The sequence below is a fragment of the Streptomyces sp. TP-A0356 genome (assembly GCF_001417775.1).
Lineage (GTDB): Bacteria > Actinomycetota > Actinomycetes > Streptomycetales > Streptomycetaceae > Streptomyces.
The window spans coordinates 327,613-384,365 of sequence record NZ_BBZJ01000018.1; the positions used below are offsets into that span (position 1 = coordinate 327,613).

Here is a 56,753-nt window from a genome sequence, read left to right on the forward strand (position 1 = left end):
ATCACGGAACGGCTGCGCCAGGGCGGCGGCGGCCGACACCGGGCCCGGCACGGCGCCGGCCCCGGCGAGGAACAGCTCGACGAGGGCGAACTCTCCGACCACCGTCTCGCCCAGATGTCCTTCCGCCAGGCCGCACTGATAGGCGCGGCGCAGATCCTGGCGCTGTTCCCCGGCATCAGCCGCTCCGGCTCCACCATCAGCGCCGGCATCCTGCGCGGCCTGGGGCACGAGGACTCCGCCCGCTTCGCCTTCCTGCTCGCCACCCCGGTCATCGGCGCGGCCGCCCTGCTGAAGCTGCCCGAGCTGTTCGGCCCCGCCGGCAACGGCATCCACGGGCAGTTGCTGGTGGGCAGCATCGCCGCGTTCGCCGCCGGCTACGTCGCCGTGGCCTTCCTCACCAAGTACTTCGAGACCCGCTCCCTGACCCCCTTCGCCGTCTACTGCACCCTCGCCGGCCTGGGCAGCCTCGCCTACCTCAGCCTCGCCTGAGCAGCACGGGCATGGGGACGGGGACGGGGACGGGCCCAAAGACAACCCAGGCCCGGAGACACCTCACCTCCGCGACCGCCCGTTCCCGCAGGGCCCGTTCCTGCAGGGCCCGCTCCTCGCACGGCCCGCTCCCCGCACCGCCCGGCGGTTCTCAGCGCTTCGACCGGGCGGCGTCGACGATCAGATGGGCCAGGTCGGCGGGAAGGCTCAGGCGCCTTTCCAGCCCTACGGCGTCCATCCCGTGGTTGGCCAGGATCCAGGCGGTGTAGAGACGCTCGACGGGCGGCGCACCGGGCGCCCCGAGCCTGGCACGGACGGCCTCCTCGGGGAAGCCGTCCAGGGTGTGGGCGCTGAACCATGAAGTCTCGACCGGGGCGGCCGCCTGGCGCCGGGAGGTCCGCACCCTTCGGTGCCGGCCGCTCCGTACCACCATGACGAGGAAGAACACGACGCAGACGCCGGCCAGCGCGGCGGCGGCCACTCCCGCCCGCTCGGCGGCGGGGACCGGGGCCCACACCCTCCCCAGGACGGCCGACGGCACAGCGAGGACCCCGACGGCCGACGGTACGCCGGGCCCCACGACGGCCCGCGGCACACCGAGGACCACCGTGCCCTCCGTGCGGCGAGGGTGAGGCAGGATCCGCATCGGCGCCCTCCCTTCGCACCACCATCCTGTAGCCGTCCACCGCCTCGGGCGCAAGGGCCCCGCAACCCATACGGGACCCATACGCTCTCGTCGCCTTCGGCGTGGGCGAAGCCCGGACCGTCGATGCCGGGGCCGGGCGCGCGCCGGCGTCACACGTACGAGGGCGGTCCGGCGGGTGCGGCCGGGCGGTCGGCGACCCGCGCGGCGTTTCCCGCGACCACATCCACGAGTGACTTCCGCACCGTCGGATGGGTATGCGCGTCGAGCGTCATCCGGGCCTCAGGGACGGTCTGCCCCGGCTGCGGGGGCGGGCCCTCGGCCTCTCCGTTGCGGCGCTTGTTGCGGGGCGTGCGCTGGGGCCACCACAGCACGTAGAGGGCGGAGCCGACGGCGAACGCGAGCCGGATCAACCCTCGGGTGGAGTCGGAGGGGACCAGCAGCGCGCTGCCGTACAGCGAGATCAGCGCGATCCAGCTCACCCAGGGCACCAGCCGCCGCTGCCCGATCGAGTCCCAGATCAGCGTGCCGAGCAGTACCGAGGCGTTGTAGTACGTGTACACGCTCGGGTCCAGCAGGATCCGCGCGTCGGCGGCGAGCAGCACCACCGCGGCCCAGCGGTGTCTGCGCACCGCCAGCGCGCCGAGGCCCATACCGAGGGCCATCTGTGCGGGCCGGTCCCACCAGGGGGTGGACGGGTCGTTCACGCCGAACCAGCGCAGGGACGACGCCGCCTGGTTGGGGATGGTGAAGCGCGCCGCGGCGAAGGTTTCCATGTGCGTGAGGTAGAACGGCAGCCAGGCGGCGGCGACCAGCCCGACGACCCAGACGGCGGAGCGCAGGCGCGCGGGCCGGGGCAGCACCAGCAGCAGCGGCAGGAAGCCCACCGCCCAGGGCTTGGAGTCCACGGCCAGCGCCAGGAACACACCGACGCCGACGGCGTTGCCGCGCACCAGCGCGCGTACGGCGAGGGTGGTGAAGAACAGCGCCAGTACGTCGTCGAGATGTGCGAAGCGCACCGAGACCTCCACCCACATGGGGATGAAGGCGGCGCCGGCTATCAGTACACGCTGCTGGAGGCGCTTGTGGTTCAGCCCGGTGCCCAGGTTGTGGTCGGCGGCCGCGCGGCCGACCAGGACCAGCATGTACATGCCCAAACCCGACATGAACGCCTCGGCGAGCTTCTCGCCCACGAGGGTGGGGAACGGTGAGAAGAGCCCGGCGACCAGGAAGCTGACCGGGCCTATCTGCAGCTCGGGGTGGTTGGCGTACAGCGCGAGGCCGCCGCCGGGCACCTGGCTGAAGAGCAGTTCCTCACCGGTTCTCAGATAGTGCCAGGACACGGCTCCGTGGCGTTCGGCCACGAAGAACCAGAGAGCCGTCCACAAGGTCAGCAGTGCGTGGTGCCATCGCACTGGATAGCGCCCGATCCGGCCGATCCGCGTCCCGTCCCTGGGCGCGACTCCCGCCGTCTCCGCGTTCCGCACGTTCCGTCCTTCCCATCTGCCCGCCTCCGGCGTTGGGACGGCCGAGGACGCGGCCACCGCGCGTCGTCATCGACTCGGCGGGGAGTGGATCCGGCCGCGTCCGCAGCCGATCCACCCCACGTGTCACAGTGGTGCCACCACGCGGCGCATCCCCGCGGAGGGGACGCCCCTTGGGGTCATCCGCTGGACCGGGGGCCCGCGCCCGCCCGGGGCATCTCTCGACGTCGCCGGGTCGTGGCCGGTGTCCCGCAGGCGCCTCGGCGAACGAGGTACCTGTCGCGAATCGCCGGAAGCATAGCGAGACACTTGCCGGATTGCGCAACTATAGAGTGAACTCTTGGCGCCGAGCGAACCGCGTCGAGCCTGGTCTTCGCGTTCGTCGACGATAGATACGCATCCCGTCGGGATCCTGCTCAACGCAGCCTACGCGGGCCCGGATCGCGGCTACGTGCTCCCCCTCCCCAAGAGGCGCCGGCGCGACGGCCGTGTCCCCGGGCGCGCCACGGCGACCGGACGGTCCGGGCGGTCCGGACGGTCCGGGCGGTCCGGGCGGTCCAGGCGGTCCGTACGAGGTCTCCCCACCATCCACTCCACACACGGCGGGACACCTGGGCCCCAGGGCCTTCATACTCACGGGGGATCGCCGTTCCCGCGAGCGGCATGGACCGTAGGAAGCGGGGGCCGGAGGAAAACCGAGGAGGAGCAGGCATGCGACGCCGAGAGGGCATCGCCGACCGCAGGCACGCGCTGCGTGACTGGGCCATTCCGCTCTGCGTCATCGCCGTCAGCACCATCCTGGTGACGGCGATCGCGACCGAGAGCGGGAGCGGGGTGGAGGACAGCGGACGTGCGGCCTTCGTCCGCTCCTCCCCACATGCGCCCGTGAATCCGAATACGCCCGTGAATCCGAGTCCGGCCGGCCGCGCCGCACATCCGGTGCGCATCGCGTCGCTGAAGGGGCAGTGATCCGAGCCGACGGCTCCTGACGTGGCGGCTGTGCTGCCGTCCCCTTCGCGCTCAGCGCCGCTGTCGCCGGATGCGGTCGGCGACGTCGCTCTGCTCGGTCTCCCACCAGGGCCGTACGAGGTCGGGAGCCTCCAACGGGCCCGGGCCCGGGCTCTGCGGCCGTGGGGCGGCGGGGACGAGCTCAGTCTCCAGGCGGCGGTCGAGGGCCGCGGACTGAAGGCGCTCGTGGCGCGCCCACTGCACCAGGATCGCCAGCAGGAAGGGCAGCGCGACCAGCTCGGCGATGCCGAGCATCGCGCCGCCGCCCAGCTGCTGGTCCTGGTGGACGTCCGGCGCCCAGGACGGCGCGTGGTGCAGATACCAGGCCCCCGCGATCAGCGTGCCGTGGGTCATCACCACGACGCCCGGCACCGCGTCCACGATCCCGTCGAGGAAGACCAGCGCCGCCCGCACGGGGTGAGTGCACCAGGCGGGCAACGCCTGCTCATGGGTGAGCACCGGCACCACGAACAGGCTTCCGGCCGCCAGGAGGTGGAGATACATCAGCTCGTGCAGCCAGCCCACGCGCAGGGCGGTGGCGAAGTATGGCGTGAAGTAGACCGTGAGCTCGGTGGCGAGCACCAGCGCCGTGCTGACCAGGGGGAAGGTGAGCACACGCACCAGTCGCCCGGTCATCGTCCGCCGAAGCCGGCCCGAGGCGCGTTCCGGGAGCGCCCGGACGGCCAGGCGCAGCGGGTCGCCGAGGGCAAGACCGAGAGGCGCGACGAGGTCGAGCAGGATGTTCTGGACCGCGGCCGGCCAGAACAGCACATGGTCGTACACGGCGAGCCCGGACATCGTGGCCACCACCAGCGCCCCGAGCCCGAGCAGGGTGAAGGCCGCGGTGCGGGCCGGTGACCAGGGCTCGCCCCGGCGGCGCAGTCGCAGGACTCCCCAGCCGTAGAGCGAGCCGAGGACGAGGACCAGGAGCAGCGCGGGCACATCCAGCTGCCAGGAGGACAGCAGACGGCCCGTGGTCAGCTCCGGCAGGCTCGCCGCCGCGAGATCGCTCCACGGGTAACCAACCACGCGAATCACCCTCCTCCGGTCCAAGGGGACGAGCCGGATGCAGCCCGACAACGGGACGTTAGCCCCAAGGGAGACCGGGTGTGAAACCGGGGTGTGAGACCCGGGTGTGAAACCGGGGTGTGAGACCGGGGCCTGCGGCGCGGGGCCGCGCCGGGCGAAGGCTTCGCGTGGGCAGGACCGCTCGGAGTGCCCTGGGCTGGGCAGGCCACCCGGCCAGGGGCAGCATGGAGATACCGGAAGCCAGGACGCGGCGTCGAGCGATGCCGGTGCAGGACGGCAGGTCGCGTCGGCAGGCGGAGGGAGAATCTGGGATGACAGCCGAATCCTTCCAGGCCGACGGCGACCAGCCCCTGCGCGGGCAGCCCCGGCCGACGGGCTTGCTGGACGTGCTCAGCATCGCCGCGGTGGTGCTGGACACCCGAGGGCGCATCGTGTTCTGGAGCCCGCAGGCCGAGGAGCTCTTCGGATACAACGCGAAGGAGGCCCTCGGCAAGTACGCCGCGCGGCTGCTCGTCCGCCCGGAACACCTTCAGGCGGTCCTGAGTCTGTTCGCCGAGGTGTTGGAGACCGGCCGGAGCTGGGCCGGTGCCTTCCCCATCCGGCACAAGGACGGCACCACCCGCCTGATGGAGTTCCGCAACATGCGGCTGCTGAACGACCTCGGGGACGTCTACGCCCTGGGCATCGCCGCCGACCACACCACCCTGCAACGCGTCGAGACGGACCTGGCCCTGTGCGAACGGCTGGTCAACCAGTCCCCGATCGGTCTGGCCCTCATGGACCCCGACCTGCGCTGTCTCCTGGTCAACCCGGCACTGGAGCGCATCGACGGCATACCCGCCCAGGAGCACCTCGGCCGCCATCTGAGGGACACCCTGACCTTCCCCGACATCGACACCATCGAGTCCGCGCTGCACCAGGTGCTGACGACCGGCACCCCGCTGCTCGACCAGTACGCCGTCGGCCGCACCCCCGCCGACCCCGACAACGACCACGCCTGGTCCCTCTCCTTCTACCGCCTGGAGGACCCCGGTGGGCGGGTCCTCGGCGCGGCCCTCTCGGTCGTCGACGTCACCGAGCGGCACCGCGCGGCCACCGAGGCCGACCGGGCCCGCCGCCGCCTGGCCCTGATCGCCGACGCCTCCGCCCGCGTCGGAACCACCCTGGAGGTGGAGCGGACCGCCCGCGAACTGGCCGAGATCGCTACCCCGGAGCTCGCCGACGTCGTCGCGGTGGACGTCCTGGACTCCGCCCTCGCCTGCCGTCGCACCAGCGCGCCGGACAGTGGCCCGGAACTCTTCCGCGCCCTGGCCCTCACCGCGTCCCATCCCACCGTCGCCCTGCGCGCCGCCGACCCTCCCGGTGACCTCGCGGCCTACGACGGCGACCGCCTGGTCACCCTGTGCGTCCACACCGGCCGGCCGGTCCTGGTGCGTCATGTGGGCGACGAGGATCTACGGCACATCGCCCGTGACCCCGAGGCCACCTCCCTGCTGGCCCGCGCCGGCGTCCACTCGTATCTCGCGGTGCCGCTGATCGCCCACGGGGAGGTGCTCGGCGCCCTCGACCTCAAGCGCACCCTCAACCCCGCACCGTTCGACGAGGACGACGTCGTCCTGGCGAGCGAACTGGCCGGCCGCGCCGCCGTGGCCATCGACAACGCCCGCTGGTACCAGAGCGTGCGCAACACCGCGCTCACCCTCCAGCGCAGCCTGCTGCCCGACCATCCCCCGCACCAGACCGGCCTGGAACTCGCCTCCCGCTACCAGCCCGCCCAGGCCACCAGCGAGGTCGGCGGCGACTGGTACGACGTCATCCCCCTGAGCGACGACAAGACGGCGCTGGTCGTCGGCGACGTCATGGGCAACGGCATCGACGCCGCCGCCACCATGGGCCGGCTGCGCACCGCCACCTGTGCCTACGCGGACCTCGACCTCCGCCCCGAGACGGTGCTCCAGCACCTCGACAAGATCACCTGCGATCTGGAGCACTACATCGTCACCTGCATCTACGCCGTGTACGACCCCCACACCAGGCAGTGCCACATCGCCAACGCCGGACACATGCCACCCGCGCTGGCCCGCCCCGGCCACGACCCCGTCCTGCTGGACCTGCCCACCGGAGCCCCGCTCGGCGTCGGCGGCGTCCCCTTCGAGACCACCACGGCCGACCTCAACCCCGGCGACACGCTGGTCCTCTACACGGACGGACTCGTCGAGACGCGCCACCACCCCATCGACAACCGTCTGGACGCCCTACTCGGCCTCCTCGACGAACCCCATCGCCCCCTGGAGGAGACCTGCGACCTGCTGCTGTACGGGCTGCGCCACCCCGACGACCACGACGACGTCGCCCTCCTCGTCGCCCGCGCCCAGTAGGCCACGCGCACGAGGCCCTCGGAGAATCCACGCAGGAGCATCACACAGACTGCACACAGTCTTTAGTAAGGCTCGTTAGCGTTGCAGGCCGTTCGATTTTCACGTGCGAATGTGACCAGGCCGCGGCCCGGCGTCGATGGCATGTCAACTCAGGAAGACAGCAATGGACTACTGCTCCTCGTGTCGTCGGCACCTCAATGGCGCCCTGGTATGCCCCGGGTGCGGTGCCTACGCTCCCGACATCGCCCCGGCCACCGTCGCGGGCCGCCCCGTCCCGGCCCGGGCCACCGCCGCACCGAAGGGCGCGGCGGTCAGCGCGGCCACGGCATGGGAGCTCACGGCCCCCGAGACATTGCACGACGGCCGCCCCCGCCCCGAGGAGCTCGTCGCGGTCGGCGGCGGCGAGGCCCCGGAAGCCGACGGGGCCGTCGACCCGGACAACGTGCCCCCCGTGCCGCAGGGGCGGGCGGCACGGCGGCGCCAGATGGCCCGCTGGAAGAAGAACCAGCGCCGGGCCGTGGTCGCGACCGCCGTCGCCCTCGTCGGAGGCGGTCTGACCCTCGCGTCGATGGACCGGCACTCCGGGGACCGAGCACAGGCCTCCACGGCGCCGGACGTCGCGACCATGGGCGCCGGAGAGAAGCAGGCGACGCAGCCCACCGTCCCGTCGCCGGCCCGGCCCGGCACCCACCGCTCCTCGCGCACTCCCGCCACGCAGTCGCCCGCGACCCACCTCCCGAGCCGGCGGTCGGCCGCCACGGCGCCGTCCAGCACGCCACCGAGCGCCCGGCCGGACGCCGCCGCCGTGCCTCGTACGACGACGTACATGGCGTCCGCGGCGTCCGCGCCGCAGACGGCTCACGCGGCCGGTGCGCCCGCGGCGCCGGTGCCGCAGCCGACGGTCTCCTCCCCGTCCACCGGCGGAACGGGCTCCGGCGGCTCCGGCACGGCCACCCAGCAGCCGTCCGCCCCCGCCGCCGGCAACGGCACCGGTGCGGGCAGCTCCCAGACGAGCCCGGCGGCGACCGCGACCTCGCCCGCGCACCTCTGCCTGCTCGTGGTGTGCCTCGGCTGACCGTCCCCCTGGATTCCTGCCCGCCCCCTGACCGCGTCCGCGCCGACCGCGCCCTCGCCCGGCGATGAGCGGCCCGAGGCCCCGCCTCGAGGCCGCGTGCGGTCAGGGGCGCGTGACCTCGACCACCCAGGGGCTGTCCACGCCGCGCGGCCCGTACCAGGCTCCGCCTGATGAACCCGATGTACCACCTCGTGGAGAAGGTCAACGGCAGGCGGTCCAAGCACTGGTGGATCCGCCTGGGCACCAAGGACAGCGACACCTCCTTGACGGTCGCCTCCAACCTCGCCGCCCGCCTGCACGAGCTCGGCGAGGACGTCGACATCAAGCACTACTGGGACACCGGCCACGGAGCGAACGAGGACGCCGGGGACTTCGTCACGTGGATGGGCAGGGTGACGGGCTGCACCAAGTAGGCCCGCACACACCCGAATCGACCGATCCTGCAGCCGGGCACGGCGACAACTCGTGCCCGGCTGCCGGGTGTTCGTGTCGGCCGCGCGAGGACGATGCGGCCGAATCGTGACGCCTCACCCACGACGGATGGGGAGACCGTGATCGCGTCGCGCTCCCGTACCAGTAGGCTGGGACCCGCTCCGGCACCCCCACCATCACCCGCCCTGGCGGAGTCATGGCCGGCGGCGGTCGAGTCGTCACACGGCATTCGTCTCACGGCATGAGGATGAAACAACAGGTGCTGATCGCGGGCCGGTACCAGCTGAACACCACCATCGGGCGGGGCGCGATGGGAGAGGTCTGGCGGGCGTACGACCAGATGCTCGGCAGGCCCGTCGCCGTCAAGCTCCTGCTCACCCAGAACGCGGACCCCACCGCCGACTCCCGTTTCCGGCTGGAGGCCCAGACCGCGGGACGGCTCCACCACCCCCACGTCGTGGGCGTTCTCGACTTCGGTGAGCATGAGGGGCGGCTGTTCCTGGTGATGGAGCTGGTGGAGGGCGACAGCCTCTCCCGGGTGCTCTCCGACGACGGACCGCTGCCCGCCGAGCGGGTCGCGCACATCGCCGCTCAGGCCGCGGCCGGGCTCGCCGTGGCCCATGAACAGGGCATCGTGCACCGGGACATCAAGCCGGGCAACCTGCTCCTCGACGCGGGCGGCACGGTGAAGATCGGCGACTTCGGCATCGCCCGCTTCATGGACGACCCGTCAGCAGCGCTCACGGCGACCGGGCAGATCGTCGGTACGAGCCTGTACATCGCCCCGGAGCGCGCCCTGGGCAAGCCCGCGGGACCGGCCAGCGACGTGTACTCGCTCGGCTGCGTGCTCTACCAACTCCTCACCGGGCACCCGCCGTTCCGGGCCGACACCCCGATCGCGATCCTCCACCACCACCTGGACACGCCCCCCGTACCGCCGCGCGAACTGGGCGTCGGCCTGCCGCCCGCCTTCGAGAACTACCTCCTGGGCCTGCTCGCCAAGCGCCCCGAGGACCGGCCCACCGCGAGGCAGGCCGCCGACTGGTTCGCCACCGGCGCCTGGCGGGGACGTCCCGAACCACTCCCGGCCGCGGCCCGCCGGCCGCATCACGCCACCGTGGCCGCGCCGGAGCCGCCGGTGCTCCCCCGCCCGGAGACGGGCCCGCCGACGACCTACAAGCTGCCGTCGGCGCCCGCGGGCCCCGGCCACCGGGCGGCCCACCGCCAGCGACCCTCGACGGCACCCCACCGCCAGCGACCCTCGACGGCACCCCATCGGGAACGCCCTTCGGCGGGGGCCCAACGCGAACGCCCGCCCACGGCCACGCGGGGTGAAAGACCGTCGGCGGGCAGCCGTCGGGGGCGGCCGTCGATCGGCGGATTCGTCACCCGTCGGCCGCGCGCGGTGGGGCTGATCGCCGCGGCGGCGCTGTTCCTCACGGCGATGTTCGTGGGGATGGCGGTGTTCTCGCCGGACAGCAGCTCGGCGGAGACACCCAGCCAGACGCAGTCGAGCCCGGCCGCACCGGCGCCCTGACGGTTGGTCGGGAGGGAACAGGAGGTGGCCTCAATTCCCTTGCCTGGGTGGGCGGTTGAGTTGACAGAACGTTGACCGGACGAAAACGGAACGGTGGTGGTGGCGGGCTGTATGTTCACCCGCATGCCCCCACAGCCCCCACGCCTGCCCGTGCTCCCGTACCGCAAGCCCACGCGGGGGCGCGACTACTGGATCCTCGACGACGTGCTACCGAACGTGGACGAGGTCCGGGCCCGTTGTCTGGCCAAGGACGACTGGACCAAGGGGTACCCGTACACGCAGGAGAGCTGGCCCGGACTGCGCACGATGCCGGGGCTCGAACCGGGTGAACTCGCCCGCGTCGAACGGTTGGTGCGCAAGGAGACCGGCGCGAACAAGCTCTGGCAGGAGACCGCCCCGGGCGGTGGCACCCTCAACCACAACTGCATCCAGGTCGTCGGCAAGGACGAGGGCGAACCGCGCCCGCACACCGACTCGCGCGCCCTGTGCCGCTACGCGGCCGTGCTCTACCTCAGCCCGAACGTCCCCAAGGACTGCGGCACGAGCTTCTACCGGCAGAGCCTGCCGGGCGGCGTCCTCGGCGGCAACATGGTGCAGGCGCCGCACACCAACCTGGTCGAGGCGCTGGGCACGCGATACGTCTCGCCGGACGCGTTCACCGAGGACGTACGCGTGCCGCAACGCTACAACCGGCTGCTCCTCTACAAGGCCAACATCATGCACAGCGCCACCGGTTACTGGGGCAGCGACCTGGAGGAGAAGCGCATGACGGCCGTCTTCTTCTGGATGGCCTGACGGGCCTCAGCTCAGGCCGAGGTTCTGGAGCGCGGTCGTCCAGTCCGAGATGAGCGCGTTCTGCGCGTCCGGCAGGGCCACCTGCCCGGCGCACACGGCCTTCTTGAGCTTGTTCTCGACGGCGTCCTTGTTACCGGCGTTCTCCGTGCCGTACCGCGGCTGGGGCCACAGGTTCTGCTCGCTCCTCGGCGCGCCGCCGAGTTCGAGCGGCACGAAGTGGTCTTCCTCGTAGTCCGCGGTGCTGGTGTCGGTGTAGCCGTACTCGACGATCTGCTTCTTCTTCAGCGCGGTGGTGTACGAGGCGGACGGCCGCACGGTCGCGGTCCAGCCGGAGACACAGATCGTGGAGTCGATGGTGTCCTGCGTGACGTCCGGGTTGAGGGCGCCGGGCTGGCAGCTGGGGTCGGGGAGGGGGAGGTAGTCCTGGCTGCAGGACTGCGCGTGCGCGGTGCCGGCGGTGACGGTGAGGCCCGCGGCGGCGAGGGCGAGGCTGGAGAGGGAGGTGACCAGGGAGCGGGATATTCGGGACATGGGGGTCTCCCGGTGTGGTGCCCAGCATATTTCCGGGCGGTCGTGAGCATGACAGCACCGGGATTTCTATGCGGGTAGACCCCTTTGCGGGTCCGGGAGATGTTTGGTTGAAGGTTTATCCATGCCATGACGGCGGATTGTGAAGTCATGGGCATGCCTTGGGTGTTGGTTCACCCGGTTGTACGGGAGGTGGCGAGGACCGGGCGCACCCGGCCCTCACCCCATTTCTGGCGGGCCGTCAGCGGGACGGCGTGAGCGGAAGAGCGTCGGTGTACGCGTTCACCGGCTGGGTGATGCGCTGGACGTTACGTGCGTCGAGCGCGACCGGCGCGGACTTCGTGCCCAGGATCCCGCCGGGATGCCAGGTTCCGGTGACGGACACCCAGGTGTTGGCGGGCAGGGTCGGAGCCCCGTAGACCCGCACCTTGACGGACTGGGCGTCCGCCGCGCAGCACGTGAAGATGATCCGGGTCAGATACCAGCCGCCGCCCTGCCCCTCGGGCGTGACGAAGCCGCTCATCTGGATGCTGCGCGTCCTGATGGCCTGCGCGCGGTCCTGCTGCACCCGGGTGGTGAAGTCCGTGAGGGTCATGGGGAGCGGTGAGGCCGACGGCAGTGGGTCGAACCGCTTCTGCACCTTCACCGCCCTGGGGGCCTCGCGCGAGGCGGTGTACGCGCCGAGCGCCGGTGGCGCGTAGAAGAGCAGGCTGAGCGCGGGCAGGAACAGCAGCCAGGCGATACGGGGCGCGGTGGAGTGGTCGTGCCCGGGCGCGTGCCCTTCGAGACGGCCGTGCCCGGGCGCGCGCCCTTCGGAACCGTCGTGGCCGGACGCGCGCCCACCGGGCCCGTGGTCATGACCGTGTGCATGCCCCGCCGGGCCCTCCTGACCGGGCACGCGCACCTCCGGTCCACCGAGACCGTCGGCGCACATCTGCGGACCACCGAGACCGTCCCCACGCACCTCCGGACCACCGAGAGCCGCGTGCGTCTGCACGCCGCCGTGGTCCCGCGGGTGCCCGTCCGGACCGCCGCCTCCGTGACCGTCCTGAGGCGGCTCGCTCTCCCGGTCCAGCGCCGCCCCCGCGAGCCCGAGTACGAGGAGCAGCACGCCCGACGCGACCAGATACGGCCGCAGCCCGGGCCGTACGTATCTGAGGCACAGGTCGGTGAAGAGGGAGGCGTGCAACAGGCCGAGCCCGCTGAGGACGAGCAGCAGCACCTGAGCGGGGCGCTTCACAGCAGGGCCCCTCCGATCAGCACGCTGCAGACGACCGCGACCACCGTCGTCGCGCTGGAGAAGCGCAGCGCGAAGGCCCGCCCGAACGTGCCCGCCTGAAGCGCGATCAGCTTCAGGTCGACCATCGGCCCGACCACCATGAACGCCAGCCGGGCCAGCGGTGAGAAGCCGCTGAGCGAGGCGGCCACGAAGGCGTCGGCCTCCGAGCAGACCGCGAGAACGACGGCGAGGGCGGCCAGCAACAGCACCGACAGCCAGGTCGAGCCGGAGAACGTGTCGAGCACGGAGCGCGGGACCGTCACGTTGAACGTGGCCGCCGCCATGGCCCCGAGCACCAGGAAGCCGCCCGCGTGCAGGAAGTCGTGCTGGAAGCCGAGCCGGAACTCGTTCCACCGGCCGTGTCCCGGCCGGTGCCCGGTGTGGCGTACGGCCGTCCTGAGCCACTCCTCGCGGCCCAGCCAGAGCCACAGCCAGCCCATCACGGCGGCGGTGGCGAGCGAGGCGAGCAGCCGGGCCAGGACCATGGCGGGGCTGCCGGGGAAGGCGACGGCCGTGGCGGTCAGCACGACCGGGTTGATGGCGGGGGCCGACAGCAGGAACGCGAACGCGGCGGACGGGGTGACTCCACGGCTGATCAGGCTGTTCGCGACCGGCACCGACGCGCACTCGCAGCCGGGCAGCACCACCCCGGCGACCCCCGCGACCGGGACGGCGAGCACGGGCCGCTTCGGCAGCACCCGGGTGAACACGCGGGCCGGCACGAACGCGTTGATCGCGCCGGAAAGGGCCGTGCCGAGCAGCAGGAACGGCAGTGCCTGCACGGTGATGGCGAGACAGACGGTCCGCCAGGCCGCGACCGCCGGGTCGTCGGGGCCACGGACGGCGACGACGGTCACCGCGGAGGCGATCACGGGGAGCACGACGAGGAGCGACCAGGGCAGGGGCCGAGGGCGTACGGGTTCGTCGACGGTCGCCGCGGGAGCCGCGGCGACGACCTCGGCCAGCTCATCCGTTTTCTGCATGCTCGCTCCGAAAGGTCGGATGTTCTGACTGAACATAGCGGGCACCGCCCCTCCCTCCGGGGCACCGCCACGCGCGGAGTTTTTCGTAATGGGATCCATTTTCATGTAGCGTTTCGCCCCACCCACCCACGAGGTCCACGGAGGAGGCCCCCATGGCCGTGCCCAAACGAAAGATGTCCCGCAGCAACACACGTCACCGCCGCGCCCAGTGGAAGGCCACCACCCCGTGGCTCGTCCCCGTCACGGTCGACGGCGTGCGCCACCTCGTACCGCAGCATCTGGTCAGGGCGTACGAGCGCGGGTTGCTGCGCCCCGGGGACTGAGCGGCGATGGCGTACCAGACGGAGATCCAGGACGACCGCCTCCCCGTCACCGTCCTCTCCGGCTTCCTCGGCGCCGGCAAGACCACCCTCCTCAACCATGTCCTCGGCAACCGCGAGGGCATGCGGGTAGCGGTCATCGTAAACGACATGAGCGAAGTCAACATCGACGCCGCCCTCGTCCGCGGCGGCGACGCCGCTCTCTCCCGCACCGAGGAACGCCTGGTCGAGATGACCAACGGGTGCATCTGCTGCACCCTGCGCGACGACCTGCTGGAGGAGGTCGACCGGCTGGCCCGCGAGGGCCGCTTCGACTACCTCCTCGTCGAGTCCTCCGGCATCAGCGAACCCATGCCGGTGGCGGCCACCTTCGCCTTCGCCCGCGACGACGGCGCCACCCTCGGCGACCTCGCCCGTCTGGACACGATGGTCACGGTCGTCGACGCGGCGAACTTCCTGCCGGAGCTGGCCGGCGGCGACGAACTCCTCGCACGCGGCCTGGACCAGTACGAGGACGACGAGCGCACGGTCAGCGATCTGCTGGTGGACCAGATCGAGTTCGCCGACGTCATCGTCGTCAACAAGCTCGACCTGGTCGACGCGCAGGCCGCCGACCGCCTCCGGGCGGCCCTCGCCCGCCTCAACCCGGCGGCCCGCATCCTCCCCGCGGTCCGCGGCCGGGTCCGCCTCCACGACGTCCTCGGCACCCGCCTCTTCCACCTGGACCGCGCCCAGCAGGCACCCGGCTGGGTACGGGAACTGAACGGCGACCACGTGCCCGAGACGGAGGAGTACGGCATCTCCTCCACCGTCTTCCGCGCCGAACGCCCCTTCCACCCCGGCCGGTTGTGGACCTTCGTCACCGAGGACATGGACAGCGGCGCGTTCGGGGAGATCCTGCGCTCCAAGGGGTTCTTCACCCTCGCGAGCCGTCCCCACGTCACCGGACTGTGGTCGCAGGCCGGTTCCGTGGCCCGCTTCGAGCCCTCGGCGGCCCGCGACACCGACGGCCCGTACGCGCAGGAACTCGTCCTCATCGGGACGCGGTTGGACGCCGGGGCCCTGCACTCCGCCCTCACCGGCTGCCTGCTGCGGGACGGCGAAGGCCTCCCCGACGTCGATCCGTTCCCCGCCTGGGACACCTACGGCATCGACGACACCTGCGAACACGAACACACCATTCCCACCTAGGAGTTGCCCGATGCGCGTCGCGTTCGTCGGCAAGGGCGGCAGTGGCAAGACCACGCTGTCCGCCCTCTTCGCCCGCCACTTAAGCCGTTCCGGCGCCCCCGTCGTCGCCATCGACGGGGACATCAACCAGCACCTCGCCCACGCCCTGGGCCTCGACGAGGACGAGTCCTTCCCGGCCCCGCCGCTCAGCGCGCACCTCGGCGAGGTCAAGGACTTCCTGCGAGGCACGAACCCACGGATCGCCTCCCGCGAGGCGATGATCAAGACCACTCCGCCGGGCCGCGGCTCCCGACTGCTGCGGCTGCTCGGCGACGACGAGATCCACGCCCGGCATCTGCACGAGGTCGGCGGGGTGCCGCTGATGGTGACCGGCGCCTTCGACGAGAGCGACCTCGGTGTGGCCTGCTACCACTCCAAGCTCGGCGCGGTCGAGCTGTACCTCAACCATCTCGTGGACGGCTCCGGCGAGTACGTCGTCGTCGACATGACCGCCGGCGCCGACGCCTTCGCCTCCGGCCTGTTCACCCGCTTCGACAAGACGTTCCTGGTCGTCGAGCCGACCCGCAAGAGCGTCTCCGTGCACCGCCAGTACCGGGAGCACGCCGCCGAGTTCGGCGTCCCGGTCGCCGTCGTCGGCAACAAGGTCGCCGACGAGGACGATCTGCTCTTCCTCAAGGAGCACGTGGGCGACGACCTGGTGGCCCACTGCGTGCGGTCCGACTTCGTACGCGCCCAGGAACAGGGTCGGGCAGAAGGCGAGTTGGAGCCGCACAACGCGCATGCGCTGCGCCTGCTTCGGGACGCCGTCGACGCCCGCACGAAGGACTGGGACGCGTTCCAGAAGCACGCCGTCGAGTTCCATCTGCGCAACGCCGCCGCCTGGGCCGACCGGGCCACCGGGCACGACCTCGCCACCCAGGTCGACCCGGACTTCCGCCACGGCCCGGTGGCGCTCGCACCCGGCCACTGAATCCGAACCGCAGCAGCCCCCTCACACAGACAGGACGCCCCTGCATGTCTCTCGACGTCTCCCCGCAGCTGCTCGCCGAAGCCGAGACGGGCCCGGTGCGCGAAGAGGACTTCGTGGACACGGTCCGCACCTCCCTGCCGTACGCCTACGATCTGATCGCTCGTCTGGCCGCAGAACTGCGCGGCGGCACCGCGGAGTTCGCCGACAACCAGACCCCGCCGCCGTCCGAGAAGGAGCGCGGGCAGCTGCTGCGCGCGCTGTCCAGCGACGCGATCCGGGGCAGCCTGGAGCGGCACTTCGGGGTGGCGCTGGCCTTCCAGAACTGCCACCGCGTGGCCGTCTTCCGTCCCGAGGACCGCGGCGGCGCGACCCACACCCGCTTCACGTCGCTGCGCGCCCAGATCCTCAACCAGTCACCCGAGTTCCGCGACTGCTGACCTCCCGGCCCGGACCCCGGCGGCTCACGGTGTGACGACCCCCACATCGTGGGCCGCGGATTTTACCTGCGGAAAAGGTTCTTGACTCCCGTCGCACGCGTACCCCTGGGCGTCCGAACAACCAGGAGGTGCCATGCGCATTTCACGGAACGCGGCGGGAACCGTCTTCGTGGCGGGCGCCCTGATGCTGACGCTGACGGCGCTCGCCTATCCCACCATGCTGGGACTGCAGACCACGTCGAGCGCCCCTAACCGCGTGATCGCGAACACCTCGGCGGGGCCGCTGACCGAGGCGGACCGCGACTTCGTCGTCAAGGTACGGGCCGCGGGCCTGTGGGAGTTCCCCTCCGGGGAGCTGGCCCTGAAGAAGGGCACGTCCCCGGCCGTGCGCACGGCGGGACAGCACCTGGTCAACGGGCACGTCAACCTGGACATCACCTGCCGCAAGGTGGCCACGCAGCTGGGCATCACGCTGCCGAACCAGGCGAGTCCGCAGCAGCAGGGATTCGTGGCCACGCTGACCTCGGACCAGGGCAAGCAGTTCGACCAGGACCTCGCGAACATCCTGCGCATGACGCACGGCGCGATCTTCCCGGTCATCGCCAACATCCGCGCCACCACCAGGAACACCCTGGTCCGCCAGCTCGCCGACCAGGCCAACGACACGGTCCTCGACCACATCACGGTGATGGAGCAGACGGGTCTGGTGAACTTCGACCAGGTCCTGTTCCAGCAGACGACACCGCCCAAGGACCCGAAGAGCAACCTCACCCCGCCGGCGCCACAGCCCGGCGAGCCGACCGTGGTCCTCTCCCCGCCTCCGGGCTTCACACCGCCGCCGTCGACGACGCCCTCGCCCGTGCCGACCACGGGCTGAGCGAACGTCACGTGCGGGGCCGACGGGACCCGCCCCCCGCCCCCCACATCCGGGGCCCGTCGGCCGAATCTCAGAAAGGAGGGCCCGGCGCTCACCGGGGGAATAGAGCGCCGGGCCCTTTGGAGGATGGCCTAGAAGAACGCCGGAGGCGTCATACGCCGGGCGCCATGCGCGGGGCGCCATACGCGGGGCGTCGTACGCGGGGCGTCGTACGCCGGGCGTCATCGCGGGGCGTCATGCGCGGCTGCGGGAGGTGCGTCGCCGGGCGGCGAACGCGATACCCGCGCCCGCCGCGACCAGCGCCGCCGCACCGGCCGCGATCGGCAGCGCGTTGCCGCCGCCGGTCTCGGCGAGACCGCCGGGCGGGGTGGACGAGCCCCCGTTCGGCGTCGGCGCCGGAGGCGTGCTCGACACCTCGGCCGGCGGGGTCGAGGTCGACGCCGACGGGGAGGCCGGGGTGGCGGGGCTCGACGCGGGCGGGGTGGTGACCGGCGCGGACGCGGGCGGCGTCGAGGCGGGCGGGGTGGTCGCCGGGGTGCTCGGCGACGGGGCCGCGCAGTCCTTGGTACCGCCGTTCCAGGACGCGATCAGCTTGTCCTTGATGACCGGGCGGTCCGGGCCCTTGGGCAGGTCACCGTGCTCGAAGCCGTCGTTCGCGCCGAAGTCGCCGTCGAACTTCACCTTGCCCCGGTACAGGTCGATCTGCCCGAAGCAGCCCGCGTCCGGAACCGCGATGTCCAGCGAGTCGGTCTCCCCCTGCTTCACCGTCACGGAGTCGAAGTCATGGAAGACCTGCGGGCCGGAGATGTTGAAGGTGGCGCCGTGCGTCCGGTAGGAGGCGAGGGAGGCCGTGCAGGTGGACGCTTCACCCGCGGCCCGCACCTTGATGTGGACCTTGCCGTCCTCGGTCGGCTTCAGGTTCTGGTCGTCCACCCGGACCGAGTCGGTGAAGGCGGTGCCGTCCAGCGAGAACTGGCAGCGGTCGGCCTCGGTGACCGTGCCCGGGCCTGTGCCGGACGCGTAGCCGTGGCCCGCCCTGTCCCAGCCGTCGCCACCGGGCGTGTCCGTGGCCCAGGCGGCGCCGCCGGTCACCGCGGTGAGAGTGAGCGCCGCGGCACCCGTCCCCAGCAGGCGGCGTACGGTGACATGTCTCGCATCGGGCATGCGGTCCCCCAACTTCATGAGCCGAGACCCGGCTACGGCAGCTGGCAGCGCGAAGCCGCCGGGACCGTGGCCGGGAAGGAGTGGTCGAAGAGAAACACTGCGCTCACTGGTCACATGAGTCACATTGCGAGCACATATTCGATCAGCGCCCGGGGCGTGTCAACCTCGTTGAAACCATGACGACTTCACTGGTCATCACGTTTCGGCCACATTGGGAATGACTCATTCCGTTCACCCGGCGAGCCCGAGAAGACCTCGACCGCCGCACGGACGACCAGCCCATGGCTGGACGACACCTTCGACGACCCGCGGGACGAGGTCCTGCACGAGTACGAGGCCGGGACCGGGCGTCCCCTACTCGGCGCCCTGCTCCGCCGGCCGGGCCAGTCCCGCCGTCCACTTCTCCTCGATGCGCCCGACCTTCCACACCACCAGGGCGAGCACCCACGTGGCGAAGAACATCGCGACGATCACGAACCCGAGGGTGTTGAGGTCGACTCCCGCGATCCAGTCCCAGAACACCCCGTGCAGCCGGAGCTTCTCGGCGAGCAGGCCGAGCAGCTCGACCGTGCCGATGATCAGCGCGACGGCCACGGACAGACCCGTGATGGTGAGGTTGTAGTAGACCTTGCGGACCGGCTTGGAGAACGCCCACCCGTACGCGAAGTTCATGAACGAACCGTCGATCGTGTCGAGAAGCGACATGCCTGCCGCGAAGAGGACGGGCAGGCACAGGATCGCGTACCAGGGCAGACCCGAGGCGGCGCCGGAACCGGCCAGGACGAGGAGCGCGATCTCCGTGGCGGTGTCGAAGCCGAGGCCGAAGAGCAGGCCCAGCGGGTACATCTGCCAGGGCTTGGTGATCGACCTCATCACTCGGCCGAGGATGCGGTTCATGAAACCGCGGTTGTCGAGCTGCTCCTCCAGGGCCGCCTCGTCGAACTGTCCGGAGCGCATCTGCCGGAAGACCTTCCAGATGCCGGCCAGGATGACGAGGTTGATCCCGGCGATGACGTAGAGGAAGGTGCCGGAGACCGTCGTGCCGATCAGGCCCGTGATGTTGTGCAGTTCGGAGTTGTCGTCGCGGACCGGCCCGGCCAACGTCCTGATGCCCAGCGAGAGCAGCAGCGCCAGGCCGAAGACGACGCTGGAGTGACCGAGCGAGAACCAGAACCCGACCGACAGCGGACGTTGTCCCTCACCCATCAGCTTCCGGGTGGTGTTGTCGATCGCGGCGATGTGGTCCGCGTCGAAGGCGTGCCGCATCCCCAGCGTGTACGCGGTCACGCCGATGCCGACGCCGAAGGACTTCTCGCCGATGCTGTAGTGCTCGGGCGCGACGATCCCGACGAGCGTGAACCAGCCGATGACGTGCAGCGCCAGCACGAACGCGGCCATCCCGCCGAGTCGGCCCCACTCCTGCCGCGTGATGGACATGCGCATCCGGGAGGAGGACGGAGGCATGGAGTGGGGCCTTTCTTCGCGGGGAGGTGCAATCCCCTCTTTCTCCGGGTACTGCGATCCCCACCTTGGTGCAGCAGTGTGCTAGTTGCAAGAAAGTCGCAGTAAAGCCTCGGCGGTTCCGGCGGGGCGGCGCGCGGGCCGGGCGGCGGGAACGGGTCCCCCGCACGGGTGACTTCCGATGCCCACCCCTCGGCTTGGGAACTTCTTTACCTTCATGGTCGGTTCAACGGGCAGCGGGTCGGCGTACGGCGTCAGCGGTCGCCGGCCGGCAGCGAACAGACGATGAGTGCGACCAGTGAAGGAGCGACACCGGCATGGTGTTCAAACGGCTGCTCGGGGCGATCGGCGTAGGCGGCCCCTCGGTGGACACGGTCCTCGACAGGAACACCGCGCGGCATACGGCACCCAGCCGGCCCCCGGCGGACACGCCCCGTACGCGGATCACGGCCACCACGGCGATCACCACGGCAGCCCTCACGGCCATCACCACGGCGGCCCTCACGACGGGCACCGCTCCGGTCCGGGCATCGGCACGGCGGTCGCGGCGGGCGCGGCCGGGCTGGCCGTCGGGGTGGTCGGCGGGATGGTCGCGGCCGAAGTGGTCGACGAGATCGGGGACTTCTTCGAGGGCGACGAGGAGGAGGACGCGTAGAAGAACGGCTAACCCATCCGCTCCACCGCTTCCTTGGCCTCCACCAGGTCGGCCCCGGTGATCTCGCGATACACCTTGATCGCCTGGATCTTCTTGCCGTCGCGCACCAGGGCGGCGACCTGGTCCAGGACGGGGTCGGCCTGGTGGAGCCCCAGGTGGTCGAGGATCAGGTCGAGTTTCCGCTCGACCCGGGCGATCCGGCGGTCGGCGCGTCTGATCCTGCTCTCGACTCCGGCGATGCCCGAGAGGAGAAGCCCGCAGACGACCAAGGCAGCCCATATGTCCATGGTCCGCGATCCTAGGGGTGGACTTCCGCGGGAGGCCCGTCGGGCGCGCGCGGCGATGCACGTGTGGTTGCTCACTTCCCGGTGTAGGCATCGATCAGGGCGAACGTGGCCTCCGCCCGCTCGATCTGGGGCAGATGGCCCGCCTCGGGGATCACCTCCAGGCGGCCGTCGCCGAACGCGGCGGCATAGGCCGCGCCATAGGCGGGTGTGACGATGCGGTCGCTCTCACCCCACAGCAGAAGGGAGGGGACCTGGACGCGCCCCAGGCGGCGCAGCAGCTTCGGGTCGTGCATGTACGGGTCACCGGCGACGGTCCGCAGGGCGGCCATATCGGCCTGTCGTAGCGCGAGTTGGCCGGCCGGGACAGCGGCCGGGTCGACGTGGAAGCGGTCGGGGTCGTGGTAGGCGTGCTCGGCGACCCCCCGGGCGTCGAGGGCGAAGAAGTCCGTGATCGGTTCGCCCTCGACCGCGACTCCGACGGCGTCGATCAGGACGAGTCCGGTGATCACCCCCGCCTGGTCGCGTACGGCCATCTCGGCGCCGATCCAGCCGCCGAGCGAGGAGCCGACGACGAGCACGTCGCGCAGCCGCCGGTCGTGGAGGAGGTGCAGATAGGCCAGGGCGAGATCGTCGACGCCGGTGAACCACTCGGGGCGTGGGGTGCCGTTCCAGCCGGGGTGGGTGGGGACGATGGTGTGTGCGGTCCGTGTCAGATGGGCGGCGAGTCCGGTGACGGTGGCGGGGCCTCCGCCGCCGTGCAGGATCAGCACGGGTCGTCCGGTGCCGGATTCGGCGAGGGTCAGGTTCAACTCGGGGTTCGGTCCAGCCACTTGGAGTTCGGTCATGACCGAGGACTGTAACTAAGCATCCTTATATAAGCAACCTTAGTTGTCATGCTAGCCTGACTCCATGGCCGCTGAACTGGAGACTCTTGGAAGAGCCGTCAAGCAAGCCCAGTACCGACAGCACCGGGCGCTCGACGGCCGACTCACGACCGTCGGGACGACACTCGCCCAGTGGGACGCGCTGCGTGCGATCAGCCGGACGCCGGGAGCGACCGCGCGGTCGCTGGCCGCGGCGACGTTCCAGAGCGAGCAGGCCTTCGGCACGCTCGCGGGCCGGCTGGTGGCGCAGGGCCTGCTGGAGCGGCGGCCCGGGCACGGCCGCCGTATCGAGCACCACCTCACACCGGCCGGCGAGGAGACCCTGAAGGCGGGCCACCAGGTCGCCGACGAGGTCCTGGCCGAGTGCTTCGCCCCACTGACCGAGGCGGAGCGGACGACCCTGCTCGACCTGCTCCACCGTCTCACCGGGGAACCGGGGGAGGGCTAGTGCTGTGGCCGGAAAGGTTTGCCGGCAAGCTCGCGGCGTCCGGTGCGGTGCATCGCAAGGCGGAGCGTCGCCCGCGTACTGGATGTACTCGGGCGATGCGACAACGCGGCGAGGTGCCGTGCCGGGCGTCGCGAGCCGGTGAACCTTTCCGGTCGCAGCACTAGGGTCCTGGTCATGCCGTGCCTCGCCGTCCGCGGGACGGCCGGGTGAGACGGAGCGCCCCGACGGACCGTCATGGGGACGACTCGTGCGGGGCAGGCACCTCGAACGGTCCCCCACCGCTGGCCGCCCGCATCCCGCGCCCCGAAGCTGGCCCCATGGACGTCCCCCTCCCTGACGGTCTGCCGCCCTTCGAGGACCGGACCGACTTCGAGAACGCCGACCGCGGGTTCGTCGCCACCCTGGCGCCCGGGGTGGTGACGGCCGAGGACGGAAGGGTGGTGTGGGACGGGGACGCGTACGCGTTCCTCGACGGGGACTGTCCCGGCACCGCGCACCCCAGTCTGTGGCGGCAGTCGCAGCTGTGCGCGCGCCAGGGCCTGTACGAGGTGACCGAGGGCGTCTACCAGGTGCGCGGGCTGGATCTGGCCAACATGACCCTGATCGAGGGCCACGACGGCGTGATCGTCGTCGATCCCCTGATCTCCGCCGAGTGCGCGGCGGCCGCCCTCGCGCTGTATCGCGGGCACCGCGGGGAGCGCCCCGTCACCGGGCTCCTCTACACCCACTCCCATGTCGACCACTTCGGCGGCGCGCGCGGTGTGCTGCCGCGCGAGGAGGAGGCGGGGGTGCCGGTCCTCGCGCCGGCCGGGTTCCTGGAGCACGCGGTCAGCGAGAACGTGTTCGCCGGGCCCGCGATGGCCCGCCGCGCCGGGTTCGTGTACGGCGCACAGCTGCCGAAGGCGCCCGACGGGCAGATCGGCACGGGCCTCGGCACCACGCTGTCCACCGGTACGGTCACCCTCGTCCCGCCGACCGTCGACATCACCCACACGGGGCAGACGGAGACCGTGGACGGCGTCCGGATCCTGTTCCAGCTGACGCCGGGCACCGAGGCCCCGGTCGAGATGAACTTCCTCTTCCCCGAGCGGCGCGCCCTGTGCCTGGCCGAGAACCTCACGCACACCCTGCACAACGTCCTGACGCTGCGCGGCGCCCCGGTCCGTGACGCCCGCGTCTGGTCCCGCTATCTCGACGAGGCCATCGACTTCTTCGGCGACGGATACGACGTGGCGTTCGCCTCGCACCACTGGCCGACCTGGGGGCACGAGAACGTCGTCCGGCTGCTCGCGGAACAACGGGACCTGTACGCGTATCTGCACGACCAGACCCTGCGACTGCTCAACAGCGGCCTGACCGGACCGGAGATCGCGGAGGAGCTGCGGCTGCCGCCCGCGCTGGAGGGCGCCTGGCACGCACGGGGCTACTACGGGTCCCTGAACCACAACGTGAAGGCCGTCTACCAGCGGTACATGGGGTGGTACGACGGCAACCCCGCCCACCTCTGGGAGCACCCGCCCGTCGAACTCGCCCGGCGGTACGTGGAGGTGGCGGGCGGCCCCGAGGCGACACTCGCGGCGGCCCGGCGGTACGCCGACACCGGTGACCTGCGCTTCGCCGCCACCCTTCTCAACCACCTCGTCTTCGCCCACCCGGACGACGAGGAGGCGAAGGAAGCCCTCGCGGGCGTGTACGAACGGCTCGGGCACGGCGCCGAGAACGGGCCCTGGCGCAACGTCTATCTGACCGGCGCGCGGGAACTGCGCACCGGCCCGGGCGGACCCGCCGTCGCCACGGACACGGCCGAGACCACATCGGCGCTCGCCGTGGGCATGCTGCTGGACTCCCTCGCGGTGCGCATCGACGGGCCACGCGCGGCGCGGGAGCCGCAGCTGATCATCGACCTGGTCGTGATCGACGAGCAGCGCAGGCACCGGATCAATCTGGAGCACGGCGCGCTCACGCACCGCAGCCTGCCGCTGCACCGCACACCGAGGCCGCACGCGGGCCTGACGCTCACCCTCACCCGCCCCGAACTCCTGGGACTGCTGGCGGGCAAGGGCCTCGCGGGCATCGAGACGGAGGGGGACCGGGGGCTGCTGAAGCGGCTGTTCTCGTATGTGACGGCGCCGGACCGGGCGTTCGCGATCGTCACACCCTAGAACCACGGCGCCTCAGAGCGGCGGTTGTGCCGGTGCCGGGCCCAGGGTCGTGGTGCCGGGGGCGGTGCGGTGGCCGAGGCCCGTGCGGTACGCGTCGAGGGCCGCCTCCACCCGGCCCGTACGGCGAAGCAGATCGCCGAGCAGTCGGCACAGGTCCGCCAGGTCGCCCGCCGCGCCGGCCCGCTCCAGCAGGCTGAGCGCGCGGACGTAGTGCTCCTCGGCGTCCTCCGTGTCGCGGGCGTCCTCCGCGATGATGCCGAGGAGGCGGTGCGCGGCGGCCGAGTGCACGGCGCCGCGCTCGGGGCCGATGTCGCCGAGGACGCCGTTCAGCAGCCGCGCGGCCTCCGCGGACTTGCCGCCGCGGTGCAGCACGTCCGCCAGCTCCACCGCGACCTGGCTGCTGTAGAGGGCGGCCCGCTTCTCGGAGAGCATGGCGAGGGCCTCGCGCAACTCGCTCTCGGCGCGATCCAGTTCGCCGTGCTGTGCGTACAGGTAGCCGCGCATCCAGTGGCAGTTGGCCAGCTCGGTGCGGATCTGCAGCTGGCGGTAGAGCTCGGTGGCCTTGGCGAGGGAGGCGTCCGCCTCGGCGATCCGGCCCTCCGCGAGGAGCGTGCGCGCCACCGAGCGGTGCATGCGCGCGACGAGCGCCGGATCGCCCACCTGCGGCGCGAGCGCCAGCGCGAACTCGGCCGCCTGCGCCGCCCGCGCGTGCGCGCCCATGTCCATGTACGGGCCGATGGCGCTCGCGTAGAGCAGCAGCAGGGCGTCCGGGTCGCGCAGTCCGGAGCGGTTGAGCTCGTCGAGGGTGGACTCCAGCAGATAGCAGGCGTAGCGGAGTTCACCGGCCAGGTAGTGGGAGACGGCCCGCCCGCGCAGCGCCGGGACCCGGCTGGGCAGCGGCGCGTCGCCCAGAACCTGCTCGGCCCGCTCGAAGTACTCCCGGCCCGTCACCAGGTCACCCAGCTCCAGCGCGCACTCACCCAGGCCGAGCAGCGCCGCCGCCCGCTCGGCGCCGAGGCCGTGCGCCTCGGCCTCGGTCAGCAGGGCGCCGTACTGCTCGGCCGCGACCTCGGCCTCACCGGTGGCGAGAGTGCGCTGGGCGTCGGTCAGGCGCAGCCGCAGACCGGTGGCGAGGTGGGCCGGACGGCCGGTGGCCAGCTCGTCATAGGCGACGCCGAGACGCCCGGCGAGATGCCTCAGCGCCTCGTCGGAGGGGCGGACCCGGCCGGCCTCCAGCGTGGAGACGTACGCGGCCGTATAGGCGGGTTCGGCCAACTGCCTCTGAGTGAGCCCGCGTTCGCGTCGCAGCCGCTGGACCCTGCGTCCGATGGTTTCCGGGTCGTCCCGCTCCGCCATGCGATCAATCATGCCAGTAAGGGCACTTGTGCCGAGAGCACTACTGACTTCCCGTCAACCCCCTACCCGGCCATACGGGGGCACTCCGGCTCCCAGGCGCCCTTCCCGTGCGACCACCCGACCCCCTAGGTTGGAAGAGACCTTAAGCATGCAAGGACCCCATAATCCGTCGCTGTAATTGCGAGGTCGGTTGCCGTGCTCGGACGCCTGTGCCTGCGCCAGGGACGCGTATCCGCGCGATACGCCAGAGGTTTCGCCGCGGCCGTCGTGGCCGTGGCCGCCCTGATCGCGGCGGCCAACGCGGGCCCCGCGCGGGCGGCTGCACCGGGACCGGGGGCGGGGCCGCTCCAGCAGACCCAGCACGTCCGGCACGCCTAGTGCTGCGACCGAGGGCGCCCTCGGCAAGGCCAGGCCGGTATCCGGTTCGGCCCCTGGGGCTCCCGCATACGCTTGCCCCGTGACCTCCCCCGCCGCACGCACCGCGCTGGACCTCACCGCCGGCCTCCCGGTCACCGACCTGGAGGCCCTCTACCGGGATCTGCACCGCCATCCCGAACTGTCCCTGCAGGAGTACCGCACCGCCGGGAAGTTCGCCGAGCGGCTGCGCAAGGCGGGATTCGAGACCGCCGAGGGTGTCGGCGGCACCGGCGTCGTCGGGGTGCTGCGCAACGGCGACGGGCCCACCGTACTGCTGCGCGCCGACATGGACGCGCTGCCGGTCGGCGAGGAGACGGGGCTGCCCTACGCCTCGGAGGTGCCCGGGGTGATGCACGCCTGCGGGCACGATCTGCACGTCACCTGGCTGGCGGGCGCGGCCCGCGCGCTGGCCGCCGGGCGCGAGGCCTGGTCGGGCACGCTGGTGGTCGTGGGCCAGCCCGCCGAGGAGACCGGCCAGGGCGCACGGGCCATGGTCGCGGACGGGTTGTACGAGCGCTTCCCCCGCCCCGACGTGCTGCTCGCCCAGCACGCGGCGCCGGGGCCGGCCGGGCTCTACGCGCACTCCCCGGGGCTGATCCTGTCCGCCTCGACGGACGTGGACGTCGTCGTGCACGGCCGGGGCGGCCACGGCTCGCGCCCGGAGTCGACCGTGGACCCCGTGGTGACGGCCGCTTACCTCGTCACCCGGCTGCAGACCGTCGTCAGCCGGGAGATCGCGGCGCGCGACTCCGCGGTGCTCACCGTGGGCCGCATCGAGGCGGGCACCCGGCACAACATCATCCCGTCACAGGCGCACATCGCCCTGAATCTGCGCACGCAGTCGGCCGAGGTCCGCGACCGGATGACCGCCGCCGTCCGGCGCATCGCGGCGGGCGAGTGCCTGGCGGCGGGCTGCCCGCGCGAGCCCGAGGTGACCATCGGCGCCGACTTCCCGGTCACGGTCAACGACCCCGGCACGGACCACCGCGTGGCCGCCGTGCACGGCGAGGTCTTCGGGGCGGCCACGGTCTTCGACCCGGGCCCGGCGATGGGCAGCGAGGACTTCCCGCACCTGGCACCGGACGGAGTCCCGTACTCCTACTGGTTCGTGACGAGCACCCCGGCCGACGTGTGGGAGGCGGCGCCGGGCGCGGACCTGATGGAGAAGTTCGCCGCGGTGCCGAGCAACCACAGCCCCCACTTCGCGCCCGATCTGTCCACACTCCTGCCCGGCGTGCGGACTCTGGTCTCCGGGGCGCTGGCGCACTTGTCATTGGCATGACCTAGTCTTCGCTCACTCGCCACACACGGCCCCACAGGACCCACAGGACCCACAGGACCCACGGGAACCGCACAACGGCCGTGCGTCCTGGCGCCCACTCTCGACCCGGGGGGTTCGAATCAGCGTGCGTATGCGCACCCTCACAGCCGCCACGACCCTGGCGGTCCTCTTCAGTTCGGCGGCGCTCGCCGCCGCACCCGCCTTCGCCGACTCCAGCCGGATCCTGCCGGTCACGTCGACCGGTGACATCGTGGTGGACGGGGTCCACCAGCGGGTCTTCGTCAGCGACCCGAACGACGGCAAGATCGTCGTGACCGACTACAGCGGGACCGTCGTCAAGGAGGTCACGAACCTTCCGGGCGTGACCGGCCTCGAACTGTCCGCCGACTCCGGCACGTTGTACGCGGCCGTGCGGGACGCCGACGCGATCGCGGCGATCGACACGGCGACGGACACCGAGTCCGCGCGTTACCCGGTGGGCCACGGCCCGCTGAGCGTCGCGCTGGCGGGCGGCAAGCTCTGGTTCGGCTACGGCGCGGCCGCCCAGGGCAACCTCGGCTCGCTCGACCTCTCGGGCGGGCAGCCCGTGGTCGCTCTCGACCTGGACCGCAGCTGGTACAGCGCGCCGATCCTGGACGCCGCCCCGGGCTCCAACACGCTGGTGGCGGGCGCGGTCGGGCAGAGCCCGGTCGAACTGGCCTCGTACGACGTCTCGTCGGGCACCGTCACCCGCCTGGCGAGCACCCGGGACGCCGGCAGCAACCTCGGGGACATCAAGGTCACCCCGGACGGCCAGGACGTCATCGTGGCCAGCGGCGCCCCGTACTACCAGCAGGTGTTCAAGACCTCCGACCTCACGGCGGACGGGAAGTACCCCACCAACCCCTATCCCAACGCGGTGGCCGTCGCCCCCGACGGCACGGTCGCGGGCGGCACCTTCTCGTGGTACGACCCCGACGTCCATGTCTTCAAGCCCCACACCACGACCCCCGTCCGCCAGTACGACTTCCCGAACACGGGCAACACCAGCGGCTCGGACACCCTGGCGCCCCGGGGCCTGGCCTGGGCCCCGGACGAGAGCCGCCTGTTCGCGGTCTCCGAGAACAGCCAGGGCGTGTACTCGCTGCGCGTCCTGACCGACCCGGTCTTCTCCAGGCCGGTGCTGACGGTCGACGCGCCGTCCACCGCCACCCGTGGCAAGGCCCTCACCGTCAGCGGGGCGCTCACCGCGTCCGTGCCGCTGCCCGCCGGGACCCCGCTGACGGTCACCCGCACGGACACGGAGTCCCCGAACGGCACCTCGCTCGGCACCACGTCCCTCGGCGCCGACGGGAAGTTCTCCTTCACCGACACCCCGCCCGCGGGCGGCAAGGTCACCTACACGGTCACCTACGCAGGCGACGCCACCCACACCTCCGCCACGGCCTCCGACACCGTCGAGGTCTCCCGCACCGCGACCACCGTGACGCTGAACAACGACGGCAAGGTGTACGGGTACGGCAAGGACGTGACCTTCACCGCGCACCTCGGCTCGACGTACAGGAACCGCACGGTCGAGATCTGGGCCGACCCGTTCGGTTCCGACAAGCCGAACAAGCTGGTGAAGTCCGGCACGGTCAACCGGGACGGCAACCTGTCCGTCACCCTCCGCCTGACCCGCGACACCACCGTCACCGCGAGGTTCACGGGCGACGCCCGCTACCAGCCGAGGACGGCTACCAGCACCGTCCACGCGCAGGTACAGGTCTCCACGTCGGTCGGCGGCCACTACAAGACGAAGAACACCTGGGGCCAGACCTACTACTACTTCCACAAGTCCCATGACCCGCTGTTCACCACGACGATGACGGCCTACCCGGGCCGCAGCCAGAAGCTGGAGCTGCAGGTCTACTACCAGGGCACCTGGCACGACGCGGGCTCGCAGTACTTCAAGCTGAGCTCCACGGGCGTCTCCAAGGTCCGTCTCACCGGCACCCACGAGACCGGGTACCGCTTCCGCGTCCGCTCCTCGTACTACAACGCGACCTCGGGCGACACGGTGAACTCGACGACGCACGGGGCGTGGCGGTACTTCCTCTTCACCAGCTGACGACCCGTGCGGCCGTGCACCGTCACGGCTGGGTCTGAAGCTGCTGGAGGCGGCGAAGGTGCTCCTGGACATGGGTCAGGGCACCTTCGCGGCGGCCCGGCACCCGTTGCCTCAAGTCGGCGAGCGCGGGGCCCAGTTCACGGGCCCGTGCCGTATCGCGCATCCGGCCCCACTGGTGGTGGGCGCGGTCGACGGCCGCCTCCACCGCCGGGAGCCCGGGGGGCTGACCGGCCGCCAGGCGGACGGTGGCGACCGCCAGCCAGGCCTCACAGCTGCGGTCGGCATCGCCCGCGAGCATCGCGAGGTCGGCGCGGACCTCCATCCAGTGGAGAGCCTCCTCGGAGCCGGAGCCGTGCTCCCGCAGCGCGGCCCGCTCCCACTGCGCCGCGAGATCGGCCGCCTCCGCGTGCCGGCCGTCCTGCACGGCGGCGGTGAGCGCGGCGTGCGGATCCGGGGCCGCCGGGGCGGTGGCCCGGGGCGGTACGGAGGCCAGGGGCGGTACGGGGGCTAGGGGCGGTACGGAGACCAGGGGCGGTACGGAGACCAAAGGCGGTACGGGGGCCCGGGGCGGTACGGAGACCAGGGGCGGTACGGAGGCCGGAGCCGCCTGCTGTGCCGGCATTGTCCCCGGGGCCTGCGACGGCCGGGGACTCCCAGGGGCCGCCGGCGCCCCCGGGGTGTGCCAACCCCGGGCCGGGGCCGGGGGGTTGAGGGGCGGGGACAGGACGATGTCCCCCTGCCCGCCGGTCTCCGCGTACGCCCGGGTCAGCGTCTGCTGGTGGAGGGTCGCCGGGTCCGGGCGGTGGCCGCTGCGCAGGATCGTCGCCAGCGCCTTCATGTACACCGGGGCCGCCAGCGCGCGGCGCGGCGGCGGTGGGGCGAGGCGGCCGTAGAGCGGGACGGCGGGACCGCAGTCCAGGGGGTTGGCGTACAGGTGCTGCCAGGTCTCCGGGTCCGCGTGCAGGTCCGCGAACACCGTCGTCGTACCGGGCGGGCGCAGCCGCAGTTCCTCGCGGATCCAGTGCCAGGGGAAGCCCGTGTAGCGGACCGTGGCCGGGGTGGTGCGGGCCAGCGCCAGGTGCGGCAGGCGCTGGCGGCGGTCGAGCTGGAGCTGTCCGGTCAGGAACACCGTCAGCGGCCCGGGGGCGGTCGCGGCGGCCCGCAGCCGGGTCAGCACGGCCTGCGGCTCCAGCGGGTCGACGAGTTCGACGACGTTGGCCGTGTCCGTGCCCGACAGCACCGGCGGGGCGACGGCCGCGAGCACCGGGAGCACGGACGCCGCGTCCACCAGACACCCCTTGCCCGCGGGCGAGGCCGCGAGCAGCAGCACGGTTCCGGGCATCGTTCCCTCCCCGATCGATCACTTACGGCAGCACGGTAACCGCTGCGCCTGCAAAGGGGCGACGGAGGGAGAGCAAACGCCCGCCTATGGCACGGGTTGTGCGGCAGAGGGGTGAGACGACGGGGTGTCAGGGATCTGCCCGGGCCTCGGTCGTGAGTGGGCGTCGTACCGCGAAGATCGTGGTGTCGTCCTGGAGGTGGCCGCCGCAGTGGCGCAGCGTGCCGTCGCGGACGAGACGCACCAGACGGCCGGGCTCGGCGACGCCCGGGTCCTCGGCGACCACGCGGGCCACCCACTCCCGCAGCGGGAAGAACTCCCCCGCGGCGTCCCGTGCCTCCAGCACCCCGTCCAGGGGCAGTGGTCCTCGATCTCGTACGAGACGACGGCCAGGACGGCGGTGGTGATCGTGCCCCGCAGCCCGCAGATCGCGGCCGCGATACCGGGGACCAGCACGACCCAGGAGATGGTCCGGAACTGGCCGCTCGTGTTCCAGTCGAGCGCGGCGATGGCGACGAGCAGCACGAGCGGCGGCAGACAGGCGACACTGCGGCCGCGCACACGCAGCGGATGGGCCCGCCTGCTCAGCGCCTCGGCCCCCGTGGAGTGGAGGAGGCGGGCATGCCCTGGCGCCGCGTCCTCCCTCAGGCCCTCCTCCGGCCGGTCGCGGGGTGGTGGGTCGTGGGGTGGTGGCGTGGCGGGCACCCGCGTCGCGGTCCGTTCGGTCAGTAGGCGACCGACGTGCGGGCGCGCGGATGCGCGCCCTCCTCCAGTTCGTCCAGGAACGCGGCCGCGTAGTCCTCGGCGCTGATCCGGCTGGTGCCGTCCGCGTCGGTGAGCAGCAGGTCGTCGCCCACCCGGAAACGGCCCGTGCGCTCACCGGGGCCGATCTCGGCGGCGGGGGAGATGTACGTCCAGTCCAGGTCGTCGACCGTGCGGTAGTACTCCAGGGCCGCGCGGTGGGCGAGCGCCTCGGGCACGAGGGACTCGGGGAAGCCGGGCTGGTCGACCAGCTCCCGGCCGGGAGCGACCTCCAGGCTGCCGGCGCCGCCGACCACGACGAGCCGTCGCACACCGGCGTCGCGTGTGCCCCGCACCAGAGCGCGGTTGAGGGCGAGGAACGGCTCCGTCGGCTCCGAACCGTCCCGGGGCGGTCCGCACGCGCTCGCCACCGCGTCCGCCCCGGCCGCCAGCGCGGCGACCCGCGCCGGATCCGAGGCGTCGGCCGCGGCGCCGGTCACCCCGGGCACCGGTGACCGGCCCGAGCGGCTCACGGCAGTGACCTGATGCCCGCGCCGTGCCGCCTCCGCTGCGATCCGGCTGCCCACCATCCCCGTCGCCCCGAACAGCACGATCCTCATGAGGCCCAGCGAAACACGGCCCCCCGGCCTGTGCATCCCGACTTGCCGGCCGCCCCTGCCAGGTGTGCTCTGGAGGGCAGGGGCGAGGAGGAAGGAGTGCTCCGATGGCTCATGCGGCACCCGCGTCAGGGACACCACGCACGCCCGTCACCCCATCCCCCGGGCCCGGCGGGGCCTACCGCCCGCCCGACGTCTTCGACGAGCGGACGCACGCCGTGGCACGGGTGGCGGTGCCCGTCGTCCTCGGGCTGGTCTACGGCTACTGGGCCGCGGCGATGCGGCGCGACGCCGGTCCCATCACCGGCTGGAACCTGCTGTTCGGTTTCGTGTGCGCGATCGTGTTCGCGGCCGTGTGCACCGGCCTGCTCATGGTGACGCCGCGGCTGCGGCGCGAGTTGCACGCGGTGCTGTGGGCGGCGTTCGCGGGCATCGCGCTCGGCTTCCTGTACAGCCAGACCGGTGAGAGCGTGCTGCGCGCGATCGGCATCGCGCTCGCGGTCGCCGTGGCCGTGTTCGTGTCCGCCTTCTACCGCTACTACACACACGAGGACGCGGAGGGACACCGGTTCGGCTGACCACCGGTCAGCCTTCCTTCCCGGCGCACCAGGACCGGCGGCCCCAGTCGGAGAGGACCGGCCCCGGCGCACGAGACCCCGGCGCGACGGCCACGCCGACGCCGGGGCCTCATGCGTCTCCCTCACTCACCCCGCCACCCGGGATCCCGGTCCCGGGGGCCGGTCGAGGAGCCTGAGCCCGTTCCTCTCCCCACCACCAGATAACACCCGTTCGGGTGAACCCTCCACCGGAGAGCACGGCCCCGCCCGCCGCCGCTCACCCATCGGATCGTCGTATCCACCCATTTGCAGGCGGTCGGCTCGCCGTCCGCGCGCGAACGCGTTTCGCTGATGGCGTGTCTCGACGTGTACGGAGCATGCTCTCCGCCGTGCTGATCGGCCTCGCCTGTCTGCTCACACCGCTGGGCGTCCTCGCCGCATGGGCGAAGTACGGAATCGAGGACGGCGCCCGCTACGCCGCCACCACCGCCCCGCTGGCCTCCGACGCCCTGGTGCGGGACGCCATCGCCAGCGCCGTCACCGACGGCATCATGCGCACCGTGCACGTCCGGCAGCCCCTGGAGGGCTCCGTGCACGCGTTCGTCCATGACGCGGTGCGGTCGTTCACCGGCACCGAGGCCTTCCGCTCCGCCTGGGACACCGCGAACCTCTCCGCCCACGACGCCGTGATGCGTGCCCTGCGCGACGACGGCGACCGGCCCGTCACGATCGACCTCGCCCCCGCCACCGAGCGCCTGAAGCGGCAACTCGCCGACGAGCACGTACCGTTCGCCACCCGCATCCCGGTCGCGCACCGGCAGATCACCCTGCTGCAGTCGGAGGACCTGACGAAGCTCCGGAAGGGGTTCCACGTGCTCGAAGTCACCGGCTTCTGGCTCCCCGTCGCCTCGGCCTGCTTCGCCCTGACCGGCATCCTGCTGTCCCTGTACCGCCGCCGGGCCGTGCTGGCGACCGGACTGGGCACGGCGCTGGGCGCAGGGCTGCTCGCCGTGGCGATCGCGGTGGGCCGCCGGATGACGCTGGATGACCTCCCGGCGGGCGTCTCGCACCCCGCCGCGGGAGCGGTCTACGACGCGCTCACCGAGACGCTCCGCATGGTCTCCTGGATCCTGCTGGGGCTCGGTCTCGCGGTGGCTCTGGGCGCCTGGCTCACGCGCCGGTACGTGCGACGGCGGCGAGCGTCCGCAGCGCCCGCGCCAGCTGCGGCGGAGGAGCCGACGCGAGTCCAAGCCTGACGCAGTCCGCGGCGGCGCCCTCCGCCCCGCGCCCGTCCACCGCGAAGGCGGGCCCCGGCGTCACCGCGATCCCGTGCCGGGCCGCGGCCGCCACGAACACGTCCGCGCGCCACGGCCGGGGCAGCTGCCACCAGGCGAAGTAGGCCCGTGGATCGGCCCGTACGGCGAAGCCGTCGAGGTGCTCCGCGACCAGGAGCTGCCGTGCGTGCGCATCCGCCCGTTTCGCCTCGACCAACCGCGCCACGGTCCCGTCCCCGATCCACCGCACCGCCGCCTCCAGCGCGAACCGCCCCGCCGTCCACCCGCCCGACCGCAGCGCTCCGGCCGCCTCCTCGCCGCGTCCCTCGGGTGTCACGAGGAACCCGACGGTGAGGCCGGGCGCGACCCGCTTGGACAGCCCGTCGACGACGTATGTGCGTTCGGGTGCGGAGGCCGCCAAAGGCTCGTCGCCCTCCTGCCCGCACAGGAACGACCAGATGCGGTCCTCGATGACCGGCAGGCCCAGATCCCGTACCCTCTCGGCCAGTTGCGCCCTGCGCTGCCGCCCCGTCGTCACCGAGGTGGGGTTGTGCAGCGCCGGCTGGACGTACACCGCGGACAGCGGCGTCGAGCGGTGCGCGGCGGCGAGGGCGTCGGGGCGCAGGCCCTGGTCGTCCGTGGCGAGCGGGACCAGAACCAGGCCGAGGCGCGCCGCGATCTCCTTGACCAGCGGATACGTCAGCCATTCGACGCCGACGCGACCTCCGGGCCGGACGAGGGCGGCGAGGGCGCCCGCGATGGCCTGGCGTGCGTTGCCGGCGAACAGCAGCCGGTCCGGGGCCGGGCGCCAGCCGCCCGTGGCGAGGAGTCCCGCGGCGGCCTCGCGCGCGGCGGGCGTGCCCGCGGCGGGCGCCGTGCCGGTCGCCTCCGCGAGGACGTCGGGCCGCAGCAGCGGCGCGAGCCCGGCCGCCAGCAGCTCCGGCTGACCGGGCGCGGAAGGGTAGTTGAGCTCCAGGTTGACGGGCGCCGTCGTCGCCGCTTCGGCGAGCGCACGCCCGGACGGCACCGGCGAGGCCCGGACGAAGGTGCCCCGGCCCACCTCACCGACCACGAGGCCGCGCCGCACCAGCTCGCCGTACACCCGCCCCGCCGTCGACGCCGCGATCCCGCGCCGTCGCGCGAACACCCGCTGCGGCGGCAGCCGGTCCCCCGGCCCGAGCCGTCCCGCGGCGATGTCCGCGGCGATCCGGTCGGCGATGCTCCGGTAGTCCTCCATCGCCCTCCCTTGGATTGCACGGAGAGCAAAGATCTTATTGCACCGACCAGTTGCCCGCCCTAGGGTCATGCTCATGGCATCCTTCCTGGCGTACGAGGACAAAGGCACCGATATGGGCCGACTGCCGCTCGTCCTCGTCCACGGCCACCCCTTCGACCGCACGATGTGGGCCCCGCAGCTCACGGAGTTCCCCCGCACGCGCCGTGTCATCGCCCCGGACCTGCGCGGCTACGGCGCCTCCCCGGTCGTCGCCGGCGTCACCCCGCTGCGGACGTTCGCCGACGACATCGCGGCCCTCCTCGACGACCTGGGCGTGGACCGCTTCGTCCTCGCCGGGCTCTCCATGGGCGGCCAGATCGCCATGGAGTGCTGGGCCCGGTTCCCGGACCGGATCGCCGGGCTGGTCCTCGCGGACACGTTCGCCGCCGCGGAGACCGACGAAGGCCGGCAGGGCCGGTACGCGACGGCGGACCGGCTGCTGCGCGAGGGCATGCGCGGCTACGCCGACGAGGTGCTGCACCGGATGGTCGCGCCGTACGCCGACGCGGACGTGGCGACGCACGTCCACCGCATGATGACGGCGACCTCGCCGGAGGGCGCGGCAGCGGCCCTGCGCGGCCGGGCCGAGCGCCCCGACTACCGCGACCTGCTCACCCGCGTCACGGTCCCGGCCCTGGTCGTGGTGGGCGAGGACGACACGTACACGCCGGTCGCGGACGCCCGGGCCCTGCAGGCGGCGCTCCCCGACGCCACGCTGCACGTCGTGGCGGGCGCGGCGCACCTGCCGAACCTGGAGCGGCCGGAGGAGTTCAACCGGGCGCTGGGGGAGTTCCTGGAGCGGGTGGACGCCTGACGGTCCCGACATCTGCGGGCCGCCCCCGACATGTGCGGGCCGCCCCCGGTCCCTGCGGGCCACGTACCCCGGCGTCACCCGTTCGGCCCGTTCCACCGGGCGACCCCCCGGCCCGCCGGGTGAACCTGCGGATGAAACGGACGAACGGTCCCGAGGAGGCGACCCCCATGGTCCAGCAAACCGCACGCACCACCACACACAGCAAGCAGACGGCGTGGGTCAACGGCGGCACGGTGTTCGCCGGGGTCCTGATGTTGGTCGGCGGAGTCATCGGGGTGCTGAACGGCATCGCGGGCATCGTCACGCGCGGCATCTACATCCCCGTCGGCAACTACGTGTACGAGTTCAACCTCACCACCTGGGGCTGGATCCACCTGGTCGTCGGCGTCCTGGTGGCGATCACGGGCTGGGGCGTGCTCCAGGGCAGGGACTGGGCCCGCGGGGTCGGCGTGGGGCTGGCGGCCCTGTACATGATCCTGTACTTCATGTTCCTGCCCTACGCCCCGGTCTGGTCGGTGATCGCCATCGCGATCGGAGGGTTCGTGATCTGGTCCCTGGTGACGGCGGGCCGTACCGAGGTGACGCGCTAAGGGATCCTTGCCCTATGCCCGCCCGGGTCGCGTGGTCTGGCACGCTTCCAAGAGCTCAGCTCCCATGCTCCACGGGGCGACGGCGGTATCCCGTGGCCGGGGCCGTGCGAGGTGGACCACGGCCCCGGCATGCGCACGCCCACGACCACGCTCCGGCGCCCCACCGGCCCGTAGGCGGGCTCAGCGGCCCCCTCCGTGCCCGCGGGCCCCGCCCTTTCGGCAACCCTCCCCCCCTCCCTCCCCGTCTTCGAGGGAGGATTCGGGCATCCAGTCCACCGAGGGGAAGGCGGCCGGCACATGGAGGCGACCGCGGAGTGGACCGGGGCGGCCGGGACCCGGCGCCCGTCCCGGGGGCGAACCGCGGGGGCCTGGCTGTCCGGGCTGCTGCTCGCCGCGGTGAGCGTCGTCGTCGGCTGCCGTGCCGCCGACACCGACGCGGTCACACCCGTCCCTCAGCTGCTCGCCTTCCTGCCCTGGCTGCTCGCCCCCACGGCCCTCGCCCTCCTCCTGGCCCTGCTCGCCCGCTGGCGCACCGGCCTGGTCTGGGGCGTCCTCGCGCTCGCCGCCCTCGCCTGGTTCACCGAGCCGTACGGCGGGACCGACGAGCCCACCGGCACGGCGCTCGCCGAGTTCCGGGTGCTCACCTCCAACGTGCAGTTCGGGCGCGGCACCCCCTCTCTGGTGCCCGCGATCCGCCGTGCGCGTCCCGACATCGTGTTCGTCGAGGAGTGCGAGCACCGCTGCTCGGCCACCCTGGAGCGCACCTTCGGGGGCCCGCGGGGCACCTACCCCTATCGGCAGGCCGTCGACGGCGCCGGCTCCGACGGATCGGTCATCCTCAGCCGCTTCCCGCTGAAGGCCGCGCCCGCCGTGCCCGGCACCATGGGGATGCCCGGCGCCGTCGCCGACGTCCATGGCCACGCCGTACGCATCCAGCTCGCCCACCCCATGCCCCCGCTCCCCGGTCAGCTGTCCGTCTGGCGCCGCGAGCTGGGGGCGCTGCGCGCCTACGCGGCGAGCGGCGCCGGCGCCCCTACCGTCCTGGCCGGCGACTTCAACGCCTCCCAGGACCACGCCGTCTTCCGGCGCATCCTCGCCACCGGCCTGCGCGACGGCGCCGGCCTCGCCGGCGCCGCCCGGACGCCCTCCTGGCCGGCCGACACCGCCCCGCCGTTCGGCACCCAGATCGACCACGTCCTGGTCTCTCGGGACTTCTCGGCGAACTCGGCCCGCTTCCTGGACATCGCCGGCACCGACCATCGCGCTCTGCTCGTCGACCTCACGCTCCACCAGCACACCCAGCCGAGGGGCCCCAACTCCGAATAGCCATAATGAGGGCATGCCCCGCGAGTTCCCCATCGGCCTCACCCCTCCGAACTGGCTGGTCAGGAACCTCCAACCGTCGCAGGCGCCCGTCAACTGGCCCGCCGTCGTCCGCGCCGCCATCGCGATGTCCCTGCCGCTCGCGCTGGGACTGGCCTTCGGGGAACCGGCCTACGGCGCACTCGCCTCCATGGGAGCCGTGTCCGGCGTAGTCGGCGACACCGCGGACGCGTACCGGATGCGGATCCTCAACATCGCGGTCCCCCAGCTGCTCGGCGCCGCCGGCGTCACCGTCGGTGTGCTGACGTACGGGCACGGCTGGACCACCGTCGTCGCCGTGACCGGGGTGGCACTGATCTCCGGGATGCTCTCCTCGATCGGCGCGATCGCCTCGGTCTCCGGGCTGGTGCTCCTGCTCAACTGTGTGATCGGGGCGGGACTCGCCCTGCCCGGCCCCTGGTGGCTGGCACCGCTGCTCGTGTCCGGCGGCGGACTTCTCGTCCTCGTCCTCGGCCTGCTCACCTGGCCGCTGCGCTCGGGCGTCCCGGAACGGGCCTCGGTCGCGGACACCTACCGCACGGTCGCCGATCTGCTCGCCGCCTGCGGATCGGGCCGCTACCACGCCGCCCGGTACGCGGTCACCCAGTCCCTCGACCTGTCGTACGACCTCGTCCTCGCCCGTCGTGCCCGCCACCACGGCCGCAGCCCGGAACTGGTGCGGCTGCTCGCCCAATTGAACGCGATCACCCCGGTCGTGGAGGCGGCCCCGGCCGTCCACCAGTACGGCAGCCCGCTGCCGAAGGAGTTCCCGGCCGCGGTACGCCGCCTCGCCGACGCCGTCGACGTCGGTCATGGCGGTTCCACAGCCCTTGAGCTGCCGGAACCGGATGACGATGCGGGACGCGCCGTCGACCATGCGCTGCGCCACGCCGCCGAGGTGGTCACGGCCCAGAGCATCGACCCGCGCACCATCGTCGACCGCCTCGGCCGCCCCGCATCCCTGCGCGTGCGCGCCTACCGCGCCGGCCGCAACGTCGTCCTCTCCGGTGCCTCCTGGCGCTACGGGCTGCGCCTGGCCCTGTGCATCGGCATCGCCCAGGCCCTGGTGTCCCTGGTCCCGGTCCCGCGCTCCTACTGGGTCGCCCTCACCATCACCTTCGTCCTCAAGCCGGACTTCGGCTCGGTCTTCTCCCGGGCGCTGCTGCGTGCGCTGGGCACCGTGGTGGGCCTGGTGGTGGCGGCCGTGGTGCTCGCCGCGGTACCGCTCGGCTGGTGGGACGTGCCCGCGCTCATGCTCCTCGGCCCGCTCATCCCCTTCCTGACGCCCCGCGGATTCGGCTACCAGACGGCGGCGATCACCCCGGTGATCCTGCTGCTGTCGGACGTCCTGAACCACATGGGCACAGCCCTGCTCGTCCCCCGTCTCGTCGACTCACTGATCGGGTGCGCCATCGCCCTCGTCGCGGGATATCTGCTGTGGCCCGAGAGCTGGCACACCCGGGTCGGCGAGCGGCTCGCGAACGCGGTCGCCGACACGGCGCAGTACGTGGAGGCGGCGTTCGGCGACACGACGGACCCCGCGGCCCGTGCCCGGATGCGGCGCCGGCTGTACCGGGACCTGTCGGCCATCCGTACGGAGTTCCAGCGGGCGCTGAGTGAGCCGCCGCCGACAGCACGCCGGGCCGCCGCCTGGTGGCCCCTGGTCGTCGCGGTCGAGCGGATCGTGGACGCGACGACGGCCGCGCGGGTGCGGGTGAAGCACGGGGCACCGCCGCCGTCGGCCGCCGAGGTCGCTCAGGTCGCGCTGCAACTGCGGGAGTTGTCGGAGGGACTGCGCGAGACGGACGTCCTGGTCGCCCTGGGCACGGACCTCGGCGGCCCGGCGGACAGCGTCCTGGAGGCACTGCGCCAGGAGGTCGCGGCGGCCCGGGCGATCGCGTCGCCGCACTGAGACGACGGACAGTGTCACCGCACCGGACGCGGAAGCAGCTTGCGAACTTTGCTTTCCCTGTACGAACCCTTGGTGTGACCGTGCCGCTGGGGCGACGGGTGTGCGGGAGCAGGGCAGGCGAGTGAACTGATCGTGAACCCGGCGCAAGCGTACGGGGGTTGGGGCGCGCGTGGACGCCGAGCGGGCCACGGGGGCGGCCGGTTGGGAGGGAGCCTGGACAACGGCGAGATCGCGGTATTGACAGCGGGCGCTTCCGACGGGTGGACCCTGCCCAAGATCACGGTCTACGGCCGCTAACCTTACGTGTCCGTCCTGGCCAGGGATTGACGGGCATCAACTCACGCGAAGGGTTGCGCACATGGGCATTCTCACTCTCCTGCGGAACGCGTTCGGCCGCTCACGCAAGGGTCGCTCCGCCGAGAAGGGGCCCTCGCGGGAGACGCCGACGACGACGGCGACGACCACCGAACCGAAGACTTCGGCACCGCAGCCGGAGCCGGCCGCGCCCACGGCTTCGCCCGAGATCCCGGCACAGCAGAATGGCCGGTCGGACGAGCACGACCTGGTGGCAGCGGCATTCGACAACGTGACGGTCCCGAGGCAGGCAACACCGAGGACGGAGGAGCCGGAGGTCACGGAGGAACCGAAGGTCACGGAGGAACCGGAGCGTACCGAGCCGGAGGCCGTGGACGCACCGGAGGCCGTGGACGCACCGGAGGTCGCGGAAGAGCCGGAGCCTACGAAGCCGGAGGCCGAGGCCGAGGCGCCCGTCGAGGTGCCGGAGGAGCCGAAGCCGGAGCCGGTCGCCCCCGAGCCCGAGCCGGTGGCCGACGTGACCCCCGAGCCGGAGGCCGACGTGACCCCCGAGCCCGAGCCGGAGCCTGTGGTCGCGGAAGAGCCGGAGCCGGAGGCCGAGGCCGCCGTAACCCCCGAGCCCGAGGCTACGGAGGACGCCGCGCCGGAGCCCGTGGTCGCGGAAGAACCGGAGCCGGAGCCCGAGCCGGAACCGGAGCCGATGGTTGCGGAAGAACCGGAGCCTGAGCCGGAGGCCGCCGAAGAACCGGAGCCGGAGCCGGAGCCGATGGTTGCGGAAGAGCCGCAGCCCGAGCCGGAGGTCGCCGAAGAACCCGAGCCGGAGGCCGTGAAGGCGCCGGAGGCCGAGCCGCTCCCCGCCGAGGAGCCCGCAGCCGCCCAGGCGGACGACGCGGCAGCCGGCGACGGCGAGGAAGCCGCGCAGGAGGCACCCGCACCCGACGACGCCACCCGCACGGGTGGTGCGGGCGGGAACGACACCGAAGGCGAGGCCGAGGCGACGCGACCCGCCACCGCACCCCCCGCCGAAGGCGAAGCCGAGGCCGCGGAACCGGCCGAGCCCGCCCTCCCCCTCGCCCGGGTCAAGTCCCGCGCCCCCGGCCTGGCCACCGCCTACAAGGCCGCGGCCACCGCCCTCGAGAAGCACGACCTCACCGGTACCCGCGCCAAGGTCTACCTCGTCCTGGACCGCTCCGCCTCCATGCGCCCGTACTACAAGGACGGCTCCGCCCAGGCCCTCGGCGAACAGGTCCTCGCCCTCGCTGCCCACCTCGACCCCGAGGCCACGGTCCCGGTCGTCTTCTTCTCCACCGAACTGGACGGCACCGGTGAACTGACCCTCGCGGACCACGAGAACAAGATCGACGAGCTCCACGCGTCCCTCGGCCGCATGGGCCGCACCAGCTACCACGCGGCCGTGGAAGCGGTCATCGCCCACCACGAGAAGTCCCCGGACCCGGCCCTCCCCGTTCTGGTGATCTTCCAGACGGACGGCGCGCCCGACGCGAAGACCCCCGCCACCCAGTCCCTCACGGACGCCGCGAAGAGCCACCCCGGTCTCTTCTTCTCCTTCATCGCCTTCGGCGACCCGGAGAACAAGGCCTTCGACTACCTCCGCAAGCTCAAGACGGACAACGCCTCCCACTTCCTGGCCGGCGAGACCCCGCGCGAGCTCACGGACACCGAGGTCTACGAAGGCGTACTGGCCTCCTGGCGCCCGTAGGACCCGCCCGTTCCCGGGATCCCATACGCGCCAGCACCGAGTCACGGCATCGGGCCGCCCTCTTCCACCCCTCAAAACGGAAGCGGGCGGCCTGCCCACGTCGGCTACGATTTCAAGGTTCGTAGACGATACAGCCGACCCCAAAACCGACGATCGTCACCCCACGTAGCGACTTGGGAGCAGCCCGCGATGGCTCGACACCTCATCACCAGCGCCCTTCCGTACATCAACGGGATCAAGCACCTGGGCAACATGGTGGGGTCCATGCTCCCGGCGGATGTGTACTCCCGCTATCTGCGCCAGCGCGGCCACGACGTGCTCTACATCTGCGCGACGGACGAGCACGGTACCCCCGCCGAGCTGGCGGCGAAGGAGCTGGGCCTGCCGGTCGACGAGTTCTGCGCCCAGGCGCACGACGCGCAGAAGGCGGTGTACGACGGCTTCAATCTGGCCTTCGACTACTTCGGCCGCAGCTCGTCCCCGCAGAACCGCGAGATCACCCAGGAGATCGCCCGCGAGCTCAGGGCGAACGGGTTCATCGAGGAGCGGTCCATCCGCCAGGTGTACTCGAACGCCGACGGCCGCTTCCTGCCCGACCGGTACATCATCGGCACCTGCCCGCACTGCGGCTACGACAAGGCGCGCGGCGACCAGTGCGAGAACTGCACGCGCGTCCTCGACCCGACCGACCTGATCGACCCGCGGTCCGCGATCAGCGGCAGCAGCGATCTGGAGGTCCGCGAGACCAAGCACCTCTTCCTCCTCCAGTCGGCGCTGGCCGGCGAGGTGGAGGCATGGGTCGACGAGCGCGCCGACAACTGGCCGGTGCTGGCCTCCTCGATCGCCCGCAAGTGGCTCACCGAGGGCCTGCACGACCGCGCGATCACCCGCGACCTGGACTGGGGCGTCCCGGTCCCGGCCGACACCTGGCCGGACCTGGCGGCCGAGGGCAAGGTCTTCTACGTCTGGTTCGACGCCCCCATCGAGTACATCGGTGCGACGAAGGAGTGGGCGGACAAGGCCCCGGAGAACCGGGACTGGCGTTCGTGGTGGTGGGAGTCGGACGCGGACGTCCACTACACGCAGTTCATGGGCAAGGACAACGTGCCCTTCCACAGCGTGATGTTCCCGGCGACCCTGCTGGGCACCCGCGCGCCGTGGAAGAAGGTCGACGTCATCAAGGCCTTCAACTGGCTCAACTACTACGGCGGCAAGTTCTCCACGTCGCAGAGGCGCGGCGTCTTCACGCACGACGCGCTGGAGATCCTCCCGGCCGACTACTGGCGCTACTTCATGATGGCGAACGCGCCGGAGTCCGACGACTCCTCCTTCACCTGGGAGCACTTCACGGCCACGGTGAACAAGGACCTGGCGGACACGCTCGGCAACTTCGTCAACCGCGTGCTGTCCTTCTCCCGCAAGCGCTTCGGCGACGCGGTCCCGGAGGGCGGCGAGCCGGGCGAGGCCGAGGCGAAGCTCGGTGAGGAGATCGCCCGCCTCCTCGCGGAGTACGAGGAGCACATGGAGGCCATCCAGTTCCGCAAGGCGGCGGCCGCGCTGCGCGCCCTGTGGTCGGCCGGCAACTCGTACCTCGAGGAGAAGGCCCCCTGGCTGGAGATCAAGACGAACAAGGAGGGCGCGGCCCTCACCCTGCGCACGGCGATGAACCTGATCCACCTCTACGCGGTGGTCTCGGAGCCGTTCATCCCGACGTCGTCGGCGACGATGCGCTCGGCGTTCGACCTCAAGGACGACACGGCGACGTGGGTCACCCCGGAGGAGGCGAGGTCCCTGGCCTCGGTACCCGCCGGCACACCCTTCACCGTCCCGCCGGTCCTCTTCGCGAAGCTGACGGAGGACGACCTGGAGGCGTACAAGGAGCGCTTCGGCGGCGAGTCGGAGTAGCGCCCGCACGGTGACAGGGGCCCGGGGAGCAGACCGCTCCCCGGGCCCCTGTGCCATTCCCGGTCCAGAAGAGTGCCCCGGCCCGTCACGCGAACGGCCTGTCACGCGAAGGTGGCTCGGAACCGACCGTCGGTTCCGAGCCACCTTCGTTCAGGCGCCTACTTCGGCTGCGGCTTGCGCACCGAGAGGTGCAGCTCCCTCAGCCGCTCCTCGGGCAGTTCCGTCGGAGCGCCCATCATCAGGTCCTGCGCGTTGCCGTTGAGCGGGAACGCGATCGTCTCGCGGATGTTGGGCTCGTCGGCCAGCAGCATCACGATGCGGTCGACGCCCGGCGCGATACCGCCGTGCGGCGGGGCGCCGAAGCGGAAGGCCCGGAGCATGCCCGCGAACTGCTCCTCCACGGTCTCACGGTCGTAGCCCGCGATCTCGAAGGCCTTGAGCATGATCTCCGGCTCGTGGTTCCGGATGGCGCCGGAGGACAGTTCGACGCCGTTGCAGACGATGTCGTACTGCCAGCCCAGGATGTCCAGCGGGTCCTGGGTCTGCAGCGCCTCCAGGCCACCCTGCGGCATCGAGAACGGGTTGTGCGAGAAGTCGATCTTGCCGGTCTCCTCGTCCTTCTCGTACATCGGGAAGTCGACGATCCAGCAGAAGCGGAAGACGCCCTCCTCGAAGTGGCCGGCCCGCTTGGCGGCCTCCACCCGCACCGCGCCCATGATCTTCGAGACCTCGTCGAACTCGCCCGCGCCGAAGAACACCGCGTGCCCCGGGGCCAGGGACAGGCGCTTCGTCAGCTCCGCGACGTTCTCCTCGGTCAGGAACTTCGCGATCGGGCCCGACAGCGAGCCGTCCTCGGCGACGCGCACCCAGGCCAGGCCCTTGGCACCCAGCGAGACCGCGTAGTCACCGAGCTGGTCGAAGAACTTCCGGGGCTGGTCCTGCACGGACGGCACCGGCAGGGCGCGCACGTGCTTGCCCGCGAACGCCTTGAAGTCCGAGGCCTCGAAGATGTCGGAGATGTCGACCAGCTCCAGCTGGGCGCGCAGGTCCGGCTTGTCGGAGCCGTACTTCAGCATCGCCTCGCGGAACGGGATCCGCGGGAAGGGCGAGGTGACGTGACGGCCGCCGCCGAACTCCTCGAAGATCTCCGTCATGAGCTTCTCGATCGGCTGGAAGACGTCCTCCTGCTCGACGAAGCTCATCTCGACGTCGAGCTGGTAGAACTCGCCCGGCGAGCGGTCCGCGCGGGCGTCCTCGTCACGGAAGCAGGGCGCGATCTGGAAGTAGCGGTCGAAGCCGGAGATCATCAGCAGCTGCTTGAACTGCTGCGGGGCCTGGGGGAGCGCGTAGAACCTGCCCGGGTTCAGACGGGAGGGGACGACGAAGTCGCGGGCGCCCTCGGGGGAGGTGGCGCTGAGGATCGGGGTCGCCATCTCGTTGAAGCCCATCGCCGCCATCTTGTGACGGATGGCCGAGATCACGGCCGTACGCAGCATGATGTTGCGGTGCATGCGCTCGCGGCGCAGGTCCAGGAAGCGGTACTCCAGGCGCCGCTCCTCGTTCACCCCGTCCTCGGTGTTGATCGTGAAGGGGAGCGGGGCGGCCTCGCCCAGCACCTCCACCTCGCCGACCTCGATCTCGATCTCGCCGGTCGGCAGGTCCGGGTTCACGTTCTCCGTGCCGCGGGAGACGACCGTGCCGTCGACGCGGACGACCGTCTCCTTGGAGAGCTTGTCCAGCGCCTCGTACGCGGGCGTGCCGGGCCGGGCGACCAGCTGCGTGATGCCGTAGTGGTCGCGCAGATCGATGAAGAGGATGCCGCCCAGGTCGCGCCGATTGTGCAGCCAGCCGCTCAGCCGGACGTCGCTGCCGACGTCAGAGGCGCGGAGCTCGCCGCAGGTGTGGGACCTGTACCGATGCATCGTCGTTCATCCAGTCTTCGCGGATCGGGGTCTGCCCGGGGTCGCTCGCCCCCGGCGTCTCCGGGCGGGCACAGCCCGGACCTACCAAGGGTACCGGCCACCCCAAGATCGCCTCCCCCTCATGGTCGGCGGGGCGTGCACGGGCACCTCCGAGATAACCTCGAACACGTTCAAGATCGCCCTTTTCTTACCTTCGGTGGCACCCCACGATCACCTCTTCTTAGAGTGGGGCAATGCGCACTGGTGAGCCCCTGCCCGCCGTGGGGGACGTCCTTGCCCTTCTCGCGACCGGCCTGTGGCGCTACGACGCCGCCGCTGGACTCGTCACGCTGGACGCCGAGGCCGCGCGGCTGGTCGGGCTGCCCGCCGAGCCGACGACGCTGACCGAGGCGGGGATCCGGGCGCGCTTCCACCCGGTCGACTGGAACGAGGTGGACGGGATCGTCCAGCTCGCCCTCGCCGAGGGCACCATCGCGGAGGTCCGGATGCGGATCATGGACGAGCACGGGCGCGTGGTACGCACCGTACGCAGCCGCTCCAAGCCCTCGCACGACCCGGGCACCGCGAAGTACGAGCTGGTCGGCACGCTCCAGGAGGTCACCGAGCCCTCCCCGGGCGCCGCCGCGCGCTCCCCCGTCACCGGTGACTGGCGTCGCTCGCGCGAGGCGTTCCTGCTGGACGCGGGGCGCGCGCTGGCCGAGGCGCGCTCCACCCAGGAGGTGCTGCGGGTCGCTGCCGGGCTGTCGATGCCCGGCTTCTCGCCCGACGGGCTCGCGGTCTTCGGGGCCGAGGGCGACCGGCTGACCGTCGTCGGCCACTACGGGCAGAAGCCGGGGGACGAGGGTCCCTTCGCCCAGATGTCGCTGGACACGGACTACCCGGCCGCCGAGGTCGTCCGCACCGGCCGTGCCGTCTATCTGTCCTCGCCCGAGCAGTACAAGGCCCGCTACCCGGTCTCCTGGCCGCTCGCCGCACACTTCGGCCGCCAGTCCTGGGCGTTCCTGCCACTCACCGTGGCGGGCCGGACCATGGGCGCGTGGATGGCGGCGTTCAAGTACCCGGTCGCCTTCACACCCGACGAGCGCTCGGTGCTCACCACGGTCGCCCGCATGCTCGCCCAGGCCCTCTCCCGCGCGGGCGCCGCCGAGACGGAACGGGAGCTCACCGACGGGCTGCAGCGCTCGATGCTGCCCACGCTGGGCCCGCGGATACCCGGTATGGGCGTCGCCGCGCGCTACATACCCACCGGCGGCGGGCTCCAGGTCGGCGGCGACTGGTACGACATGATCCAGCTGCCGGGAGGCCGCTTCGCGCTCACCATCGGCGACGTCCAGGGCCATGACGTGCGTGCCGCGGGCCTCATGGGCCAGCTGCGGATAGCACTGCGCGCGTACGCCTGCGAGGGCCACCGCCCGGACGCCGTCCTCACCCGCGCCTCCCGCTTCCTGCACGGGATGACGTACGGCGACGACGGCGCCGAGCTGCGCTTCGCGACCTGCCTCTACGTGGAGGTGGACCCGGCGACGGGGACGCTGGAGATCGCCCGCGCCGGCCATCCCGACCCCGCGATCCGCATGGCGGACGGGACCGTGCTGATGCGGACGACCGCGGGCGGCCTGCCGCTCGGTATCGACCCGGACGCGGACTACCCGACCACCCGGCTGGTCCTGGAGCCCGGCGAGACCATGCTGATGTGCACGGACGGGCTGATCGAGACCGGCGGGCACGATCTGGACACGGGCTGGCGGCGGATCCGGCGGACCCTGGAGGAGCACGACGGCGACATGGAGGAGCTGGCCGACGCGCTGGTCCAGGCCGTGCACGGGCCCTCCTCGCACCACGCCACGGGGCCGCTGACCGACCGGCGCGAGGACGACATCGCCGTCGTGCTGCTGGGCCGGGTGGCCGAGGGCAGCGGCAGCGACGCCCTGGCCACCGGTGCGGGGCCGGTCGTGCGCCGCACGATGCTGACGGTGGCGCAGGCCGAGCCCGAGCGGGTCTCGGGGGCCCGGCAGCAGCTGCGTGAGCTGCTGCACGACTGGTCCTCCGAGGAGCAGGTCGACTCGGCGGTGCTCCTGGTCTCCGAGATGCTCACCAACGTCCTCGTCCACACCGACACGGACGCGCTCCTCGTCGCCGAGGTCTCCGGGGACCACCAGGACCGGCCGGACAGCACGGGCGGACGCCGGCTGCGCGTGGAGGTCACGGACGCCAGCGACGACCTCCCCCACCGCCGCCACCCCGGCGAACTGGCCTCCTCGGGCCGCGGCCTGGTCCTCACGGAACTGCTCGCGGACGCCTGGGGGGTGGACCCCCGGGGGGAGGGCAAGAGCACCTGGTTCGAGCTGTACGAGGAACCCACGAAGGAGCACGAGGAGCACGAGGGGCACGAGGGGCACGAGGAGAACGCGGAGCACAAGGAGAACGCGGAGGCGTAGAGCACACGCGGCTCCCGATTCGGTACGGCTTACGGTTCCGGCAACCCCGGGCACGGCACGGTTCCGGCGGCTACGGGCACTTCCGCCCCCCGCGGCCTCGGTCACGTACCCGGTGGCTCTCCCGTCCCCGGCACCCCCGGCCGTGCAGCCGCGCCGGGCTCCCCGCCCGCGTACCGCGCCCGCAGTTCGTGTGCCACCCCGAACGCCGCCGCCGTCAGCGGGACGGCCAGCAGCATCCCCAGGATCCCGGCCACCGACGCCCCCGCGGTGAGCGCCAGCAGCACCGCCGCCGGGTGCATCTGCACGGTCCGGCTCTGGATCAACGGCTGGAGCACGTGCCCCTCCAGCAGCTGCACGGCGACGACCACGCCGAGCGCCCACAGCGCGATGACGAACCCCCGGTCGGCGAGGGCCACCAGGATCGAGACCGCGCCGGAGATGAAGGCACCCAGATAGGGGATGTACGCGCCGACGAAGACGAGCGCGCCGAGCCCCAGCGCGCCCGGGACGCGCAGGATGAGCAGCCCCACGGTGATGCAGATCGCGTCGATGAGCGCGATGAGCGTGGTCCCCCGCATGAACCCCTCGATGGCCCCGAAGGCGCGCCGCGCCACGGCCCCCGCGGTCTCGGCGGTGCCGCGCGGCGCGAGCGAGTGCAGCGTGTCCGCGACCCGGTGGGAGTCGCGCAGGAAGAAGAAGACGAGCAGCAGCGCCAGAACCGCCATGGCGATGGTCTCGGCGACGACGCTGACCCCGCTGATCACGTTGGAGGCGGCGGTTCCGCCGAACTTGCCGAGCAGTTGCCCGGAGTGGGAGGCCAGGTCGTCCAGCGAGGCGCCGGCCGCCCCGAACTGCTGCGGGAGCGACTTCGCGGCCCGCCTCAGTGAGGAGATGATCTGGTCGGCGGAGTCGATGAGCGCGGCGACGACGATGTACACCGCCCCGCCGACCACGGCCGCGACGGCGACACAGGTCATCCCGGCGGCGAGCGACCGGTGCACACCGGCCCGCACGAGCCACCGGTGCAGCGGCCCGAGGAGCGCGGTCCCGAGCAGTGCGAGCAGCACGGGCACCACGGCCGTGCGCAACTCCCCGCACAGCCGGATCCCGACCCAGCCGACCCCGGCGACCAGCAGCACCACGACGCACCAGGCGGCGAGCCGGCGTACGGGGTCCGGAAGGAGCTGCACGTCCCCAGCCGATCACGCGAAGGGCGGGCTGTCCTGTGCGGACGGCCCGCCCGGGTGACGCGGTGTCAGGACCCCCGGACCGGAAGCCGGGTTCAGGCCCCCTGCGGGCCGCTCTCGGTCATCCCGTGCACCGCCGGGATCGTGCCGAGGCGTCCCTTCTGGAAGTCCTCGAAGGCCTGCTGGAGCTCGTCGCGGGTGTTCATCACGAACGGCCCGTAGTGCGCCATCGGCTCACGGATCGGCTGTCCGCCCAGCAGGACGACCTCCAGGTCCGGCGTGTGGGAGTCCTGCTTCTCGTCCGCGCGGACGGTCAGCGAGGAGCCGGCGCCGAACACGGCGGTCTGGCCGAGGTGGATCGGCCGCCGCTCCGTGCCCACGCTGCCGCGGCCGGCCAGGACGTACGCCAGACCGTTGAAGTCCTCGCGCCAGGGCAGCGTGATCTCGGCGCCGGGCGCCACGGTCGCGTGGATCAGGGTGATCGGCGTGTAGGTGATGCCGGGGCCCTGGTGACCGTCCAGCTCACCGGCGATGACGCGCAGCAGCGCGCCGCCGTCGGGGGTCGTCAGCAGCTGGACCTGGCCACCACGGATGTCCTGGTAGCGCGGGGCCATCATCTTGTCCTTGGCGGGCAGGTTGACCCAGAGCTGGATGCCGTGGAACAGGCCGCCGGACACGACGAGCGACTCCGGCGGGGCCTCGATGTGCAGGAGGCCCGAGCCCGCGGTCATCCACTGGGTGTCGCCGTTGGTGATGGTGCCACCACCGCCGTGGGAGTCCTGGTGGTCGAAGACGCCGTCGATGATGTAGGTGACGGTTTCGAAGCCGCGGTGCGGGTGCCAGGGGGTGCCCTTGGGCTCGCCCGGCGCGTACTCCACCTCGCCCATCTGGTCCATCATGATGAACGGGTCGAGGTGGCGGTAGTGGATCCCGGCGAACGCACGGCGAACCGGGAAGCCCTCTCCCTCGAAGCCGCTGGGCGCCGTCGTGACACCGAGCACGGGACGGGACACAGCGTCGGCCGACGCGACCACACGGGGCAGGGTCAGCGGGTTCTCGACGGTCACTGCAGGCATGTCGGTACCTCCTTGTGCGACCACTTTAGTTGATGGTTGAACTTTCTGCACCCCAGAACAGAGAAAGCCCGGAGGGAATTCCCTCCGGGCTCGGGGTGCGCCCCGACAGGGGCGCGGGGATCCGGCGACCTCCACCGCACGGGCTGCCTCAGCCGTACATCGACCGCACGGGCTGCCTCAGCCGTACATCGACCGCACAGGCTGCCTCAGCCGTACATACGCCGCATCGCGAACTCAACCATCTGTTCGACCGCCTTCGCGTCGAACACCATCCGGTGCTCCCCCTCCATGTCGAGGACGAACCCGTACCCCGTCGGCAGCAGGTCGATCACCTCGGCCCCCGTGATCACGAAGTACTTCGACTCCTTGCCCGCGTACCGCCGCAGCTCCTTGAGCGAGGTGAACATCGGGATCACTGGCTGCTGCGTGTTGTGCAGCGCGAGGAAGCCGGGGTTGTCGCCGCGCGGGCAGTACACCTTGGAGGTCGCGAAGATCTGCTGGAAGTCCTCGGCGGACATCGACCCCGTGGTGAACGCCCGCACCGCGTCCGCGAGCGACGGCGGCGACGGCTCGGGGTAGAGCGGCGGCTGCTGGCCGTACCCGCCGGGCATCTGCCCGCCCGGCATCTGCCCGGGCATCTGCTGCTGGGCCGAGGCGTACTGCTGCTGCGCGCCCGCGTTCTGGTAGCCGTACATGCCCCAAAGAGTAGTGGGCCACATATGCGCCATCGGGGGTTGATTCTTATTACCGACGGGTAGCATCATCGTTGCTACTTGTTGGTACGTGAACCACACGCGAGGAGACAGTGCCTCGCCGATCCCTCTACGGAGCCGTCGCCATGGGGCACTACAAGTCGAATCTCCGCGACATCGAGTTCAACCTCTTCGAGGTGCTCGGCCGCGACAAGCTGTACGGCACCGGCCCGTTCGCGGAGATGGACACGGACACAGCCAAGACCATCCTCGAGGAGCTCACCCGCCTGTCGGAGAACGAGCTGGCGGAGTCCTTCACGGACGCCGACCGCAACCCGCCGGTCTTCGACCCCGAGACGAACACCGCCCCGGTCCCGGCGTCCTTCAAGAAGAGCTACAAGGCCTTCATGGACTCCGAGTACTGGCGCCTCGGCCTGCCCGAGGAGATCGGCGGCACCACCGCCCCGCCGTCCCTGATCTGGGCGTACGCGGAGCTGATCCTCGGCTCGAACCCGGCGATCTGGATGTACTCGTCCGGCCCGGCGTTCGCCCGCATCCTCTTCGAGGAGGGCACCGAGGCCCAGAAGAAGATCGCGAAGATAGCCGTCGAGAAGACCTGGGGCTCCACCATGGTCCTCACCGAGCCCGACGCGGGTTCGGACGTCGGCGCCGGCCGCACCAAGGCGGTCCAGCAGGAGGACGGCTCCTGGCACATCGAGGGTGTGAAGCGCTTCATCACCTCCGGTGAGCACGACATGGAGGAGAACATCCTCCACTACGTCCTCGCCCGTCCCGAGGGCGCCGGCCCCGGCACCAAGGGCCTGTCCCTCTTCCTGGTCCCGAAGTACCTCTTCGACTTCGAGACCGGCGAGCTGGGCGAGCGCAACGGCGTGTACGCCACGAACGTCGAGCACAAGATGGGCCTGAAGGCCTCCAACACCTGCGAGATGACCTTCGGCGACCGCCACCCGGCCAAGGGCTGGCTGATCGGCGACAAGCACGACGGCATCCGCCAGATGTTCCGCATCATCGAGTTCGCCCGCATGATGGTCGGCACGAAGGCGATCTCCACCCTGTCCACCGGCTACCTGAACGCGCTGGAGTACGCCAAGGAGCGCGTCCAGGGTCCGGATCTGGCCAACTTCATGGACAAGACCGCGCCCAAGGTCACCATCACGCACCACCCGGACGTGCGCCGCTCGCTGATGACGCAGAAGGCCTACGCCGAGGGCATGCGTGCCCTCGTCCTCCACACCGCCTCCGTCCAGGACGCGATCGCGGTCAAGGAGGCGAACGGCGAGGACGCCTCCACCGAGCACGCCCTCAACGACCTGCTCCTGCCGATCGTCAAGGGCTACGGCTCCGAGAAGGGCTACGAGCAGCTCGCCCAGTCGCTGCAGACCTTCGGCGGCTCCGGCTTCCTGCAGGAGTACCCGATCGAGCAGTACATCCGCGACGCCAAGATCGACACGCTCTACGAGGGCACCACCGCGATCCAGGGCCAGGACTTCTTCTTCCGGAAGATCGTCCGCAACCAGGGCGCCGCGCTGAACTCGCTCGCCGAGGACATCAAGAAGTTCCTGGCGCTCGGCACGGGCGGCGAGGAACTGGCGGGGGCCCGCGAGCACCTGGCCAAGGCGGCCGTGGAGCTGGAGGCGATCGTCGGTCTGATGCTGAGCGACCTCGCGGCCACCGAGCAGGACGTCAAGAACATCTACAAGGTCGGCCTGAACACCACCCGCCTGCTGCTGGCCTCCGGTGACGTGATCGTCGGCCACCTGCTGCTGAAGGGTGCCGCGGTCGCCGCCGAGAAGCTGGAGACGGCCTCGGCCAAGGACAAGGCGTTCTACACCGGCAAGATCGCGGCGGCGAAGTTCTTCGCGGCCAACGTGCTGCCGGGCGTGACCCTGGCCCGCAAGGTGGCCGAGGGCGTGGACCTGGACCTCATGGAGCTGGACGAGGCCGCGTTCTAGGACCCGCCCGGCTGGGATCCCGTCCTCGGCGACGCCTCCGGAGGGCCCCGGACCCTGTCCGTCCGGTCAGCCCTCCAGCCCCTCCACATCCTCCTTACGAGGGCCCGCTCCCCATCACCGGGAGCGGGCCCTCGTCCGTCGTTAAGGTGAACCCATGAGCACAAGCGCCCGCTTCGATCGCGGCCACACCGACGACCTCATGTCCTTCCTGGCGGCGAGCCCGTCGCCCTACCACGCCGTGGCGAACGCCGCGGAGCGGCTGGAGAAGGCCGGTTTCCGGCAGGTCGCGGAGACGGACGCGTGGGACGGCACGAGCGGTGGCAAGTACGTGCTGCGCGGGGGCGCGATCGTCGCCTGGTACGTCCCTGAGGGCGCCGATCCGCACACGGCGTTCCGGATCGTGGGCGCGCACACCGACTCCCCGAACCTGCGGGTGAAGCCCCGCCCCGACAGCGGCGCGCACGGCTGGCGGCAGATCGCGGTGGAGATCTACGGCGGCCCCCTGCTGAACTCCTGGCTGGACCGCGACCTGGGCCTGGCGGGCCGGCTGACCCTGCGCGACGGCTCGACCCGTCTGGTGAACATCGACAGACCGCTGCTGCGCGTGCCGCAACTGGCCATCCACCTGGACCGGTCCGTCTCCTCCGAGGGACTGAAACTCGACAAGCAGCGCCATCTGCAGCCGGTCTGGGGCCTGGGCGACGACGTGCGGGACGGCGACCTGATCGCGTTCCTGGAGGAGGAGCTGGGCCTGGCCGCGGGCGAGGTGGCGGGCTGGGACCTGATGACCCACTCCGTCGAGCCACCGTCCTATCTGGGCCGGGACAAGGAGCTGGTGGCCGGCCCGCGGATGGACAACCTGCTGTCCGTGCACGCGGCCACCGCGGCACTGGCGGCCGTGGCCACCTCCGGCGCCGCCCTCCCGTGCATCCCGGTGCTCGCGGCCTTCGACCACGAGGAGAACGGCTCCCAGTCCGACACCGGCGCCGACGGCCCCCTGCTCGGATCGGTGCTGGAGCGCTCGGTGTTCGCGCGGGGCGGATCGTACGAGGACCGGGCGCGGGCCTTCGCCGGCACGGTCTGTCTGTCCTCCGACACCGGGCACGCCGTCCACCCCAACTACGCGGAGCGGCACGACCCGACGCACCACCCGCGGGCCAACGGCGGCCCGATCCTCAAGGTGAACGTCAACAACCGCTACGCCACCGACGGGACCGGCCGTGCGATCTTCGCGGCGGCCTGCGAGAGGGCCGGCGTCCCCTTCCAGACCTTCGTCTCGAACAACGCGATGCCCTGCGGCACGACCATCGGCCCCATCACGGCGGCCCGTCACGGCATTCGGACGGTCGACATCGGCACGGCCATCCTGTCGATGCACAGCGCCCGTGAACTGGCCGGCGCGGACGACCCCCACCTGCTGGCGAACGCACTGGTGGCGTTCCTGGAGGGCTGACCCCAACTGCCGCCCGCCCGGCCGAAGGAGCGGCGCAATCCCCTCCGCATGCCGCCCGATCTGCGGGGTACCCGGACCGGGGCCGGAAGGACCGGACCCACAGGGAGGGCAGGACTCATGGGCCTGGGTGGATGCATCATCCTGATAGCCGTGGGGGCCATCCTCGCGTTTGCGACGAACTGGCACCTGAACGGCGTCGACCTTCACCTGGTCGGCTTCATCCTCATGGTCGTCGGTCTGATCGGGGTGGCAACCTTCAGCAGCATCGCCCGTCGGCGGCGCGTCGTGATGCCGCCCGCACCGGTGGTCGAGGAGGAGCGGCACCATCACCATCACCGTGACGGGTACGGCGACGGGTACGGGATCTAGGGCGCCCGCCCGGCCGAGCGCTACTCCGCGTCGTCCATGCCCGCCAGCACCAGCGGAAGCCGGGTCGCCCCGCCCTCCGCGAGACGGACCGGAACGCCCCAGTCCTGCTGGTGGACGTGGCACGCCGGGTACTCGGTGGAGCCCGCGGCGGATGCAGGGTCGTCGCAGGACGCGGCCATCGCCGAGACGTGCAGGACGCCCTCCGGTATGGACGGGTCGAGCTCCAGCTCGCGCGTGAGGTCCGTGTCCCCTCCCTCGCCCTTGAGCAGCAGCCCGGGCGGGGTCGAGGAGACCAGCAGACGGGTCGACGGGCCGTAGCGTGTGTCCAGCTTCTGGCCGGCCGGGGCCTGGAAGATCACGTCCAACCGGAGCCTGCCCGGCGCCACTTCGGTCGCCGCGCGCTGGGTCCGGTGGGCGACCGAGGAGACCTGCACCGCCTCCTCGGGCAGCCGCAGCCGGGTCAGCCGGTGGCGCGCCGACTCCACGACCACGATGTCGCCCCCGACCAGCACCGCGTCCGACGGCTCCCGCAGATCCGTGGCGAGCGTGGTCAGCTCGTCCGTCGCCGGATCGTAGCGCCGGAGCGCGTGGTTGTAGGTGTCGCTCACCGCGACCGAGCCGTCCGGCAGGGCGGTCACGCCCAACGGGTGCTGCAGCAGCGCCTGTTCGCCCGCGCCGTCCCGGTGACCGAAGTCGAACAGCCCCGTGCCGACCGCCGTGTGGACCGCGCCATCCCGGTCCACCCAGCGCAGGGCGCTCGTCTCGGAGTCCGCCAGCCACAGCCGCTCCCCGTCGGCCGACACCGCGAGCCCCGACGGCTGTGCGAACCACGCCTGAGCACCCGGGCCGTCCACCAACCCCTCGTTGGTGGTGCCCGCCGACACCGCGACCGTGGCCGTGCGCGGGTCGTACGTCCACAGCTGGTGCACACCCGCCATCGCGATCCAGACCCGGCCGTCGAAGACCGCCACGTCCCACGGCGACGAGAGGTCCACCTCCCGGGCCGGCCCCGACGTCGGCGAACCCTGCCACCACTGCTTGCCGGTGCCCGCGAGCGTGGTGACCTGACCGGTCGCCAGGTCCAGGCGGCGCAGCGCGTGGTTCACCGTGTCCGCGACGACCACCGCGCCCTCGTCCAGCAGCGCCAGACCCTGCGGCTCACTGAAGCCCGCCGCCTCCGCGGGGCCGTCGGCGAAGCCCCGTACGCCCGAACCGATACGGCGTACGACCGTCTCGCCGTCCGCCGCCAGCTCCACCAGCTGGTGCCGGGTGGTGTCGCTGACCAGGAAGGTCCCGGACGGCAGCAGGACCGCCTTGCCGGGGAAGCGGAGGGTCGTGGGCTCGGGCTCCGGCGCCACGTACGGGCCGTCACCGCGGCGGAGCGTGCCCTTCGCCGCGTGCTCCTCCTCCAGCTCCTCGACGAGCCGCGCTATCGCGTGGGCGTGGCCCTCGCCCGCGTGCTGGGCGACCACGTACCCCTCGGGGTCGATGACGACGAGCGTGGGCCAGGCGCGCACGGCGTACTGCTTCCAGGTGGCGAGCTGCGGGTCGTCGAGAACCG

The 56,753-nt window shown here is 71.9% G+C and carries 48 protein-coding genes and 2 pseudogenes (2 of these 50 only partly in view); 30 read left to right on the forward strand and 20 right to left on the reverse strand.

Going from position 1 to position 56,753, the window contains the following annotated elements:
- On the forward strand, positions 1 to 489 hold the 3' portion of the coding sequence (locus ASC56_RS16610) for an undecaprenyl-diphosphate phosphatase (RefSeq protein WP_055492185.1). 432 nt of this gene lie to the left of the window's left edge; only the last 489 of its 921 coding nucleotides appear in the window; its start codon lies off the left edge, out of view; the stop codon is at positions 487 to 489.
- Between the two features lie 151 nt (positions 490 to 640).
- Here ASC56_RS16610 and ASC56_RS16615 read toward each other — a convergent pair whose 3' ends face one another.
- Together ASC56_RS16615 and ASC56_RS16620 are read right to left on the reverse strand one after the other, a co-directional pair.
- Complete coding sequence (locus tag ASC56_RS16615) at positions 641 to 1,135, reverse strand: hypothetical protein (protein WP_055492186.1); 495 nt, start codon at positions 1,133 to 1,135, stop codon at positions 641 to 643.
- A gap of 149 nt (positions 1,136 to 1,284) precedes the next feature.
- Positions 1,285 to 2,619: a hypothetical protein gene (locus ASC56_RS16620; RefSeq protein WP_234376975.1), complete on the reverse strand. Its 1,335-nt coding sequence runs from the start codon at positions 2,617 to 2,619 to the stop codon at positions 1,285 to 1,287.
- Positions 2,620 to 3,327: 708 nt separating this feature from the next.
- Between ASC56_RS16620 and ASC56_RS16625 the strand changes: the two genes are divergently transcribed.
- Entirely contained in the window at positions 3,328 to 3,585 is a 258-nt protein-coding gene (locus tag ASC56_RS16625) for a hypothetical protein (protein WP_055492187.1), read from the forward strand.
- 51 nt (positions 3,586 to 3,636) lie between these two features.
- Here ASC56_RS16625 and ASC56_RS16630 read toward each other — a convergent pair whose 3' ends face one another.
- Positions 3,637 to 4,653 carry a cytochrome c oxidase assembly protein gene (locus ASC56_RS16630; RefSeq protein ID WP_055492188.1) on the reverse strand — a complete coding sequence of 339 codons (1,017 nt, stop codon included), beginning with the start codon at positions 4,651 to 4,653 and terminating at the stop codon, positions 3,637 to 3,639.
- A gap of 311 nt (positions 4,654 to 4,964) precedes the next feature.
- Here ASC56_RS16630 and ASC56_RS16635 point away from each other — a divergent pair, with 311 nt between their 5' ends.
- From ASC56_RS16635 to ASC56_RS16655, 5 genes are all read left to right on the forward strand, one after another.
- The gene (locus ASC56_RS16635; RefSeq protein ID WP_055492189.1) at positions 4,965 to 7,031 is read left to right on the forward strand and encodes a SpoIIE family protein phosphatase; all 2,067 of its coding nucleotides are present in this window, start codon (positions 4,965 to 4,967) and stop codon (positions 7,029 to 7,031) included.
- A gap of 163 nt (positions 7,032 to 7,194) precedes the next feature.
- A complete protein-coding gene (locus ASC56_RS40640) occupies positions 7,195 to 8,106 on the forward strand; it encodes a hypothetical protein (protein ID WP_055492190.1) in 912 nt (303 codons plus the stop codon).
- Between the two features lie 170 nt (positions 8,107 to 8,276).
- Positions 8,277 to 8,519: a hypothetical protein gene (locus ASC56_RS16645; protein ID WP_199836008.1), complete on the forward strand. Its 243-nt coding sequence runs from the start codon at positions 8,277 to 8,279 to the stop codon at positions 8,517 to 8,519.
- Positions 8,520 to 8,779: 260 nt separating this feature from the next.
- Positions 8,780 to 10,075 carry a protein kinase gene (locus ASC56_RS16650; protein WP_371330070.1) on the forward strand — a complete coding sequence of 432 codons (1,296 nt, stop codon included), beginning with the start codon at positions 8,780 to 8,782 and terminating at the stop codon, positions 10,073 to 10,075.
- A 123-nt stretch (positions 10,076 to 10,198) separates the two neighbouring features.
- Positions 10,199 to 10,870 carry a DUF6445 family protein gene (locus ASC56_RS16655; RefSeq protein WP_055492263.1) on the forward strand — a complete coding sequence of 224 codons (672 nt, stop codon included), beginning with the start codon at positions 10,199 to 10,201 and terminating at the stop codon, positions 10,868 to 10,870.
- A gap of 6 nt (positions 10,871 to 10,876) precedes the next feature.
- Here ASC56_RS16655 and ASC56_RS16660 read toward each other — a convergent pair whose 3' ends face one another.
- The 3 genes from ASC56_RS16660 to ASC56_RS16670 form a co-directional block, all read right to left on the reverse strand.
- Positions 10,877 to 11,401 carry a hypothetical protein gene (locus tag ASC56_RS16660; RefSeq protein WP_055492193.1) on the reverse strand — a complete coding sequence of 175 codons (525 nt, stop codon included), beginning with the start codon at positions 11,399 to 11,401 and terminating at the stop codon, positions 10,877 to 10,879.
- A 238-nt stretch (positions 11,402 to 11,639) separates the two neighbouring features.
- Entirely contained in the window at positions 11,640 to 12,638 is a 999-nt protein-coding gene (locus ASC56_RS16665) for a TIGR03943 family protein (protein WP_055492194.1), read from the reverse strand.
- On the reverse strand, positions 12,635 to 13,660 hold the full coding sequence (locus tag ASC56_RS16670; protein ID WP_371330071.1) for a permease: 1,026 nt from the start codon (positions 13,658 to 13,660) through the stop codon (positions 12,635 to 12,637). The genes ASC56_RS16665 and ASC56_RS16670 overlap by 4 nt, the downstream gene beginning before the upstream one ends.
- Positions 13,661 to 13,812: 152 nt before the next feature.
- Between ASC56_RS16670 and rpmF the strand changes: the two genes are divergently transcribed.
- The 5 genes from rpmF (at position 13,813) to ASC56_RS16695 (ending at position 17,455) form a co-directional block, all read left to right on the forward strand.
- Positions 13,813 to 13,983, forward strand: coding sequence for a 50S ribosomal protein L32 (rpmF, locus tag ASC56_RS16675; protein WP_055492196.1), 171 nt, complete (start codon positions 13,813 to 13,815; stop codon positions 13,981 to 13,983).
- A 6-nt stretch (positions 13,984 to 13,989) separates the two neighbouring features.
- A complete protein-coding gene (locus ASC56_RS16680) occupies positions 13,990 to 15,171 on the forward strand; it encodes a GTP-binding protein (RefSeq protein WP_055492197.1) in 1,182 nt (393 codons plus the stop codon).
- Between the two features lie 10 nt (positions 15,172 to 15,181).
- Positions 15,182 to 16,141, forward strand: a complete 960-nt coding sequence (locus ASC56_RS16685) for an adenylyl-sulfate kinase (protein WP_055492198.1) — start codon at positions 15,182 to 15,184, stop codon at positions 16,139 to 16,141.
- Positions 16,142 to 16,185: 44 nt separating this feature from the next.
- Positions 16,186 to 16,578 carry an SCO5389 family protein gene (locus ASC56_RS16690; protein WP_055492199.1) on the forward strand — a complete coding sequence of 131 codons (393 nt, stop codon included), beginning with the start codon at positions 16,186 to 16,188 and terminating at the stop codon, positions 16,576 to 16,578.
- 133 nt (positions 16,579 to 16,711) lie between these two features.
- Positions 16,712 to 17,455 (forward strand): DUF4142 domain-containing protein, encoded by a 744-nt coding sequence (locus ASC56_RS16695; protein WP_055492200.1) that lies wholly within the window; start codon positions 16,712 to 16,714, stop codon positions 17,453 to 17,455.
- Between the two features lie 234 nt (positions 17,456 to 17,689).
- On the opposite strand, the gene ASC56_RS16700 is transcribed toward ASC56_RS16695, so the two are convergent.
- Together ASC56_RS16700 and ASC56_RS16705 are read right to left on the reverse strand one after the other, a co-directional pair.
- Complete coding sequence (locus tag ASC56_RS16700) at positions 17,690 to 18,619, reverse strand: hypothetical protein (RefSeq protein ID WP_055492201.1); 930 nt, start codon at positions 18,617 to 18,619, stop codon at positions 17,690 to 17,692.
- A gap of 354 nt (positions 18,620 to 18,973) precedes the next feature.
- Entirely contained in the window at positions 18,974 to 20,083 is a 1,110-nt protein-coding gene (locus ASC56_RS16705; protein ID WP_199836009.1) for a HoxN/HupN/NixA family nickel/cobalt transporter, read from the reverse strand.
- Positions 20,084 to 20,465: 382 nt separating this feature from the next.
- Between ASC56_RS16705 and ASC56_RS42795 the strand changes: the two are divergent.
- Positions 20,466 to 20,735 (forward strand): annotated as a pseudogene (locus ASC56_RS42795) (sporulation protein); the annotation flags it as partial.
- A gap of 8 nt (positions 20,736 to 20,743) precedes the next feature.
- On the opposite strand, the gene ASC56_RS16710 reads toward ASC56_RS42795, so the two are convergent.
- Positions 20,744 to 21,022 (reverse strand): ribosomal protein L7/L12, encoded by a 279-nt coding sequence (locus ASC56_RS16710; protein ID WP_055492202.1) that lies wholly within the window; start codon positions 21,020 to 21,022, stop codon positions 20,744 to 20,746.
- A 71-nt stretch (positions 21,023 to 21,093) separates the two neighbouring features.
- On the reverse strand, positions 21,094 to 21,867 hold the full coding sequence (locus ASC56_RS16715; protein ID WP_079102543.1) for an alpha/beta fold hydrolase: 774 nt from the start codon (positions 21,865 to 21,867) through the stop codon (positions 21,094 to 21,096).
- A gap of 64 nt (positions 21,868 to 21,931) precedes the next feature.
- Here ASC56_RS16715 and ASC56_RS16720 point away from each other — a divergent pair, with 64 nt between their 5' ends.
- Both ASC56_RS16720 and ASC56_RS16725 read left to right on the forward strand, forming a co-directional pair.
- A complete protein-coding gene (locus ASC56_RS16720; protein WP_055492203.1) occupies positions 21,932 to 22,354 on the forward strand; it encodes a MarR family winged helix-turn-helix transcriptional regulator in 423 nt (140 codons plus the stop codon).
- Between the two features lie 317 nt (positions 22,355 to 22,671).
- Complete coding sequence (locus ASC56_RS16725; RefSeq protein WP_055492204.1) at positions 22,672 to 24,516, forward strand: alkyl/aryl-sulfatase; 1,845 nt, start codon at positions 22,672 to 22,674, stop codon at positions 24,514 to 24,516.
- Positions 24,517 to 24,528: 12 nt separating this feature from the next.
- On the opposite strand, the gene ASC56_RS16730 is transcribed toward ASC56_RS16725, so the two are convergent.
- Positions 24,529 to 25,872, reverse strand: a complete 1,344-nt coding sequence (locus tag ASC56_RS16730; protein ID WP_055492205.1) for a helix-turn-helix transcriptional regulator — start codon at positions 25,870 to 25,872, stop codon at positions 24,529 to 24,531.
- A gap of 195 nt (positions 25,873 to 26,067) precedes the next feature.
- Here ASC56_RS16730 and ASC56_RS38100 point away from each other — a divergent pair, with 195 nt between their 5' ends.
- The 3 genes from ASC56_RS38100 (at position 26,068) to ASC56_RS16740 (ending at position 29,660) form a co-directional block, all read left to right on the forward strand.
- Positions 26,068 to 26,250, forward strand: a complete 183-nt coding sequence (locus tag ASC56_RS38100; RefSeq protein WP_079102544.1) for a hypothetical protein — start codon at positions 26,068 to 26,070, stop codon at positions 26,248 to 26,250.
- Between the two features lie 79 nt (positions 26,251 to 26,329).
- The gene (locus tag ASC56_RS16735; protein ID WP_055492206.1) at positions 26,330 to 27,571 is read left to right on the forward strand and encodes an amidohydrolase; all 1,242 of its coding nucleotides are present in this window, start codon (positions 26,330 to 26,332) and stop codon (positions 27,569 to 27,571) included.
- Between the two features lie 130 nt (positions 27,572 to 27,701).
- Entirely contained in the window at positions 27,702 to 29,660 is a 1,959-nt protein-coding gene (locus ASC56_RS16740; RefSeq protein ID WP_371330072.1) for an Ig-like domain repeat protein, read from the forward strand.
- A 22-nt stretch (positions 29,661 to 29,682) separates the two neighbouring features.
- Here ASC56_RS16740 and ASC56_RS16745 read toward each other — a convergent pair whose 3' ends face one another.
- The 3 genes and pseudogenes from ASC56_RS16745 to ASC56_RS16755 form a co-directional block, all read right to left on the reverse strand.
- Entirely contained in the window at positions 29,683 to 31,002 is a 1,320-nt protein-coding gene (locus ASC56_RS16745; protein ID WP_055492208.1) for a hypothetical protein, read from the reverse strand.
- Between the two features lie 127 nt (positions 31,003 to 31,129).
- Positions 31,130 to 31,360 (reverse strand): annotated as a pseudogene (locus ASC56_RS41950) (SpoIIE family protein phosphatase); the annotation flags it as partial.
- A 364-nt stretch (positions 31,361 to 31,724) separates the two neighbouring features.
- The gene (locus ASC56_RS16755; protein WP_055492210.1) at positions 31,725 to 32,360 is read right to left on the reverse strand and encodes an NAD(P)-dependent oxidoreductase; all 636 of its coding nucleotides are present in this window, start codon (positions 32,358 to 32,360) and stop codon (positions 31,725 to 31,727) included.
- A 104-nt stretch (positions 32,361 to 32,464) separates the two neighbouring features.
- Here ASC56_RS16755 and ASC56_RS16760 point away from each other — a divergent pair, with 104 nt between their 5' ends.
- Together ASC56_RS16760 and ASC56_RS16765 are read left to right on the forward strand one after the other, a co-directional pair.
- Positions 32,465 to 32,935, forward strand: a complete 471-nt coding sequence (locus ASC56_RS16760; protein ID WP_055492211.1) for a hypothetical protein — start codon at positions 32,465 to 32,467, stop codon at positions 32,933 to 32,935.
- Between the two features lie 335 nt (positions 32,936 to 33,270).
- Positions 33,271 to 34,170 (forward strand): hypothetical protein, encoded by a 900-nt coding sequence (locus ASC56_RS16765; RefSeq protein ID WP_107309269.1) that lies wholly within the window; start codon positions 33,271 to 33,273, stop codon positions 34,168 to 34,170.
- On the opposite strand, the gene ASC56_RS16770 is transcribed toward ASC56_RS16765, so the two are convergent.
- Entirely contained in the window at positions 34,085 to 35,425 is a 1,341-nt protein-coding gene (locus ASC56_RS16770; RefSeq protein WP_055492213.1) for a PLP-dependent aminotransferase family protein, read from the reverse strand. The two genes, ASC56_RS16765 and ASC56_RS16770, sit on opposite strands and share 86 nt — an antisense overlap.
- Before the next feature lie 73 nt (positions 35,426 to 35,498).
- Between ASC56_RS16770 and ASC56_RS16775 the strand changes: the two genes are divergently transcribed.
- From ASC56_RS16775 to metG, 6 genes are all read left to right on the forward strand, one after another.
- Positions 35,499 to 36,278 carry an alpha/beta fold hydrolase gene (locus tag ASC56_RS16775; protein WP_055492266.1) on the forward strand — a complete coding sequence of 260 codons (780 nt, stop codon included), beginning with the start codon at positions 35,499 to 35,501 and terminating at the stop codon, positions 36,276 to 36,278.
- Positions 36,279 to 36,445: 167 nt separating this feature from the next.
- A complete protein-coding gene (locus ASC56_RS16780) occupies positions 36,446 to 36,868 on the forward strand; it encodes a hypothetical protein (RefSeq protein ID WP_055492214.1) in 423 nt (140 codons plus the stop codon).
- Between the two features lie 297 nt (positions 36,869 to 37,165).
- Positions 37,166 to 38,194, forward strand: coding sequence for an endonuclease/exonuclease/phosphatase family protein (locus ASC56_RS16785; protein ID WP_055492215.1), 1,029 nt, complete (start codon positions 37,166 to 37,168; stop codon positions 38,192 to 38,194).
- A gap of 13 nt (positions 38,195 to 38,207) precedes the next feature.
- A complete protein-coding gene (locus ASC56_RS16790) occupies positions 38,208 to 40,142 on the forward strand; it encodes an FUSC family protein (RefSeq protein WP_055492216.1) in 1,935 nt (644 codons plus the stop codon).
- Between the two features lie 358 nt (positions 40,143 to 40,500).
- On the forward strand, positions 40,501 to 42,177 hold the full coding sequence (locus tag ASC56_RS16795) for a VWA domain-containing protein (RefSeq protein WP_055492217.1): 1,677 nt from the start codon (positions 40,501 to 40,503) through the stop codon (positions 42,175 to 42,177).
- Between the two features lie 189 nt (positions 42,178 to 42,366).
- Positions 42,367 to 44,082: a methionine--tRNA ligase gene (gene metG / locus ASC56_RS16800; RefSeq protein ID WP_055492218.1), complete on the forward strand. Its 1,716-nt coding sequence runs from the start codon at positions 42,367 to 42,369 to the stop codon at positions 44,080 to 44,082.
- Between the two features lie 158 nt (positions 44,083 to 44,240).
- Here metG and aspS read toward each other — a convergent pair whose 3' ends face one another.
- Positions 44,241 to 46,004, reverse strand: a complete 1,764-nt coding sequence (gene aspS, locus ASC56_RS16805; protein ID WP_055492219.1) for an aspartate--tRNA ligase — start codon at positions 46,002 to 46,004, stop codon at positions 44,241 to 44,243.
- 233 nt (positions 46,005 to 46,237) lie between these two features.
- Between aspS and ASC56_RS16810 the strand changes: the two genes are divergently transcribed.
- Positions 46,238 to 48,442 (forward strand): SpoIIE family protein phosphatase, encoded by a 2,205-nt coding sequence (locus ASC56_RS16810; protein ID WP_055492220.1) that lies wholly within the window; start codon positions 46,238 to 46,240, stop codon positions 48,440 to 48,442.
- A gap of 101 nt (positions 48,443 to 48,543) precedes the next feature.
- On the opposite strand, the gene ASC56_RS16815 is transcribed toward ASC56_RS16810, so the two are convergent.
- The 3 genes from ASC56_RS16815 to ASC56_RS16825 form a co-directional block, all read right to left on the reverse strand.
- Positions 48,544 to 49,632: an AI-2E family transporter gene (locus tag ASC56_RS16815; RefSeq protein ID WP_055492221.1), complete on the reverse strand. Its 1,089-nt coding sequence runs from the start codon at positions 49,630 to 49,632 to the stop codon at positions 48,544 to 48,546.
- 92 nt (positions 49,633 to 49,724) lie between these two features.
- Positions 49,725 to 50,705 carry a pirin family protein gene (locus tag ASC56_RS16820; protein WP_055492222.1) on the reverse strand — a complete coding sequence of 327 codons (981 nt, stop codon included), beginning with the start codon at positions 50,703 to 50,705 and terminating at the stop codon, positions 49,725 to 49,727.
- A gap of 206 nt (positions 50,706 to 50,911) precedes the next feature.
- A complete protein-coding gene (locus ASC56_RS16825; RefSeq protein ID WP_055492223.1) occupies positions 50,912 to 51,400 on the reverse strand; it encodes an SseB family protein in 489 nt (162 codons plus the stop codon).
- Positions 51,401 to 51,543: 143 nt separating this feature from the next.
- Here ASC56_RS16825 and ASC56_RS16830 point away from each other — a divergent pair, with 143 nt between their 5' ends.
- The 3 genes from ASC56_RS16830 (at position 51,544) to ASC56_RS16840 (ending at position 55,192) form a co-directional block, all read left to right on the forward strand.
- Positions 51,544 to 53,370, forward strand: coding sequence for an acyl-CoA dehydrogenase (locus ASC56_RS16830; RefSeq protein ID WP_055492224.1), 1,827 nt, complete (start codon positions 51,544 to 51,546; stop codon positions 53,368 to 53,370).
- A 154-nt stretch (positions 53,371 to 53,524) separates the two neighbouring features.
- Complete coding sequence (locus ASC56_RS16835) at positions 53,525 to 54,823, forward strand: M18 family aminopeptidase (protein WP_055492225.1); 1,299 nt, start codon at positions 53,525 to 53,527, stop codon at positions 54,821 to 54,823.
- Positions 54,824 to 54,940: 117 nt separating this feature from the next.
- A complete protein-coding gene (locus ASC56_RS16840; RefSeq protein WP_055492226.1) occupies positions 54,941 to 55,192 on the forward strand; it encodes a DUF6458 family protein in 252 nt (83 codons plus the stop codon).
- 20 nt (positions 55,193 to 55,212) lie between these two features.
- On the opposite strand, the gene ASC56_RS16845 is transcribed toward ASC56_RS16840, so the two are convergent.
- Positions 55,213 to 56,753 carry the 3' portion of an NHL domain-containing thioredoxin family protein gene (locus ASC56_RS16845; RefSeq protein ID WP_055492227.1) on the reverse strand. 301 nt of this gene lie beyond the right edge of the window, so the window shows 1,541 of its 1,842 coding nt (coding positions 302-1,842); the start codon falls outside the window, past its right edge; it ends in the stop codon at positions 55,213 to 55,215.

What these genes read in the sequence shown, in the direction of transcription:
- ASC56_RS16615 (WP_055492186.1), bottom strand. Translation starts at nt 1,135, where the DNA reads ATGCGGATCCTGCCTCACCCTCGCCGCACGGAGGGCACGGTGGTCCTC.
- ASC56_RS16625 (WP_055492187.1), top strand. Translation starts at nt 3,328, where the DNA reads ATGCGACGCCGAGAGGGCATCGCCGACCGCAGGCACGCGCTGCGTGAC.
- ASC56_RS16635 (WP_055492189.1), top strand. Translation starts at nt 4,965, where the DNA reads ATGACAGCCGAATCCTTCCAGGCCGACGGCGACCAGCCCCTGCGCGGG.
- ASC56_RS40640 (WP_055492190.1), top strand. Translation starts at nt 7,195, where the DNA reads ATGGACTACTGCTCCTCGTGTCGTCGGCACCTCAATGGCGCCCTGGTA.
- ASC56_RS16645 (WP_199836008.1), top strand. Translation starts at nt 8,277, where the DNA reads ATGAACCCGATGTACCACCTCGTGGAGAAGGTCAACGGCAGGCGGTCC.
- ASC56_RS16650 (WP_371330070.1), top strand. Translation starts at nt 8,780, where the DNA reads ATGAGGATGAAACAACAGGTGCTGATCGCGGGCCGGTACCAGCTGAAC.
- ASC56_RS16655 (WP_055492263.1), top strand. Translation starts at nt 10,199, where the DNA reads ATGCCCCCACAGCCCCCACGCCTGCCCGTGCTCCCGTACCGCAAGCCC.
- ASC56_RS16660 (WP_055492193.1), bottom strand. Translation starts at nt 11,401, where the DNA reads ATGTCCCGAATATCCCGCTCCCTGGTCACCTCCCTCTCCAGCCTCGCC.
- ASC56_RS16670 (WP_371330071.1), bottom strand. Translation starts at nt 13,660, where the DNA reads ATGCAGAAAACGGATGAGCTGGCCGAGGTCGTCGCCGCGGCTCCCGCG.
- rpmF (WP_055492196.1), top strand. Translation starts at nt 13,813, where the DNA reads ATGGCCGTGCCCAAACGAAAGATGTCCCGCAGCAACACACGTCACCGC.
- ASC56_RS16680 (WP_055492197.1), top strand. Translation starts at nt 13,990, where the DNA reads ATGGCGTACCAGACGGAGATCCAGGACGACCGCCTCCCCGTCACCGTC.
- ASC56_RS16685 (WP_055492198.1), top strand. Translation starts at nt 15,182, where the DNA reads ATGCGCGTCGCGTTCGTCGGCAAGGGCGGCAGTGGCAAGACCACGCTG.
- ASC56_RS16690 (WP_055492199.1), top strand. Translation starts at nt 16,186, where the DNA reads ATGTCTCTCGACGTCTCCCCGCAGCTGCTCGCCGAAGCCGAGACGGGC.
- ASC56_RS16695 (WP_055492200.1), top strand. Translation starts at nt 16,712, where the DNA reads ATGCGCATTTCACGGAACGCGGCGGGAACCGTCTTCGTGGCGGGCGCC.
- ASC56_RS16700 (WP_055492201.1), bottom strand. Translation starts at nt 18,619, where the DNA reads ATGCCCGATGCGAGACATGTCACCGTACGCCGCCTGCTGGGGACGGGT.
- ASC56_RS16705 (WP_199836009.1), bottom strand. Translation starts at nt 20,083, where the DNA reads ATGCCTCCGTCCTCCTCCCGGATGCGCATGTCCATCACGCGGCAGGAG.
- ASC56_RS16710 (WP_055492202.1), bottom strand. Translation starts at nt 21,022, where the DNA reads ATGGACATATGGGCTGCCTTGGTCGTCTGCGGGCTTCTCCTCTCGGGC.
- ASC56_RS16715 (WP_079102543.1), bottom strand. Translation starts at nt 21,867, where the DNA reads ATGACCGAACTCCAAGTGGCTGGACCGAACCCCGAGTTGAACCTGACC.
- ASC56_RS16720 (WP_055492203.1), top strand. Translation starts at nt 21,932, where the DNA reads ATGGCCGCTGAACTGGAGACTCTTGGAAGAGCCGTCAAGCAAGCCCAG.
- ASC56_RS16725 (WP_055492204.1), top strand. Translation starts at nt 22,672, where the DNA reads ATGGACGTCCCCCTCCCTGACGGTCTGCCGCCCTTCGAGGACCGGACC.
- ASC56_RS16730 (WP_055492205.1), bottom strand. Translation starts at nt 25,872, where the DNA reads ATGGCGGAGCGGGACGACCCGGAAACCATCGGACGCAGGGTCCAGCGG.
- ASC56_RS16740 (WP_371330072.1), top strand. Translation starts at nt 27,702, where the DNA reads ATGCGCACCCTCACAGCCGCCACGACCCTGGCGGTCCTCTTCAGTTCG.
- ASC56_RS16745 (WP_055492208.1), bottom strand. Translation starts at nt 31,002, where the DNA reads ATGCCCGGAACCGTGCTGCTGCTCGCGGCCTCGCCCGCGGGCAAGGGG.
- ASC56_RS16755 (WP_055492210.1), bottom strand. Translation starts at nt 32,360, where the DNA reads ATGAGGATCGTGCTGTTCGGGGCGACGGGGATGGTGGGCAGCCGGATC.
- ASC56_RS16760 (WP_055492211.1), top strand. Translation starts at nt 32,465, where the DNA reads ATGGCTCATGCGGCACCCGCGTCAGGGACACCACGCACGCCCGTCACC.
- ASC56_RS16770 (WP_055492213.1), bottom strand. Translation starts at nt 35,425, where the DNA reads ATGGAGGACTACCGGAGCATCGCCGACCGGATCGCCGCGGACATCGCC.
- ASC56_RS16775 (WP_055492266.1), top strand. Translation starts at nt 35,499, where the DNA reads ATGGCATCCTTCCTGGCGTACGAGGACAAAGGCACCGATATGGGCCGA.
- ASC56_RS16780 (WP_055492214.1), top strand. Translation starts at nt 36,446, where the DNA reads ATGGTCCAGCAAACCGCACGCACCACCACACACAGCAAGCAGACGGCG.
- ASC56_RS16785 (WP_055492215.1), top strand. Translation starts at nt 37,166, where the DNA reads ATGGAGGCGACCGCGGAGTGGACCGGGGCGGCCGGGACCCGGCGCCCG.
- ASC56_RS16790 (WP_055492216.1), top strand. Translation starts at nt 38,208, where the DNA reads ATGCCCCGCGAGTTCCCCATCGGCCTCACCCCTCCGAACTGGCTGGTC.
- ASC56_RS16795 (WP_055492217.1), top strand. Translation starts at nt 40,501, where the DNA reads ATGGGCATTCTCACTCTCCTGCGGAACGCGTTCGGCCGCTCACGCAAG.
- metG (WP_055492218.1), top strand. Translation starts at nt 42,367, where the DNA reads ATGGCTCGACACCTCATCACCAGCGCCCTTCCGTACATCAACGGGATC.
- aspS (WP_055492219.1), bottom strand. Translation starts at nt 46,004, where the DNA reads ATGCATCGGTACAGGTCCCACACCTGCGGCGAGCTCCGCGCCTCTGAC.
- ASC56_RS16810 (WP_055492220.1), top strand. Translation starts at nt 46,238, where the DNA reads ATGCGCACTGGTGAGCCCCTGCCCGCCGTGGGGGACGTCCTTGCCCTT.
- ASC56_RS16820 (WP_055492222.1), bottom strand. Translation starts at nt 50,705, where the DNA reads ATGCCTGCAGTGACCGTCGAGAACCCGCTGACCCTGCCCCGTGTGGTC.
- ASC56_RS16825 (WP_055492223.1), bottom strand. Translation starts at nt 51,400, where the DNA reads ATGTACGGCTACCAGAACGCGGGCGCGCAGCAGCAGTACGCCTCGGCC.
- ASC56_RS16830 (WP_055492224.1), top strand. Translation starts at nt 51,544, where the DNA reads ATGGGGCACTACAAGTCGAATCTCCGCGACATCGAGTTCAACCTCTTC.
- ASC56_RS16835 (WP_055492225.1), top strand. Translation starts at nt 53,525, where the DNA reads ATGAGCACAAGCGCCCGCTTCGATCGCGGCCACACCGACGACCTCATG.
- ASC56_RS16840 (WP_055492226.1), top strand. Translation starts at nt 54,941, where the DNA reads ATGGGCCTGGGTGGATGCATCATCCTGATAGCCGTGGGGGCCATCCTC.